Source organism: Streptomyces brasiliensis (assembly GCF_014647875.1).
In the GTDB taxonomy this organism is placed as follows: domain Bacteria; phylum Actinomycetota; class Actinomycetes; order Streptomycetales; family Streptomycetaceae; genus Streptomyces; species Streptomyces brasiliensis.
Map to the genome: position 1 here is coordinate 1 of NZ_BMQA01000026.1, position 55294 is coordinate 55294.

Sequence of the window (55294 nt, forward strand, 5' to 3'; positions counted from 1 at the left end):
ATACAAGATCACACACTACCCGTTAGACGGAAGTTGGGGTACCTAACGAAGCCCTACTAGGGGGCGGGCGGATTCAGAGCGGCTTCGGCCTCCTGCCGTGACCTCGGCACGTCATGACTCTCCACGTACATGTGGTACGCCGGGTCCGGCAGCCCCCTGACCATCGCCAGGTCGGGCTCGTCGCCCGGCCGTCGTAGGTGGTACGGCGGCGGGTAGTAGCAGTCGCCCAGGAAGACCACGCCTTCCGAGGGGACTTTGACGACGATCGAGTCCGGCGTGTGCCGACCGCCGACATGCTCGAGTTCCACTGCCACCCCGGCCAGTTCGACGACGTGACGGGTACGGAACGTCTGGTCGGGCGGCACGATCCGGGACGACTCCCAGCAGTCCTCCATGGCCCGGATCCGAGCCGAATAGCTGGGCCGCAGCAGCGGCTCGCGCGCCGTCTCCGACCGGAGATACGTCTCGGACCACGGCTTGGCCGCTTCGCTGAGCAGGGCCTCCCGGCACTCCTCGTGGGCGACGACCGGAACGCCCCACTCCTGCGCGCCCCAGACGTGGTCCCAGTGGTGGTGTGTGTAGACGAGCAGCCGCGGTGGCGGGAACCCCAGGTGTGCCAAGCCGTCGCGCACCCGGTGGGCGTGCGCCGGGCTCTGACCGGCGTCGACGACGAGACAGCCGTCGTCCCCGGCGATCATCCCCACACTCGCCTGGACCCGGTCGGGATCGGGATGGTGCGGCCACAGCCAGACACGCTCCGTGACGCGTACGAGCGTGCTCGGATCGGCATGCGTCATCGGTTCCCCCGGAGCCTGGTGTCGAAGTCGCCGTCAAGCTACCCCAACGGCCGAGGTGGGCCCCCCTGTTGACCGCCCGCACCGGCACCGGCTCCGGGAGCACCGGTGCGGCGAGCGGGTGCATCTCCCGGCGCAGGCGATTGGTCTTGATCGGAAACGGAAGTAATCGCAGTAAATAGTAGTAATCCTGACTGGCACTCGGCCGGGACAACGCGCGAGGAGCGCCATGACCCACAACCGATCCCGCCCTCCGTGTCGGCACCGCCGACTGGCCCGACGCACCTGGCTCGCCGTGCTCGCGCTTCTGGTCGGCAGCCTCGGCTGGTCGATCGGCGAGGCGCTGACGTACCCGGGCAAGGACAGTGACGCGGCCCGGCTGGCCGAATGGGGCCGGGACCACGAACTGGGCTTCGTCGTCGACCAGTTGGAGAACCTCAGGTACGACCTGAACCCACCGAGGGTCGGCGGCACCCTTTCCGCCGAGGCCCTGGCCCGGATGCGTGGACCGCACGAGGCCGACGGCGAGAACGGCGACCCGGCGGCACCCGGCCCGGAGGCCCACGGCCCGGCCGTCGGCTCCCGACGCGGCGCGCCCCCGGCACCACAGATCCCCCTGCACGCCCGCATGCGCACGTTCGTCACCCCTGCGCTGCCCGGCGAGGGAGTCTTCCGCACCCTGGCCACCGACCACGGTGAGCCGATCGTCCAGGGCACCTACCTGCGCCCGGACAGCGACCACACCTCGTACGAGGCCGCGGTCGCCTGGATCAGCCAGAAACACGCACGCTTCCGGCTCCACCCTGGATTCCGCGAGCCGGGCGGCAGTTTCGACGTGCCGCCGACCATCCCCGAAGGGCACCGCAAGGGACTGCTCGCCACCTGGAACGGCGGTTTCCGCGTCACCAACGGCGACTCCCGGGGCGGCTTCTATCTCGACGGCAAGCTGGTCGGCGAGCTGCGTGACGGCGTCGCATCGGAAGTCTTCCACCGCGACGGCTCCATCGGGATCGGCGAGTGGGGACGCGACGTGTCGATGACCTCGGACGTCGTCGGGGTCCGCCAGTGTCTGGGGCTGATGGTCGACCACGGCAAGGTGGTCGACGACGTCGACGACGAACACCAGTGGGGCGCCTCCGACCAGGGGCGCATGTTCGTGGAACGCTCCGGAGTCGGCGTCACCGCGCAGGGCGACATCGTCATGGTCGTCGGCCAGGCGCTGTCCGCTCGTACCCTCGCCGAACTGATGCAACGCGCTGGTGCGGTCCGCGCGATGTCCCTGGACATGAACCGGGCATGGCCGTCCTTCATGTACTACGACGCCGGACAGCATCCGTCCGACCCGGAGCCCACCAACATCCTCGACTTCGACAACCCGCCCGACCGCTACTACGACAAGGCCACCCGCGACTTCGTCGCCGTCTACGCCCGGTGAGAGGGACGGTGCCGGCGCGAGCGGACGCTCACCCGGTCGAGGATGGCGAGGCCATGGTCCGACAGGACGTCCTCCAGGGTGTCGAGGAAGGCGCGCAGCCGTTCCTCGCTCTCGACGACGACCACGGCGCACGGGCCCTGCGTCCGTATCCGTGACGGCCGGTCGCGGTGGATCTCCAGGTGCAGACCGTACCCCTCGATCGCGTGGAACACACTCGCCCCGGACAGCCCCTGGGCGTGGGCGCGGTGCACGATCTCGGCGTAGGCGGGCCTGTGGTGCCAACGGGCGCTCGCGGACAGGTGGATGGTGAGCCGGGCTGCCGCCTCCTCGAACGCCATCGCACGCCCCTCCCGCCGAGGTGACTGCCGTCACCGTACTGGTGGACGGGCGGTGCGGGGAGGGGGTGCGTGGGTCTCAGACCCAGATCGCCTGGGCGAGTGCGGCCCCCGTGAAGGCGGCGCCGAGTCCGGCGACGATGCTCGCGACCGCGTTGGCAGCGGCGAAGAAGCGGGCGCCCTCCTCGGCGAGCCGCAGCGTCTCGTACGACAGGGTTGAGTAAGTGGTCAGCGCTCCGCAGAGCCCGGTGCCGAGCAGGAGTTGGACGTTGGAGGAGATCCCGCCGGCGACGACCGCTCCGGTGATCAGGCCGAGGATGAACGAGCCGGACACGTTCACGGTGAAGGTGCCCCACGGGAAGACCGTGTCGTACCTCGACTGCACCGTACGGTCCGTCAGATAGCGCAGCGGCGCCCCGACGACCGCGCCGGCGATGACCAGCAGCCAGTTCACACACCCTCCTGCTGCTCGTCGCGGCCGATGTACCGGATGACCTCGCAGTCGTCGAGGATCACCAGGCCCTCGCCGACCAGTTCGTCCAGCTCGGGCAGGAAGGCGCGTACCCGGTCCTCCGTGTCGACGATGATGATCGCCACGGGCAGGTCCTCGCTCAGCGACAGCAGCCTGCTGGTGTGGATCAGCGAGGTCGCCCCGAAGCCCTCGATGCCCCGGAACACGCTGGCACCGGCGAGGCCCGCCCTGTGTGCCCGGTGCACGATCTCGGAGAAGAGGGGCTTGTGATGCCAGGTGTCGTTCTCGCCGATGAAGATCGTCACTCGCAGGGCTCGTCCGGTCAGCCTCGTCATGACTGCCTCCACTCGATGACGCGGCGGGTGAGGTTCGCCGTCGTCCACACCGTCGTGAGTGCCGCGACCATGGTGGCCGCCAGATAGAGCAGGCCGGTGGTGGCCCGGCCGCCGTCCATCAGACGCTGGATGTCCACGGCGTAGGTGGAGAACGTGGTGAAGCCGCCCAGGACCCCGGTCCCGAAGAAGGGCCGTACCAACCGGTGCGCCGCCCATACGTCGGTGATGATCACCATGAACACGCCGATGATGCCGCAGCCGATCACGTTCACCCAGAGTGTGGTCCACGGGAAGGCGCCCTGCGCGGTCGGCCACATCAGGGCCGCGCCGTAGCGGGCACAGGCACCGATGGCGCCGCCGACGGCCACGGCCGCGATGATCGGCCACTGTCTGCGCCGCAGCTCACGCCGCTGCGCGGGCATGCGCAGATCGACGTCGGGATCAGTGGGTTCGTTGAGCACTGGGGGTCGGACCTCTCCCACGCGGGTCTCCTACTCGCACTGCACCCCGGCAGGCCCAGGGCGCACTCCATCGCAAGCAGGGACCGTTGGCGGCCACAGTGCCGCGGTTGGGTACGGCGGGCCCCACCGCCGCGCGGCCGCACGAGCCGCCGCAGGACCCCTAGCCTAGCGCCAGGTGCGCGCGGCTTCCCTGCGGGGCCCCGCCTCGGCCCCGCAGAGGCTGTGGTTGAGGTGCTCGCGGGGGCGCGGGACACTGGAGGGGTACGGCGACGAGGCTCGCCGCAACCGCACCGCACAGGGCGCTGATGGCCTCTACGTGATGCAGGACGCTCGCAGCACGGAGGTGGGCACCGATGCACAAGATCGCCGTCGCAGTCGACGCGACCGTCGCCAGCACCATCGGGCGTGACGACGACGCGGCCCCGGTGGACGCGCCTCCGGCGCACGGGGAGAGCGGCTGGCCGGTGGGCCACGGCCGCGTCGTGGACACCCTCGGCGACGACGGCCGCCCGCTCGAGGCCCTGGTCCTGATGTGCGAGCCCGCCGTACCCCGTGACGGAGTCCCGGCCTGGCCCGTCGCCGTCCTGCACCTCGCCGCACAGGGCCGCGCGGTGGACGAACTGCTGTGCGTGGCCGAGGCCGCGCCCTTCACCGACCTGGTGGACATGGCGGACCTACCGCGCTGGCACGCCGAGCCCGAGGTGTGGGCGAAGGCCCTCACCCGGCTCACCCCCGGCAGCTCCTACGAGATCGCCGGGCTGGGACCGGCGGGGGAGGCGGACGCGCTGCTGGACACCGCCTGGCATGCCTATCTCCAGCTCACGGGCTGCCTGGAATGAACTCCGCGTCTGCGTCACGCCGCGCACGGATCACTTGCCGGCGAGGTGCGCGCGCATGAAGAACCCCGCGCTCTACTCGCTGATGTACAGCGAACCCACACGGGTCATGTCGGCCGCCTTCAGGGCCGGCATGGAGATCCTCATGGGCCGTATCCACCGCCTCGCCGCCGGCGGCCGGCTCCGTGTCGACGAGGACCTCGCGGCCGTGATCATCCACGCCACGGCACGCGGCGGCGGCGCGGTGCTCACCTGGCTGTCCCTCCCCGAGGACTGCCGCAACCCGGCCCTGTTGACCACGCTTCGAGAATCGATCGTCGCGAGCGTGACGAACCAGAGCCTGCGGTGCGGGAGGCCGGCCCGGCCGGCCCGGCCGGCGCCGCCCGCGCCCTGCGCGCCGCGCTGCCCGAGCAGGCGAGTCTCAGCGGCGCGGAACATCACCTGCTGCGCGATGGGCTGGACCGTCTGACCGACGAGGGCTGAGGCACGGTACCCGGAGCGAGCCGTGGACCGCTCGTCGAGACGCCGTGCCGGGACGTGTCAGCGGTCGGTGAGGCTGCGGAGGAGGTGCCGTCCCGTCGGCCAATCGCCCAGGCCGCTCTGGGAGTTGATGTGTCCGTGGTCGTGCAGGAGGTGCAATGGTGACTGCCATCCGGACGCGAACTCCGCGGATGCCTTCGGGTCGCAGTAGGGGTCGTTGTCGCCGGCGACGACCAGGCTGCGACACGGCAAGGGGCGGGCGGTCACGTTCAGGAACGTCGGCGCGGCTTCGCCCGGGAATGCGGGGCCCCGGGGGTCGGGTGGCGCGACCAGGAATGCCGTGACGTCGTCGGGCTGGGCCTGGGCCAGCCACTCGGCGGCCGCCCAGCAGCCGAGACTGTGGGCCACCAGCGCCACCCGCCCGGCGTTCCGGGAGGCGCGCTCGTGGGCGGCCTGGACCGCGCCGACCCAGTCCTGCAGGTCCGGCCTGGTCCATGAGGCCGGTGTGGTGCGGACCGCTGCGGCGCCCCACCGTTTCTCCCACAGGCTCTGCCAGTGGATCTCGTCCGACCCGTCGATCCCAGGGATGATGACGTACGCGACCATCGTCTGCCGTCCTTCCCGTTGTGGCCCCCGCGTTCCGTGGGCAGCTGCGCAGCCACCCGCCCAAGTCGCTTCCCACGACGCGGTCGGCCACGCCCTGACGGCCTCAGCGGCTGGTGAAGGTGAGGCTGGCCGCGTCGTAGCGGTTGCCCGCGATCCGCTCGGCCGGGGCGGCGGCCTCGATGGCGGCGAGGTCCTCGGGGGACAGTTCCACGGCCAGAGCGGCGAGGTTCTCTTCCAGGTACTGGCGCCGCCTGGTGCCGGGGATCGGCACCACGTCGTCGCCCCGGTGCTGCACCCAGGCCAGGGCCAGCTGGCCGGCGGTGACGCCCTTCGCCGATGCCAGCTCCGTCAGCTTCGCCACGATCGTCAGGTTGCGTTCGAGGTTGCCGTCGGCGAAGCGCGGCTGGCTGCGCCGTATGTCGTTCTCCGCCATCCCTTCGGTCGAGTTGTAGCGGCCGGTCAGGAAGCCACGTCCGAGCGGGGAGAACGGCACGATACCGATGCCGAGTTCGCGGCAGACCGGGGCGATCTCTGCCTCCAGGTCGCGGGTCCACAGTGACCACTCGCTCTGCAGCGCGGCGATCGGGTGCACGGCGTGCGCCCGCCGGACGGTCTGCGCGCCGGCCTCGGACAGCCCGAGGTGACGGACCTTGCCGGCCTGCACCAGCTCGGACATGGCGCCCACCGTCTCCTCGATGGGCACCCGCGGGTCGACCCGGTGCTGGTAGTACAGGTCGATGTGGTCGACCCCCAGCCGGCGCAGTGAGGCCTCGCAGGCCTGGCGGACGTAGGCGGCGTCGCCGCGGATCAGGGTGGGCTCACCCAGGCGGTTGGCGAAGCCGAACTTCGTGGCCAGCACCACCTCGTCGCGTCGCCCGGCGATGGCCCGTCCGATCAGCTCCTCGTTGTGTCCGGAGCCGTAGAAGTCGGAGGTGTCCAGGAGGGTCACCCCGAGATCGAGGGCGTGGTGCAGTGTCGCGATCGACTGCGTGTCGTCCGCCGCGCCGTAGCCGTGGCTCATGCCCATGCACCCCAAACCCTGTGCGGAGACCGCGAGTTCGCCGAGGTGTCGGGTGGGGACGGTGGTCATACTGCTGCCTCCTGGGCTCGGCGGATCCGTCTGTGTAAGACGGTAGGAATTGGAGCGCACTCCATGTCAAACGACAGCCCGGCAGGAGCTTCCCGGTCACGTCCGCAGGTCGAGGACGTCGATGGCCCACCCGCTTGCCTGGGGCATGAACCGGTGCATGGCCGTGTGTGCCGCCATCCGCGCGTCGCGTGCCTGGGCCGCGGGCCCGTCGGGCAGGTGGAAGTCCTCGCCCGCCCGGGCGGAGCTGGTCTGGGTGCTGGTGGCGGTCGCGAGCCGCCGGTGCACGTGAGCGTCGAGTGCGGCAGACACTTCGGCGGGCGTCGTATGTGTGAGGACGTCTCCGAGGACGGCCGCGTCCAGGATCGACTGGGCCGCGCCCGGGGCGAGGAACGGCACCATCGCGTGCGCGCTGTCCCCCAGCAGGGGCACGCGTCCGAGGTTCCACCGGGCGAGCGGGGCGCGTGGGTAGAGGCCGTAGCGGAACACGTGCCCGGCGCGCTCCAGGACTCGGACCAGCCGGGAATCCCACCCGTCGAACTCGCCCAGCTGCTCTCCCGGCCGCGCCCGGGCGGTCCATGACTCCTGGGCCGTCTCCGCGCCGAACACGGCCACGACGTTGAGGAGTTCGCCTCGCTTCACCGGGTGGTGGACGAGGTGCCGGCCAGGCCCGAGCCAGACGCCGAACTCCGGCAGGTCCAGATCGGCCACCTCGTCGGCCGGGAGCAGGACCCGGCAGGCGGCGGTGCGGGAGAAGAGCGCCTCGTCCGCGCCGAAGAGCCATTGGCGGGCGGTGGACCGTATGCCGTCCGCCGCCACCACGAGATCCGCCACCACGCGCTCGCCGTCGGCCGTGGTCACGTAGGCCGTCCTGTCGTCCTGGTCGATGCCCGTGACGAGGGTGTTCAGGCGCAGTGACCGGGACGGCAGCGCGGCGTCAGCGCGTGATGCAGGTCGGCCCGGTGGACTTGCAGATACGGCGCTCCGAAGGCGTCCTCGGCCTCCCGGCCCAGCATGTAGCGGCAGATCTCGGCCCCGTTCGACCCGGTGCGGAAGCTCACGTGTGAGGGGTGGACCGCCCGCTCGGTGACCGCGTCGAGCAGGTCCAGCCGGCGCAGCACGCGCGTGGCGTTCGGTGCGAGCTGGATCCCGGCACCCACCTCGGCGAACCGTGCCGTCCGCTCGACGAGCGCGACCTCATGGCCGGCACGGCGCAGACTCACTGTCGCGGCCAACCCCCCCGATAGCCGCCCCCACCACGATCGCTCGCATGCCGCCCCCAGGTCGGTCCACTCGCACGCCCTTGCCGAGCCCGGGCGATCCTGTCAACCGGAGCTTGCCAACCTGTCGGCCACCTCGTACAGGCCCTGTCAGCGGCAGTCGAGCAGACCCGCGGCCTGCTTGGCGGCGAGGATGCGGTGCACGCTGTCGTTGACCTTGGCGCGGAAGGAGGCGTCCTGCTGCACACGAGTCCGCAGCGCCTGCGCCATCGCCGGTACCGTGCTCGGCCGTACCGTGAGGATCATGTTCCCGCCCGCCGCGATGAAGTTCACGGCCCGTTGCCCTGCAGTGAAGGACCGTACCGCGACCGCGTTTCCGAGGTCGTCCGAGATGACGACGCCCTTGAAGCCGAATTGCTTGCGCAGCAGTTGATCGATGACCGTCGGCGAGAAGACCGCCAGGTGATTCGGGTCGATCTTGGTGTAGGTGGCCAGCGAGACCATCACGAACGGTGACCCGGCCCGGATCCCGGACCGGAAGGGCTCCAGGCTGCCGCTGCCGGCGGTCGTCACCGAATCCACGACGTGGGCTGTGGTGTCGGTGTTGCCGATCACCTGGCCCAGCCCCGGAAAGTGCTTGATCGTGGTCATCACGCCCGACTGCGCGAAGCCCGCGGCGAAGGCGTTGCTGTGGGAGGTCACGGTGGCGGGGGTGTTTCCGAACTCCCGGTAGAAGGAGCCGATGGGTATGTTGCGGGTGCCCAGGCTCGCGGGGACCACGTCGGCGACCGGTGCCAGATTGAGGTTGAGACCCGCGGCCTTCAGCTCATTGGCCCATACGGCGGCTCGGTCACGCAGCGTAGTGGTGGGCCAGCTGCCCTGGGTCACGCCGTTGGGGATGGCCGAGAAGCCGGGGCCGCTCAGCACCTGCACCTTGCCGCCCTCCTGATCGGTGGAGACCATCATCCCGACCGTTCGGCCGTTCACCTTGTCCGCCTGCCCCCGGAAGCCGTCCACCAGCTTTCTGGTCGCCGCCGCGCCCGCGGTGCTGCGCCCGGTCAGCATGACGGACCCCACGTGGTTGTCACGCAGAGTGCGTAGATCGGTGTTGGTGGGACCGGAGGCGGGGAGACCCCCCATGATGAGCTGCCCGACCCGCTGAGCCGTGGTCATGCCGGAGAAATAGCGATCGGTGCAGGTGGTGGCGGGTGTGGGCGAGGCGGCATCCGCGGCGGGCGAGGCGGGACTCGCGGCGGGTGAGCCAGTCACGTCGGTGGAGGTCGAGGCAGTTCCGGCCATGGTGCGGCTCGGCAGTGGACTGGCGGTGCCGGGGCTCTGCGCCGCGCGGCTGCCGGCGGGAGACCCGGAGGGTTCGGCCGCGCCGCCCTGCGTGGCCGAGGTGCCACAGGCGGTGGCCGCCAGCGCCAGGGTGACCAGCGGGGCCGCGGCACGCAGCATCGCGGAACGAGGGCTTCCGCGCCACCGGAGACGTATCGCCATGGTTCTCTCTCCCGGCCTCGACTACCCCTGAACGCGCGCCGTGGAGTCGCATCCGTCACTGCGGACTCGGCGCGCCGCATCTCTCACACCGTACGTTATCGGCCATTTGTCCGCTCCTTCGGGCGGGCAGCGCACCAGCGGACAGGCGGTGACCACCCGAGATGCACACCGCGTTCAACTAATCTGGCCGTATGATCACGCTCGCTCAGCTGGCCGAGGACCCTCATCCCCGACTGGCCCGGCTCAGGGCCACCGCCCCGGTGCTGTGGCTTCCGGCCCTGGGCGGATGGATGGTCACCACCCGCGCCCTGGCGCTCGCCGTGATGCGGGACGCCGAGACGTTCACGGTGGACGACCCCCGCTTCACCACCGGGCAGGTGACCGGCCCCAGCATGCTCTCCCTCGACGGGACCGAACACGCCCGCCACCGCGAGCCCTTCACCGACCCCTTCCGCCCCGGCGCCGTCCACGGCTCCTACGCGGACGCCGTCCAGCAAGAGGCGGACCGTCTCCTCGACAGTCTCGCTGGACGCGACGAGGCAGAGATACGGCGGGAGTTCGCAGGACCGCTCGCCGCTACCACGATGACGGACGCGCTGGGTCTGGACGGCGTCCCGGCCGCCCAGGTCCTGCGCTGGTACGACGCCATCGTCCACGCCGTGCACGAACTCACCGAGGGACGCCCGGCCGGTGCCGACGGCCACACCGCCTACGCGGCGCTGCGTGAAGCCGTCGCCGGCACGGTGGACGCCGCGGCCTCCCGCTCCCTGCTGGTCGACGCCGCCCGGGCTCTGGAGCTGCCGGACCTGACCGCCAACGCGGCCGTTCTCCTCTTCGGCGGGATCGAGACCACCGAGGCGATGATCACCAACCTCCTCTTCCATCTCCTGTCCTCACCGGAGCAGTCGAGGGAGCTTCAGGCGGAGCCGGACCTGCTCGACAACGCCATCGAGGAGTCGCTACGCCTCGAACCCGCCGCCGCGGTGGTCGACCGGTACGCCACCCGGGACGTGCGGCTGGCCGGAGCCGAGATCCGCAAGGGCGACCTGGTCACCGTCTCGCTCGCTGCCGCCAACCGCGATCCGTCCGTCTTCCCCGACCCCGACCGCTTCGATCTGCACCGCCCCAACTCCCGCCGACAACTCGCCTTCGCGCACGGCCCGCACTACTGCCTGGGCGCCCACCTGGCCCGGCTGGAGACCCGTATCGCGCTCCGCTCCTGCCTCGACCGCCTCGACGGCCTGCGCCTCGACCCCTCCCGACCGGCCGCCGTTCACGGCCTGGTGTTCCGCAAACCCGCCGCCCTGTGGGTCCAGTGGGACCGTTGACGGCCCCTCACAACTCGCACCGGACACCGCTGTGCCGGGCTGGAGGTGGGGACAACCCCCCGCTGAGGATGCCGGGCCGCCCCAGTGCACAGAGACCTGTGCACAGACGACCGTGTACGCATGCCCGAGGAACCCCATGACCATGAACCCGCACAACAAGCCGGGGTAACACCCGTCGAACTCACAGACCTGGCCACGCTCAAGGCGCTCGCCCAGCCGCGCCGTCAGCGCGTGCTGCAGTACCTGACCCTGTACGGCCCGGCCACCTCGGCGACGCTCGCCCGCGCCCTCGGCCTGAACACCGGGTCGACCAGCTACCACCTGCGCGAGCTCGCCCGGTACGGCTTCGTCGAAGAGACGGACGGGGCATCGGCCGGATACCGGGAGCGCTGGTGGCGGGCGGTCCCCGGCGACCGTCGCTTCCCGCCGCGCAGCCGTCAGAGCCCCGAGATGCGGCACGTCCTGGACGAGCTGAACCACCACGCGTACGCCGCCGACCTGAAGCTGTTCGAGCAGCTTCAGCAGGACGCGGACGACGACCCCTGGGCGGACGCCTTCCCCGACTCACGGGGCACCATCCGGCTCACGCTCCCCGAACTGCGCGTGCTCTTCGAGGAGTTCATCGCCCTCCTCAACCGCTACAAGCGCCCCGAGTCCGAGACCCCGCCGGATGCCCGCACGGTACTCACCCGGTTCCTCGCCTTCCCCGCCCCCGATCCCACGTCCGACTCCCGCCCGGGAGCCGGGCCAGAGCACGCTCCCGCACACAACACAGGAGAGGCCGATCCCTCGTGATGCTGCGCTACGCCCTGAAGACCGTCCGCGCACGCAAAGCGGGCTTCCTCGGTGCCTTTCTCGCCCTGATGTGCGCGGCCGCTCTCATCACCGCGTGCGGCACGCTCCTCGAAACAGGGCTGCACGGAACGATCCGTACCGAACGCTACGCCGCGGCCCCGGTCGTGGTCTCCGCCGACCAGAACGTCCACCGGACCATCGTCAAACACAAGAAGGGCAAGACCAAGCTCAAGCACAAGGCCAAACCCATCGCCGAGCGTGCCTGGCTCCCGGCCGGCCTCGCACAGACCCTCGCCGGCACTCCGGGTGTCGCCCGCGTCATCCCCGAACTCACCTTCCTGGCCGAACCGTTGACCGCCACGGGCACCGGCGGCAGGACCTCCTACGGGCACGCCTGGGAATCCGCCGCCCTGACGCCGTACCGGCTCACCACGGGCACCGCCCCCAAGACCCCCACCGACGTCGTCATCGACCGCGACCTCGCCGGCCGCGCCCACCTGGCACTCGGCGACCGCCTCACCATCCAGTCGACGCAGGCTCCGCGCACGTACCGCGTCTCCGGTATCGCCGTACCCGCCACGGCCGTTCGCCACCAGACGCCCCTGTTCTTCGCCACCGCGGAGGCCCGCCGTCTCGCCGCCCACCCCGGACAGGTCACCGCCTTCGGGCTGGTCCCGGAGCCGGGCACAGACCCGGGCCGACTGCGCGAGGCCGTGGCCGCCGCACTGCACGGCACCAGTGCCCAGGTCAGCACCGGAAACGACCGCGGCCCGGTGGAGTTCCTGGACGCAGCCGCAGCCCGTACCAAACTGGTCAGCATGGGCGGGGCGATGGGCGGTACCTCGCTGCTCGTGGCGGTGCTCGTGGTCGTCGGAACGTTTTCGCTTTCGGTGCAGCAACGCCTCCGCGAACTCGCCCTGCTGCGTGCGATCGCCGCCACCTCCGGGCAGATCCGCCGCCTGCTCGGCTGGGAGGCCCTGGTCGTCGGAGCAGCCGCGGGTACGGCCGGGGCGCTGGCAGGACTCCCGCTGGGCGGTTGGCTGTACGGCAGGTTCCTGGCCCTGGGTGCCGTGCCGGCCACGCTCCGGCACACGGCCGGTGTTCTCCCGCCGCTCGCCGCCGTCGCGGCGACCCTGTTCGGTGCCTGGGCCGCCGCACGTATCGCCTCCCGCCGGGTCGCCCGGATCCGTCCGACCCAGGCGCTCGCCGAGGCCCGGACCGAGGACGCGCCGCTCGCCTGGGGGCGCGTCCTCGCCGGCCTGCTCCTGCTCGCCGGTGGTGCTGCTCTGGTCGCCCTCCTCAGCGTGCTGCGCACCGAGCCCGCTTCGACACCGGTGACGTTCCTCGCCGTCGTCGTACTGTCCACGTCCGTCGCCCTGCTCGGGCCGCTCCTGGTCAGAACGGCCACCCGCCTCCTCGCCGGCCCGCTGCGCCTGACCGGCCCCGGCGGCAGACTCGCCACCGCCAACCTCCGCGGCAACGCGGTCCGTATGGCCTCCGTCGTCACGCCCCTGACCCTGCTCATCGGCATGACGTGCACGGTGCTCTTCGTGCAGCCCACCCTCGGCGACGCGGCGCGAGCCCAGGCGGGCGAGGGCGTCCGCGCCGACTGGGTCGTCGCCTCCCGCGGCCCCGGTGTCCCGGCCGAGGCGGCACGACGACTGCGTGCGCACCATGACGTCGTCACCGAAGTGGTCCGTACGACCGTCCGGGTCGGCCTCGACAAGTACGCGGCCCAGGGCGTCACGCCGGCCGGACTCACGCACACCTGGGACCCGGGCGTCACCGCCGGCTCGCTCGCAGGTCTCACCGAGCACACCGCTGCGGTCAGTGAACTGGCCGCGGATCAGCTTCACCTGAAGCCCGGAAGCACCCTGAAGATCACGCTCGGAGACGGCACACCGGCCACGCTCACTGTCGTCGCCGTGTACGCCAGGGGCCTCGGCTTCGGAGACCTCACCCTCGCTCACGACCTGATCGCACGCCACGTCGACAACCCTCTGGCCTCTGCCGTCCTCGTCGGCACGGAGCGCACACGGACCCGACTCGCGCATACGCTGAGCGAGTTCCCGGGGCTGACGGTTCTCTCCCCGGGCGCCGCCGATTCACTCCAGGCGCAGCGACAGCAGGCCAACGCGGAGGTTAACCTCCTCGCCATGGGACTCGTACTGGCTTTCACCGCCATCGCCGTCGTCAACACCCTCGCGATGTCGATCTCCGCACGCATCAGGGAATTCGCGCTGCTGCGCCTCGCGGGGGCGACCCGTCGGCAGGTGCTGCGCATGCTGCGCACCGAGGCCCTGTCGGTGCTCCTTCTCGCCGCCGTCCTCGGCAGCACCATGGCCCTGGCGGTCCTGACGTCGTTCAGCATCGGCATGACGGGCCGGGCGGCGCCCGCGGTCACGCCGCTCGTGTACACGACGGTGATCGCGGGCGCCGGACTCCTCGCACTCGTCGCGTCCGCTCTGCCGGGTCGCACGGCCCTGAGGGTTCGGCCGGTGACGGTGGCGACGGCCAAGGAGTGAGGCTGTGGAGTCGCGGTGCGGGTACTGCTTCGAGCCCCGCCTTACGGGGTGCTTCTCAAAGGGCGCACTACGGTGGCGCCGACACGCACGAGCGCGGAGACCGGCGGTCCCAGCCATCGGGTCACATCGCGGGGCAGGGCGGCGTCCAGCTCGATGGTCACGTGGAGGTAGCGGGTGTGCAGCTCGGTCACCCTGACGGGACGGGGGGCAGGGGTGTCGGGGTCGCGCCGCAAGGCGGCTCGGTAGGTGTCTTTGCGCTGGTTCACGACTGGTCCTGACGCTTGATGAGTTCTTCCGCGAGGTCCATGTAGGCCGAGCCCTTGACCCCGACCGGGCTGCCGAACGACTGGGCGTACAGGTCGAGTCGGGGAATGTGGGTGGACAGCACGTCGAAGCCCCGTTCGGTGAGAGCCTCGCGTGCGTCGGCGTCGGGACCGGTACGCGTGGCGTCGGGACGATTGGTGCGGTTCAGCAGGACGGCGGCGCGCGCGGGCTTGGCGCGCAGGGACTGCAGCTCACCCATCTCGCCGCCGATCGGTGCCATGCGGTCCAGCTCGATGGGGGCCGGTGTCACCGGCACCAGCCACTCGCTCGCGTACCGCATGACGCTCCGGGCGATGCGGGCGTGGTCCTCGAGCTGTGGGGCGTCGAAGACCACGGCCTGCCGGTTGCCGAGGAAGTCGTTCACGCGCCGGTGCACGTCGCCCACCGGTAGCGCGATCACGGGGAACGGGAAGCCACCTGCCAACTCGCTCCAACGCAGTGCGGAGGAGGCGGGGTCACTGTCCACCAGCAGCGGCGAGATGCCCGACTCGTGAAGTGCGTGAGCCAACCAGACCGCGCTGGTCGTCTTTCCCACTCCTGGTTTCAGGTTCACAAACGCATAGCTCAGGGGCACGTGCGGTGACGTTAGTGGCCGGGAGCGGCCAGCGGGGCACGCTCGTTCGTCGTTCACCCTGCAGGGCAGGGGAAGCGTTCATACGGGCTAATACACGTCAGCGCCGGCCGGGCGCCGCGGCGGCGGCCACGCGCTCCACGGCCGGTCGCCAGTGGACCAGTCCCTGTACACGCAGACCCACGACCTTGCCCGCGTCATCGGCGCGCCGTAGTGCCACCGCCGCCTCGAAGTCGGGGTCGGCCTCGAAGGCCGTGGCCTCCTCAGGCGTCATGGCCCCACCCTGGCAGGTGAGGGTGCGCGCGCTCTCGGGGGAGAGCGTGAGGCCCGGGTCCGTCGCGGCCAGATACCGTTTGGCAGGAATGTGGAGCGCGACGAGGCGTGCCGTCCGGGGTCCGAGCAGCGCGGCGACGGCCGCGGCACCGTGCTCGCCGTGTCCGGCCTCGTCGCCGGGTACCAGGTGGTGGCCGATGTCGTGGACGAGGCCGGCGACCTGGAGTTCCTCGTCGTCCGGGTGCCACTCGGCGAGGACGGCGGCCACCTGGAGACCGTGATCCAGGATGTCCACCGGATCGCCGGACTTGTCCGGGGTGTCCCAGCGGTCCTCGCAATCGGCCAGCAGGGCCATGAGCCCGTCCACGGAGTCCACGGGGCGCGGGGAGGCTGCCAGGTGTTCGCTCATGCCGTCAGACTGACGCGCCCGGTCGGACGGGAGGTGGACGTGAGGTGACGTGCCGGGGCGGCGGCCCTCACCTCGGGGCCCGACCGGCCGTCCTCGCGTCGACCGGTCCTCAGACCACGTCCCCGCGCAAGATGCTGTACCGCACGCCGTCCCGCCACTGCCCGTCGCGGAACGCGATGCTGCGCAGGATGCCTTCGCGGATGAACCCGGCCTTTTCCAGGGCGCGTTGCTCGGCGATGTTCTCCGCCTCGGTGTCCGCCTCGATCCGCATGACGGTCGTATGCGCGAAGAGGTAGCGAACCAACTGCCGCTGCGCCTCGGTTCCTATGCCCCGGCCGCGGGCCTCGGGCAGGAGGGCGATGCCCATGTTCCAGTAGAAGGTGGTGGGTGCGGGCTTCATCCTGCGGTACGCGACGAAGCCCAGGCGTTCCTCGCCGCTCACCACCATGAGATGCCCCGCGTCGTCACCGAGGAGTCCGTCCTGGGCCCATTGACGCCGCCAGCGCCCGGTGTCCCGCCAGCCGAACCACTGGAAGGGCGTGGCGGTCTCGGGTTCCGAGAGGAACCGTTCCATGACGGGCAGGTCGTCCTCCGTCACCGGGCGCAGCGCAACGTCGTCGATGCTCATGCGCGCACCTTACGCCGCTCAACACCCTTGACTCTGCTCGTAGTTGCGCCATCCACCTCATCGCGCCGGCCACCGTGGGCAGGCCCGGACCGGTTCCGTGCCGACCGCACAGCGGCCCGTTCCTCCGCGGCATTCCTGTCAGGTCCGCAGGTGTCGAGCGCGAACCGGACACCGTGGTCACGGCCCGTACCACGAGGCCCCCGAAGCTCACCTCACACACCCAGCTCGGCCCGGACGATCTCGCCCGCCGGGGTGTAGCGCGTTCCGATCGACGTGGTCAGTTCGGCCACGATGCGCAGGCCACGCCCGCCCTGATCGCTGATCGTCGGATGCCGCGGGTGCGGTGCGGCACTGCTGGTGTCGTACACCTCGCAGGTGAGCCGGCGGTCACGGACGAGTCGCAGTCGCATCGGACCGGTCGCGTAGCGGATGGCGTTTGTGACGAGTTCGCTGACGACCAGCGTGGTGTTGAAGTCGAGGTGGTCGAGCCGCCACCGCGTCAGCTGGTCCCGTGTCCAGGAGCGTGCCACTCCAACTGCCGCGTTCTCGTGGGGCAGTCGGAGCGTGGCCACGTTCTGCGGATCGAGCCTTCGGGTGCGGGCCCTGAGCAGGGACTGTCCGTCGTCCGGGGCTGTGGGGCCGGGAGGCCGTCGACGGGGGAGCGGTCGCGCCGGTTCCGCGCCGGGGACTGCTCGGGGGGAGGGGCCGGCGGGGCCATGGCTGCTCAGCAGCAGTTCGGTGCCCGAAGCGATCTCGAGCTCCCGCTCCTCGAACGGGTCGTCCCCGCTGCCGAGCGGAGTGCGCACAAGCAGGCCGGGGAACGTGGCCCCCTCGGGGTGACGACCGACAGGCCGGCGTCGCCCGCCCGGGAGGCCGTACAGCGCCCGGTTGCCGGGTCGTAGACCAGGTACAGACAGTGGTCGCCGGTGGTGCGCGCCTCGTCGGACGACATCGGGCAGTCGGCCGACGCGGCGTGCGACGGGCCCTCCGCACCCATGCCGTCGACCCGGGCCAGCAGTTCCGCCGGCCCCAGGTCCAGGGTGTAGAGAGCGCCGATAGCCGCCCGTAGCCGGGTCATCCGGATCACCGCACCCAGTCCCGACTCGAGACCCCCCTCTCGTTCGTCGGCTACCGGGAGGCGTGCGAGGCGCTGACGACGCGGAAGGTCGCCTCACCGCGCGTGAGCACCCCATCGGACAGGGGAGTGCACCGCACGCCCCCCTTGCCGCGCAGCGCACGCTGTGCGCCGGGACCGATGGTCGCGTCCATCCAGGCGCAGGGTCGGGCGGAGCGGTTCACCGCGAACGTCACCGGGCCGGTGCCGCTGTCGAGGGCGATCGTCGCGCCCACGTAGGCGTCGATGTCGACACCGCGCAGGAGGATGTTCCGGCGCGTGTGGCGGAGGTCGACGGAGGGGGCGATGTCCAGGGGGAGGTTCTCCACGGCCATGATGGTCACCGACGCGTCCCGGTGGGCCGGTCGGGCGAAGTAGCGGTCGCCCACCAGGCCCAGGTTCCGGCGCACCTCAACCTGCCGCACGGTCTCGTCGGCCGGTCCGGCGGCGGGGCCGTCCGCGGGGCGCCCCTCGAAACGGTGCGTGGGCGACACCAGCAGTTGCACCACCTCGACCTCCGTCATGGGCCCACCCTAACTGTGCCGTCCGTCAGCGCGTCCTGCCGTGACAACGATGTCTGTTCTGGGGCACCCTGCGCGCCGAGGTCGGCTGCACCCCGTAAGAGCCCGCCGCCACCAACCCTGCCGCCGTCAGCCACGACATCGGGGCGGTGACCACGCACCTCGCTACACCGAGCACAAGGGCTCAGGTCTGCTGCTGATCGGACCGCCCGCCTGCGGATCACGGCCTGGCACTGGGACACCGGCACCCGCTCCCTCCGAGTCACGCTGTCCTCGAGCGGCGTCCGCGGCCTGGTGACGGTCGGCTGTCGGTAGCCGTGCAGGTGCAGTCGAGGGGGCCCACGCATCCGCCGGACCCGCAGGCACGCGGCATGCTCGTGTGAGCCCTGCGCGCGCCCCCGGCCGTGCGACGAGAATGCGCATACCCATTGGCAGGACGGCCGAGGCATCGGCTGTCCGTCGCCCGCTTCCCAGGAAGGCAGGTCGGCTGAGGTGCTGTTGCGTCTGCCCACGTCCGTCCCGCAAGCGCAGGAATGCCTCACCGACGGGGCCGTCCCGGTGGGTGGGGCGACGCTGGTGTGGGCCGTGTGGCAGCGGGACGGGTTTCCCGAACAGGCCATGTCGCTGCGCGAGTTGCCGGAGGCCAATGTTCTCGGGCGTGAGCGGCTGGGGGCGGCCGTGGTGCTGAACCGGATCGACGACCGGGTTCCCGAGGTACTGCGCCGGGCCGCGGCATCCGTGGGCACAGGGGCAGTACGCCGGGCAGCGACCGTCGGCGGCAACCTCGTCGGCAGCGCGCTGCGGTGCCTGCTGCCGCCCGCTCTCGTACTGGACGCCCGGGCGACCGTGCTGGAACCCGACGGCGTCCGTGAGGCCGACCTGGCCGAGGTGACGGCCAAACGTCCGCTGCTGCTCGGCATCCACTGGCGTGAGCCGGTCGCCAGCGCGTACCGCAAGCTGCCGGGCGGAGCGGGTGGAGCGCCGCCGCCGGTGGTTGCAACCGCTGTGCACGTCGACGGCGACGGACAACACCGCCTCCGGGTCGCCGTACGCGACGGCTACGACGTGCTCAGCGGCAGCGTTCCGTGCGAAGCCGACGCCGAACACACCGTCCGCGCGCTGAGCGGGACGGCTGTGGGTGACCTGCCCGCTGCCGTGTGGGAGGCCCTCGGTCACCAGGTCACGGGCCTCCTGACCGGCCTTGCCGACGGCTGAGGACACCCTCTGGTCCGGTGAGGCGTGTGATGCGGAAGACCGGGAAACGCTCCGCGATCCGGGCGAACTCCCCGAGTGGGGCTCCCCGGTCCACCGGCATGTGCGGGGGGCCCCGGGCGCTCGCCGGAGACAGGCGCGCAGGACGGGCGCACGGTCGGCGGGGTCGACCTCGTCGAGACGCACCTCCTCACGGCGGCCGTGCCGCAGTACCGCCCGCCCGTCGGCGGAGCGTACGTTGCGCACCCAGTCGGCCCGCTCGCCGAGCATCGCCACCAGGTAGCGCTCGCCGCCGTGGTCCGCGATGACGACCGGGAACGAGATACGGCGCCCGGTGCGCCGCCCCCGTACGTCCAGCGTCGCCCAGTGCCTCGGCGCGAGCCCGGTGGCGTAGTGCCACGCCGACATCCGGTTCAGCGCGCGGGCCACTCGGCCGGGGCGGCCGCTTCGGTACATCCACCGCCCCAGCCTGTGCCGTCTGCTCGCCCTGGAAGCGGTCTGCTTGATCGTGAGCACACCGACCTCCTCCGTGCTGAGAGGAACCTTCACCCTCGAGCCAACAGGTCGCGTCGCTGGGCGGGCAGGGGCCGCACGACCCTTTCCTCGGGACGCCCGGCCCGGCCTTGGCGATATCAGTCGGGGCGCTGGGCGTCCTCCAGCGTCGTCCGCCGCGGGAGCCTCTCCTCCGGTGGCGCGACGGGCTGCTGCGGGACGGCCCGGGCTGTTTTCTCGAAGCGGCTGGGGTACGGGTACTTGCGTTCGAGGAAGGCGTGGATGGCGGCCTGGGCTCCCGCTCTGGCGGTCGGGGCGGTGTCGACGTCGTTGAGGCAGAAGAAGTCGATGTCCTCTCCCGCGGTGAGGCGGGCCAGGCGCCGCGCCATGTCGGGCGTCCCCAGTTGGATGTAGCGGAAGCGATAGTCGGCGGGGACGGCCCGGCCGGTCGCGATGGCCCAGTGGTGATGGAGCGTGGTCGCGGGAGCGACGTCGGTGGTGGAGCGGAAGCGGGAGTAGGAGGTGCGCTTGAGCTCTTCGATCGCGAGGGCCTCCATCTCCCGCATGACGGAGAGGAGTTGGGGATGGGGGGTGTGCAGTGACTTCTGGGTGATGTAGGTGCCGTGGACGCGCCTGATGACCTCGCGGGAGTTCTTGCCGGCGGAGTTGGGCGCGGGTTCCAGCGGATGCGGGGCGCCGACGCCGAGCTTCAGCGGGGACAGCGGGATCCGGGCGATGCCGTTGCCGTGGAAGAAGTGCTCCGGCTGTACGGGCCGGTTGATGAAGACGTCGTCGTTGAAGTAGAGGTAACGCTCGGACAGTCCCGGTATGTGGTGCAGTCGGCTCTCTATGGCGTGCGAGTTGAAGACGGGCAACGCGTCGGGCGGCAGGATGTCCCGGTGGTCGACCACGGTCAGGCCCTTCGCGCGGGGGTCGAGCCAGACGGGGAGCTGGGAGTCGGTCACGAGGTAGACGTGCCGGACGAAGGCGGCGTACATCTCCAGCGAGCGCAGCGCGTACCGCAGTTCGTCATGGCTGGTGTAGCGGGAGGCACCGGTCTCGCGCGGGGCGATGCCGTTGTCCGACACATCCTGGTGGGCCCGGCGTTTCACGGCCATCACCGGGTCGTCTCCGTCGACCCAGGTGTACACGACGTCGATGGGAAAACGTACTTCGTCGATGCGCGGTTCGGCGAACGGGGCGAACGTCGGCAGGCTGCGCCGGCGGCCCGCCACGGCGGCCGGCTGCTGGGCCGTCGCCGGGAGCACCTCCGAGACCGGGTTGCGGCGCGGGGCGACGAGGGCCGAGCCGAACACGTCCTCGAGCCGGCTGCCGGGCACGGTCAGCCAGGAGTCCGTGCCCGGGGCGGTGCCCAGGTCCCGGCCGTGACACCAGAACTCGATGTCGCACCCGGCCTCGAGACCGGTGAGCACCTGGCCCGCGGGGCCGAGGCGGATCACACCGGTACGCAGGACCGTGGCCTGCCGTACGGACCGCGGCAGCTTTCCGTCGGCCCACAGCACCGCCCTCGTCACAGTGCCGTCGGGACCGACCACGCCGACGTAACCGGCGGTGCGGGCGAAGTGCCGCACGGCCCGGGAGAGGACCGTGGCGCGGTGCGACTCCTCGACGCCGACCGTCTGGCGCGGTGCGCCGCGTCCGTGGTCGGCGGGGATGAGGAAGTACGGCACGCCGATCGACTCCAGCAGCGTGCACACCCGCTCGAGGTCGGCCTCGACGGCGTCAACGGCGGTGTATCCGGCGACCGTACGGCCGTACAGCCGCGTGGGTCCGAAGGTGATCCGGCGCAGACCGGGCAGGGCGGCCCGCAGGCGCCGTCGGGCCCGGGCCGCACGCAGCGTCCAGAGCCGGGCCGGCAGCCAGAGCCGCAGACGCAGCAGAACATCGCGGACGGCGCGGATGCCCGCGAGCGCCGCGAGACGGTGGCGGATGTCCATCGCGCGGCCCCGTCAGTACTGCTTCTCGAACGGGCTCGGGAACGGGAAGTAGTCCTCCAGGAACTCGCCCATCCGGACCCCGACCAGTTCGCGCTCCTCGGGTGATACATCGACGTCGTTGAGGCAGAAGAAGTCGAAGCGGCGGGTGCGGCGCAGATCGGCAAGGCGCTGTTCGGCGTCCGGGCGGCTGATGTTCACGTACCGGAAGCGGAAGCTGCCGGGTACGCCCTGGCCGGTCATCAGCGCGTACTGGTAGAGCAGCGGGGCCGTCATGGCGATGTCCTGCGGCGAGCGGAAGCGTGAGGCCGTCGTACGGCGGACGTCCTGCGCGAACAGCTCCTCGAGCGCCAGCAGCGTGCCGCGCTGCTGCGGCAGCGGGGTGTGCATGAAGTTTTGCGTCGTCATCCGGCCGAACTTCTCGAGCAGCAACCGCCGGACGTTCTTGCTCGCGGAGTTGGTGGCCGTCTCCTCGGCGTGCGGTTTGCCGACTCCGATCTTGAGCGGGGAGACCGGGACCTTCATGAGACCACTGCCGTGGAAGAAGTGCTCCGCCGTGACCCTGCGACCGACGAACACGTCGTCGTTGAAGTAGAGATAGTGCTCCGACAGGCCCGGGATGTGATGCAGCCTGGTCTCGATCGCGTGCGAGTTGAACACCGGCAGGACGTCCGGCGGGAAGATGTCGCGGTGGTCGACGACCGTGATCCCCGGCGCCCGGTCGTCGAGCCAGTGCGGCTTCTGGCCGTCGGTGACGAGGTAGATGTGCCGGACGAAGTCGGCGTACATCGCCAACGAGCGCAGCGAGTACTTCAGCTCATCATGGCTGGTGTAGCGGGAGGCGCTGGTCTCCTTGTCCAGGATCTCGGCGGTGCCGCGCTCGTGGTACCGGGCCCGCTTGGCCCGCATCTCCGGTTCCTCGCCGTCCACCCAGGTGTAGACGACGTCGACGGGGAAGGTCACGTCGTTCACGGTCGGCAGGGTGAAGGGCACGAAGGTCGGCAGCTCCCGCTCGCCCACCCGTATCGTGGCCGGCTTCTGCTCCGAGGCGGGCAGGACGTCCGTGACGCCGTTGTTCCGCGGCGCGACGAGGGACTCGGCGAAAATGTCCTCTGAGGCCTGCGGCTGCACCTTGGCCAGTCGCTGGGGGCCCTTCTCGGAGGCGAGGAGCTGGGCCCCGTCCTCCCAGAACTCGACGTCGCACGCGAGCTCCGGCCCGGCGAGCAACTGGCCCGAGGGGCCGAGATGGTTCTCCCCGATCCGCAGGGTGGGGGCCGTGCGCAGGGCGGCCGGAAGCACACCGTCAAGGAACAGCGCGGGGTTCTTGAGCGTGCCCCCGGGCAGCGGTCTGCCGATGAACACCGCCTTCCCCGAGTTCTGCGTCTCGAGGGCCGTGAGGAAACGTTCCCGGTCGACGGCGTTCACTCCGACCGTGTGACGCGTGCGCGAGGTCGGTACCAGGAAGTAGGCGATGCCTTCCTGCTCCAGCGCGGCGACGACCAGACCGAGATTGGCGGCGGCCGCCTCGGCCGCGCTGAACCGGGTGACGACCCGCCCGTAGAGATGCTGCCCGCGCACCGCCACCGGGCGCAGGACCGGATCCGTGACCGCTGCCCGCCGGCGCCGCCGCATGGTTCGCAGCTGCCATACCCTCTCGGCGGCCTTCCTCTCGACACGAGGTCGCATCCGCCGGGCGAAAGAACGAACGGTCACGCTCTGAGCTCCTCTTAGTCATCCCTTACACATACCTGCGTTAACCAGACAGACGTGTGTTGCGAAAGGTTGTACAGGATTTCTCCGAAAATTAACGGAGCGCACACTGGGTCATTGCTCGGCGTGGTGGCCTGTGAAGATCATGGTCAGCAATGACAGCAGGTCGACGACCACGGCGTCCGCGTCCCTCCACGTGCCGTCGAGGTCGATGAGCGCGAAACCGGGTACCGCACCGGATCGACCGCGAGCGGGCCTCGTCCTGCCGGGCGAAGTACGCGACCGGGTCGTCGAGCAGGAACGACGTGCCGAACTGCGCATCACCCGCGACAGCCCGCTGGGCGACGTCCTGCACCAGCGGCTGGGCCGGGTGCGGTGCTCCCTCGCTCGTGGGGTCCGTGGGGTCGGTAGGAACGGACCGCGTCGGAGCGCTGGGGCGGACGCCACCTCACGCCCACAGCCTGAGCACCCCGGCGCCCAGGTGGGTGCAGGACTAGAAATGCGCAAGGATCTGTCGCAGTGGATGTCCCAACGCGCCTGCGACGGAGGTCAGTTCCTCGTCGGTCAGCCAACCTCGGTTCGGGTACAGGACCTCGATCCTGAACCTCGCAAATCCCATCGGCCAGTCGTATACCAGCTCATTGAGGGACGTCTCGGCGCCACAGCAGGGGGTCGTGATCAGGAGCGTTGGAAAGCCGTCGCGGTGGCGTGCCGAGACGGTTTCCCCCCACCAGTCCGATGTGCCCAGATCCGCCGCACAGCCTGAGCAGGAGATCTTGTCCAGGTTGGTACCGCAATGCACGACTTCGACGTTTTCGCACCAGGTGGCTTCCATTCCGCGCCGGGCGTCATCGTCGGGGAGCATGCCGGACAACATGGCCGCAGCGTGATCTGCCTGAGCCTGACCGGGCTGCCAGTACGGATCCGCCGGAATCACCGTCAGGAAATTGTCGCTCATTCCCCACCCGCCCGGATCAGGGCTGCCGCCCGCTGACGGGGCCAACCTATCCGGCCACAGCACACGGCCAGTCGCTCAAGGGAGGATCGAGTCGACATACCCGCCGTCCACTCGCAGTGCGCCGCCCGTGGTGGCGGAGGCCTGGGGCGAGCTGAGGTAGACCACCATGTTCGCGATCTCCTCGGGCTGGATGAGCCGTTGGAGAAGCGACTGCGGCCGGTACTTGACCATGAACTCGTGCTGGGCCTCGTCCCACGGCAGATCCCGGGACACCAACTGATAGACGAAGTCCTCGACGCCTGCGGTGTGCGTCGGTCCGGCGATCACCGAGTTGACGGTGACACCGGTTCCGGCGGCGGCTTTGGCGAAACCGCGCGTGACGGCCAGGAGCGACGTCTTGGTCATCCCGTAGTGGATCATCTCGCTGGGAATCACCACCGCGGAGTCGCTCGCGATGGACTGCACCCGTCCCCAGCCGCGCTCGGTCATCCCAGGCAGATAGGCGCGGATGAGCCGGACGGCGGTGAGGACGTTCACCTCGAAGTAGCGTCGCCATTCGGCGTCGTCGATCTCCAGGGGCGGGATGGCGCCGAAGATGCCCAGGTTGTTGACGAGGATGTCCACGCTCGGCACGGCCTCCCGTACGGCCCGCTCGCCCTCGTCGCTCGCCAAGTCCCAGGGTGCTGCGAGGACTTGGTCGCTGCCGGTCTCCGAGCGCAGCTTCTCCACCGCATCCTCGGTGGATTCCCGGCGCCTGCCGTTCACGGCGACCCGGGCGCCGGAACGGGCCAGGCCGGCGGCGATGGCGTAACCGATGCCCTGGGTGGAGCCGGTGACGAGTGCGGTCCGGTTCGAGAGATCGATGTGCATGAGACGGCGTCCTCTTCGCATGCGTGGTGGCTGTTGCCGGGCCGGGCGCCCGTGGAGAACATCCTCGGCGACGGCAGCCGGGTGCCTGGCGAACGAGGCGCGCAGGGGCGTGTCGTACGACTGCGAAAAGGGCGTCCACCGCTGCGGGTACCGAAGCGACCTCCGGGTGGTCCTGTGCGGCACAGGCAGAAAAGGCGTCGGTGCGGGTAAGGAGCTGACAGCGCGGTCCGGTTCTCCGCCCGGCAGCTCGGCCGGCCGGTCACCTCACCGGCCTGACCCGGCGGGTATCCGCGCCCGGCCGCTCGATCCCTCGCTTGCGCCGAGTCCAGGGCAGGGGAACGACCCTTGCCGCGGGTCCGTTCGCTGACCCCGGAGCTGTCGAAGGGTCTCGAGTTCGACCTGGTCGTCCTCGTCGAGCCGAAGGCGTTCGGGGAGGGCATCGAGGGGGCGGTCGACCGCTATGTCGCGATGACCCGCGCGACCGGGGAACTCGTGGTCCTGACTGGTTCCTGACGCAGATTTCCTGACGCCGCTATCGAAATGAGATCCGATGCCGCGGCGGCGTCCAGCAGGGATCGTGTGGCCGCGGCCAGCGCCCGCTCGTCCACGACGGTGCCGACGCTCGCGGTGAGCAGCGTCGCCTCTGCCGCCGCTCGCTGGGGGCCCGGCAGGTCGGCCACCTGTTGGGCAAGTGGTCGCAGCAGGTCGGCCAGGGCCGCCAGCGCCAATGACGATTCCGACTCCGCCGGCGCGCACGTCAGGACCAGCCAGCCATCTTGTCGTGCTCTGTCCACCAGTTCGCGCCAGATGGCACTCTTGCCTATCCCGGCCGGCCCTGTGAGAAGCACTGGATCGCCTTGGACGAGCGACTCCCACGCCTGCTCCAGCAAGGCGTCCCGACCGAACACCGAAGCCACGAGCCCAGCATAGTGTTCGGCGCCCTCTCGGAGGCGCCGCCCCGGTACGCGGAGACGTGTCCGGCTCACCGTCCGCCACGGGGCGGCCGTGCGGGCCGCAGCCCTCGACGAGTCGGTGCGACCGGTCACATCAGGTCGGACGGCATAGCACCGGATCGCCACCGTCTGCCGCGGGCGCCGGTGTTGCTCGACCACGGCCGTCAACTCCCGACCCAGACACCCGTACAGGGCCACCGCGGTCCTGTCGAAGGCCACGCCGTCGATCAAGCCGCCGGCCCGGAGCGGGCCGCTTTGATCGCGGCGCCGCAGCGTGCGCACCGGGAAGGTGACACCCGAGCGCGTCTACGCGGTCACTGGCCTCAGCGCGCACCAGACCATGATCCCGGACACTCCGTGAACGCAACGGAGCCAGCCTGTCGACCAGCGCTGCCGACTGCCCCTTCCGCGTTCCAAGCCGGACGGCAGTCATCACACAGCTCATATTGTACAGGTAAAACTGGACAGCTAAAACTGTAGAAGATAGCCTGGCCGGCATGAGCGAGAACCCGAGCCTGTCGCCTTCGGCGGTTCAGGCGTCGCGCGAGGTCCGTGCGGTCATCAGCCGCCTGCGGCGCCGCATCCTGAACGCCTCCGAGGCCGAAGACATCACCTTGGGCCAGGCGTCCGTCCTGGCCCGCCTGTCCGGCAAGGGGGGCGTCACGGCCAGTGAGCTCGCCTCCGCCGAAGGGGTGCGGCACCAGTCGATGACGGCGACGGTCGCCTCTCTTGCCCAGATGGGCCTGGTGGAGCGGAGCCCCGACCCGGACGACGGGCGGCGCCTGCTCATCGCGCTGACCGCGGAGGGCCACCGCCGGGTGGAGGAGGGGCGGCAGGCCCGGACGGAATGGCTCGCCGCCCGCTTGCAGGACAAGTGCACGGAAGAAGAACGCCGGACTGTGCTCGCCGCCATGGCCGTACTGCAACGGCTGACCCATGACTGAGGCGAAGACGGACGCCCCGCGGGAGACGGACAAGCCGGGTTTCGACCGGCGGCTGCTGCCGCCGATGATGCTGGGCTCGGTCCTGAACCCGATCAACTCGACGATCATCTCCGTCGCGCTCGTACCCATCGGCGAAGCCCTGGGCGCGCCCGCCTCACAGACCGCGTGGCTGGTCTCCGCCCTCTACCTGGCCACCGCGCTCGGACAGCCGGTCGTGGGGCGGCTCATCGACATCTTCGGACCGCGCAGGCTCTTCCTCCTCAGCACGGGCCTCGTCGGCGTCGCCGGCGTCGTCGGCACCCTGGCACCGAACCTGGCGGTGCTGATCGTCGCGCGCGTCCTGCTCGGGTTCGGCACCTGCGCCGGTTATCCCGCCGCGATGGCACTGGTGCGCAGCGAGGCCAAGCGCACCGGACGGGACAGTCCCGGCGGGGTCCTGACCGCCCTGGCGGTCACCAACCAGACCATCGCCGTCATCGGCCCGCTGCTGGGCGGCCTGCTGATCGCGGCGGGCGGCTGGCGCGCCACCTTCGCGCTGAACGTGCCGCTGGCCGTGGCGTCCGTACTGCTGGGGCTGTGGCGGCTGCCCAAGTCGGCGGAGACGGGCGAGTCCACGCCGCGTGGGCGCCTGGCCCCTCTGATCGACCTGCCGGGCATGGGCCTGTTCGCGGCGATGCTCATCTCGCTGCTGCTGTTCCTGATGAACCTTCACCTGCGCAACTGGTATCTGCTGGTGATCGTCGCCGTCGCGGGAACCGCGTTCGCGACGCGGGAGTTGCGGGCCGCCACCCCCTTCATCGACCTGCGGGTACTCGGCGGCAACACACCACTTCTGATCACCTACGGTCGCACGCTCGTCGCCTATGTCGTCGCCTACTCCTTCCTCTACGGCTTCAGCCAGTGGACCGAAGAAGGCTACGGACTGACGCCGTTCCACGCCGGGCTGGTGCAGATACCCATGTTCCTCTTGGCGATCGGTGTCTCGATCGTCTTCGGGCGGCGCAAGAGCGTGCGTGGGAAGCTGCTGGCCGGCGCGGTAGGACAGATCATCGCCTGCCTGGTGATCCTGACGCTCACCGGGAACAGCCCCCTGTGGACGCTGATCCTCGTCGCTCTCATCTTCGGCGTCCCGCAGGGGCTGAACAACCTGGCCCTCCAGAACTCCGTCTACTTCCAGGCCGATCCCGAGCGCACCGCATCCTCGGCCGGGCTGCTGCGCACCTTCGCCTACATCGGCTCGATGATCGCCTCCTCCGCGACCGCCGCGTCCTTCGGGCAACGCGCCGACACCGGCGGTATGCACCAGCTCGCCTGGGTCATGCTCGGCGCCGGCCTGCTCTACCTCCTGGTGACCGTCTTCGACCGCACGCTCGGCCGTGCGGCGACACCAGACGCCCAGGCAGCGCAGCAGACCTCGGATTAGCCCCAGGTAACCGTCCTCGTACGGCGTGGCGAGGTCACCACCGTCGACGACTGGGCGCCCACCCTCGACGCCGCCGCCTGAACGCTCGCAAGCGGCGACGCCGTCAGGGGCCAGGACACGGTCGTAAGCGGCGTTGGGTTGAGCCGGGACGGGTGTCAGTCGACGGCCGGGGCGCCGGCGTACTCCTCCTCGGTGACGGGAGTCAGCCAGTGCACGACATCGTGATCGGCATCGCTCTCGTTGATGGCCAGGTGGACCATCAGCCGGTTCGGCGCGGCGCCGTGCCAGTGCTCCTCGTCGGCCTCGAACAGAACGCGGTCGCCGGGACGGATGACTTCGATCGGCCCGCCCCGGCGCCGGCACAGGCCGACCCCCTCGGTGACGAAGACGGTCTGGCTCAGCGGGTGGCGGTGCCAGTGGGTGCGCGCGCCCGGCATGAAGCGCACCAGGTTGGCGCTGACGCGGGACGGCGCGGGTGCGGCGGCGACGGCGTCGATGTAGACATCGCCGGTGAATTAGTCGGCGGGACCCTTGACGGTGTTGATCGAGCTTCGGGTGATGTGCAAGGTCGTAGTTTCTCTGTGAACGTCGCGGATCGGTGAGCACGGCCGAGTGCCGCTCTCCTGCAAGAACGCGAGGGCGACGGCACGTCCCGGACGATGCCGGGCATCGGCAGAGGCGCGGCATGGGGTCAGGGGTCAGGGCTTGAGGAGTGTTTTGATGGCGAGGCGCTCGTCCATGGCCTTGTAACCCTGTGCGACCTGCTCCAGGGGCAAGGTGAGGTCGAAGACCCTGCCCGGGTTGATCCGGCCCGACAGGACGCGGCCGACCAGGTCGGGCAGGTAGCGGCGCACGGGGGCGGGGCCGCCGCGCAGGCCGACGTGCGAGAGGAACAGCTCCCGGCCGTCGATCCGCACCTCGTGGGGGACGCCGACGAAGCCGACGTTGCCGCCCGGCCGCGCCGAGTGCAGGGCCTGCTGCATGGCCTGGGCGGTACCGACGCATTCCAGCACCGCATCGGCGCCGATCCCGTCGGTGAGGTCCTTGATCCGGGCGACGCCTTCCTCGCCACGCTCGGTGACGATGTCGGTGGCACCGAACTCCCGGGCGAGCTGCCGGCGGCTCTCATGGCGGCTCATCGCGATGATCCGCTCCGCTCCCATCTCCTTCGCGGCGATCACCGCGCACAGCCCGACCGCCCCGTCGCCGACCACCACGGCGGTGGAGCCGGGCCTGACCTCGGCGGCTTCGGCGGCGTACCATCCGGGCTCATGGCCGGGACGCCGGCGGCGTACGGCCTCGCGGGGACGCGCGGCTGCTCAGAACGTCCACCGTGTGTGGGTGTAGACGCCACCGTCTCGGCCGAAGCCGTACGCCGTGGCTGGTGCCAGGGCGAAGACGACCACGTCCCCTTTCCGGAACGCATCCCCGATCCCGTGGAAGGTGCCCCCGGGTGAGGTGATGTGCGCCCCGTACTTCGCCTCGTACGCCGCGATCACCTCCTCCAGTACCGCCGGATCGGCAACGGGCTCCGCCGTGCCCTCGACGACGAGATCGAGCCCTTCCGTGAGCGAGTTCCCTCCAGTGGTCAGCGCGCAGTGTGCGTCATGAGCGAGGTTCCGCGCCTTCTGCTCCGCCGGGCCGGTGGAGAAGTACAGCACCCCGTCGTGCCAGGCGGCGATGACGGGCGTGACGTGGAGCCGGCCGTCGGGCCGCACCGTGGACGCCCAGAAGATCTCGGCGGCCTCCAACTGCCGTTGGGCCTCGGCCCATTCGGTGGCGGTGACGTCCCTGGCACCCGGGCGGGGATTCAGCGCGGAACTGTAGCGGGTGTCGAGTTCGGCCGTGGGCTGCTTCACGGGACCCTGTGTCGGCATGGCGGATCTCCTTCCTCGTTTCCCGATAACGACCGGCAGCAGACGCAGAAGTCACCGCCGGGCCCGTTCGTGTTTGCCTGTACACGCTTTCAGTTCCCCCTGCCGAAGGCTCGCTCGAAGGCGAGGAAGGCTGTTTCCTGTCGCCACTCCGCCCGGGCCTTGGGGCTGTTGGCCAGCAGACGGCGGCACTCCGGGCGGGGCTCGGGGGATCCCGGCCGGGCTGTGCGGCAGGCGCTGACCGGGCGGTACCCGTCACGGGTCGGGTTGCCGCGCCACAGGCTCTGGCCGGGCAGGAAGGCGTACTCGAGAGAGGCTCGGGCGAGGTTCTTCAGGGTGGGGTAGGTCAGGCCGTAGGTCTCGGCGGCGTACGCGTACTGCCGGGTGATGTCGGTGCGGCTTACACCCGGGTCGTCGGTGGCCAGTACGACGGGTACGCCGAAGCGGCGGTACGTGTTGAAGGGGTGGTCGGCGCCCTTGACGCCGAGGATCTGGGCGTTGCTGGTGAACGGCACCTCGACGGCGATCTCGCGGGCGGCCATGGTGTGGGCGGTGTCCTGCCAGTTGTCCTCGTGGACGAGGTCGACGCCGTGGCCGATGCGTTCGGCGCCCGCGACGCTGACGGCCTGCCTGATGTGGAACTTGAGGTCTTCCGGTTTGACCAGGCCCGGCCACAACTCGCCCGCGTGCAGGGTGACGTGAGCGCGCGGATAGACGCCGTGCAGGTACTTCACCATGCGCATCTGCAGTTGGTAGTCGGCAAGGGCACGCTCACCGTCCTCCGGCTGGACCAGGTTCACGGCGACGAACCGGTCGTCGCGCTCGGCCAGCCGCATTCCCAGGGCGAGTTGGGTGAAGACCTGTTCGGGCACGCTGCCCCGTGAGCCCTGTGAGATCCACCGGACCTCCAGCGCGCAGCCCGGGTGGGCGCGGTCCGTACCGCAGCGTGCGGTGGCGCGGAATTCGGCTTCGGCCTTGTCGGCCTCCTGGCGGGCCTGGGTGACCAGGCGGTCCAGCTTGCCCCCGGCGACGAGTTCGCCGTGCAGGCGCGCGAGGTCGTCGTCCCAGCCGACTTCGGTGGCCAGCTTCTTGGCACCGTCGGAGGCCGGAGTGGTCATCGTCTCGAGGTAGAACTGGTTCTGCTCCGCCGCCGTGTCGGCGACCTCGGCGAGCAGCTTGCCCGGATGCCGCCAGGTCACCTCGCCGAACTTGCCGAAGGTGGCGAAGAAGTGGTCATGGCCGTTGCCGCCTGCGGGAAAGTCCTGCATGGACCATGCCCGTACGATCGCGTCGCGGAATGCGGGGTCGGTGCCGGCTTCGGCGGCGGGGCGGGTACCGGGGCCGCACGGTGGGGCGACGGCGGTCATCGTGCTGGTCTCGATGCACAGCCCGTCCTCGGCGGCGAGCTGGATCAGATACTCGGTCGTCACCGCCCCGGAGAGGTGGTTGTGCAGGTCGCCGCCCTTGGGCAGCCGCTCCATGAAACGGTGCAGCAGCTGCGGGTTGTGCCGGACGGCCTCCAGATATGCGGCCGTACCCGTCTCAGGTCCCGGCAGGGACGGCGGCGCGGCGCGGTGCGCGCGGGCCGCCGGGGGAGTGCTCGCTGCGGCGGCGGGCAGTGCGGACAGCGCGGGCAGTACGGCGAACAGGCCGAGGCCACAGGCGGTCAGGGCCCTTTGTCCCCGAGTGTGGGCGATGGCCGCCGTCCGTGATCCGGCGAGCGTGACCGATGACGGTCTCACTCCGCTGCGTCTGGACGTCACCAAGCCCGAGGAGGTCGCCGCGGCAGCCGCTGCCGCGGGTGACGTGACCATTGTGATCAACAACGCCGGTGTCGGAGGTTTCAGCACCAAGCTTCTGTCCGGTGCCTTCGACGGCGCGCGCGAGGCGATGGAGATCAACTACTTCGGTACCTGGGCCGTCGCCCGGGCCTTCGCCCCCATCCTGGCCCGTAACGGCGGCGGCGCACTGGTCAACATGCTGTCGGCGGCCTCCTGGGCCGCGCGGCCGGAGTACCCCGGATATGCGGCCTCCAAGGCGGCGCAGTGGTCGTTGACGGGCGCACTGCGGGAGGGCCTGCGCGAACAGGGGACGCTCGTGATCGGCGTCCACGCCGGTTTCGTGGAGACGGATCTCGCCTCGTTCGTGGCCGCACCGAAGACCGATGCGGCCGACGTCGCGGAACAGACCATGGAGGCACTGGCGAACGACCGGGTCGAAGTCCTCGCCGACGAGCGGACCCGGCAGATCAAGAACGCCTTGTCGCAGCCGCTCGAACAGTGAGGCGACACCGGCCTCGTCCGAGTGGGACGGGCCACCACCAGCGGACACCCCTGACGGTCAGTTGCCGAGACGCCGGGACGGGTCGAGGGCGACCGGCAGCTTCTCCAGGCCTCGGAAGGCGGGGAACGGAACCTTGAGCCATTCCGCTTCCTGTGCCGGAATCGCCAGGTCGATGGCGGGGAACCGCGTGAAGAGCGTGGTCAGGGCGAGCTGCATCTCCATCCTGGCCAGCGGCGCGCCCAGGCAGTAGTGCGGACCGCTGCCGAAGCCGAGATGAGCGCTCTGCACGCCCGGTCGCCGCACGTCGAAGTTGTCGGGGCACTCGAACTTCTCCGGATCCCGGTTGGCGGAGGCCACCGCGATCTGGACCAGTGCGCCCTTGGGAATGGTCGTGCCTCGGATGGTGATGTCCTCGAGCGCGTGCCGGAACGTCGCGTTCTCGACGGAGCCCTCGTAACGAATGATTTCTTCGATCGCGTTCGCGAGCAGGTCCGGGTCGGTCAGGACCTGCCGCAACTGGTCCCGGTGGGTCAGCAGGTTGAGGACGGCGTTGCCGATGAGGTACGCCGTCGTCTTGTGGCCGGCGAAGCTCAGCACCCAGAGGGTCGACAGGAGTTCGCCGTCGTTCATCGCTCCTTGCTCGTCCTGGGTGCGGATCAGGGCACCGACCAGATCGTCCGACGGTGTCTTGCGCTTGCGCGCGATGAGTTCGGCGAAGTAGTCGCGCAATGCTCCCTCGGCCACGGCAAGGCGTTCCTTGTCCTGCTTGCTGAACCCGGTACGCGCCACGACGGCGCACCACTTCTGCACGTCGCTCCGTTCGTCCTCGGGAATGCCGAGGAGTTCACAGATGACAATGAGCGGCAGCGGAAAGGCGAACTTTTCCAGCAGATCGACGGGTTCGCGTGTGGAACAGCCGTCCAGCAGTTCGTCGCTGATCTTCTGAATACGCGGACGCAAGGACTCGATACGGCGTGGTGTGAACGCACTGTTGATGATGCGTCGCAGTCGCGTGTGCTTCGGCGGGTCCGAGAAGAGCATGTTGTCGTCGAGCGCGATGGACGAGTCACCGAAAATGGTGTGGTACTGATCGATTGCCTCGTACATGTCCTTGCTGATGCGCGGATCCGTCAAAGCCGCCTTCGCGTCGTCGTACCTCGTGATCAGGTACGTCTCCACTCCGTGCGGGGGCGACAGACGGCATACGGGGGCCGATTCACGCAGGCAGGCATACACGGGATAGGGGTTGGCACGGTAGGGAGCGGCACCGCGCGAGGCCGCCGCGACCGCCTGTTCCGTTGATTCCAGACCGTCCCGCTCGTCGAGCTGTGTCATGTTCTGCCGATCCTTTCCTTGGCCGGAAGGCGCCCGCCGCGGCCATGGGACAGCGCACCACCCATGAGATTCGCATCGCTATTCCCCTGCCGGCTCCCGGAGATAAACCCGGTTCGCCCGGGTGGGGGGCCGGCATGGGCCACATGCGGGGTTGCGGCGGGGCCGTTCGGGTCAGTGCTGCATATGGTCCGCCGACGCGTGGAACAGCACTCGGGAGTCATGAGCGGCCCTCGGCCGCCGCGTTGATCGATCTGCTGAACCGTTATTGGTGTGCTGACCGCAGAGGGAGAACAGGGCATGAACGAGCGCGGCGACGACTGCGTACCCGTCTTGGTGGTGGGGGGCTCACTCGTGGGCCTGTCCGCGTCCGTCTTCCTCGGGCGTCTCGGCGTCCGACATCGTGTCGTCGAGCGCCATGCGGCCACATCGGCACACCCGCGCGGTCGCGGCAACAACATGCGCACCATGGAGATCTTCCGTACCGCGGGTCTTGAGCCCGGCATCCGGAAAGCCGCTGCCACGCTGTCGAAGAACCATGGAATTCTGCAGGTCGACAACCTGCGGGGGGAAAGCCGGCGTTGGCTTTCGGCGCGGATGACGGGCAGGCCGCCGGAGGCCGACGTGTGCTCGACCGTCCGGTGCGCCTGCAGCCAGAACGACCTGGAACCCGTACTGCTGGAGGGCGCGCGCGATCTGGGTGGGGAGGTGCGTTTCAGCACGGAACTGCTGTCCTTCACCCAGGACGAGCACTCTGTGCGGGCGGTCCTGCAGGACCGTAAGTCGGGCGAGGTCTCCACCGTGACGGCGGACTACCTCTTCGCCGCCGACGGCCCCCGCAGCCCCGTACGCCAGCGACTGGGCATCGAACACTCGGGATCGGGCGACCTGTTCCACAACATCAGCGTCACCTTCCGCAGCAAGAGACTGCGCGATATCGCCGGGGAGGACCTCTTCGTCGTCTGTTACGTCACCGACTCCTCGGGCGAGGGAGTGCTCCTGCCCGTCGACAACGAGGAGCAGTGGGTCTTCCATCTGCCATGGTTCCCCGAACGCGGACAGACCTTGGAGTACTTCACCGACGACCGCTGCATCGAGCACATCCGGGCAGCGGCCGGCGTGCGGGACCTGGACGTCGAGATCACCGGACGGGCGCCGTGGCACGCGGCGGACCGGGTGGCGAACTCCTACCGTGCCGGGCGCGTCTTCCTCATGGGCGACTCCGCACACGAGATGCCGCCGACCGGCGCTTTCGGCTCCAACACCGGGATCCAGGACGCGCACAACCTGGCCTGGAAGGTCGCCGCCGTGCTGCGCGGCTGGGCCGGCCCCGCCCTGCTCGACAGCTACGAGACCGAACGCCGCCCGGTGGCGCGGTCGACCAGCGCACGCGCGACGGAGCAGGCGGCCAGGGAACAACACCCCGGCTACTCCGCCAGGTCGGCAACGAACAACTCCACCGACCTGATGACCACGGCGCTCGGATACCGATACGTCTCGAGTGTGGTGATCGGTGCGCCTGCCGGGGAGCCCGTCATCCCGGACAGCCTGGACCTGCAGGCCGACCCCGGTACCCGCGCACCGCACATGTGGGTCGCCCGCGAGGGAGAAAAGCTCTCCACCATCGACCTGTACGAACGGTCCTTCGTCCTGCTCTGCGGGCGTCAGGACTGGTGCGGCGCCGCCCGGACGGTGGCGGCGAAGCTGGATGTACCGCTCGACGCCTACACCGTCGGCGAAGGTGCGGGATTCGACCTGGACACCGCTGACGGCGCGGACTGGGCGTCGGTGCACGGCACGACACCGGACGGTGCGGTCCTCGTACGGCCGGACGGCTACGTGGCCTGGCGGGACCGCGAAGCGCCGTCCGATCCGGAGAAGTCCCTGACCGACGCGCTTCTCGGAGTTCTCGGGCGCTGACCGCACAGAGCCCCGGAAGCATCAAAACCCCCTCACACGACCAACGATCACAGGACGGAATCACCCCATGGCGGGACTGCAGATAGCCGAAGGCGTAGCCACAGCGGCCGACACGGAGAACAGCGAAGGCATGACTCCGGCGGTGGCCGACACCGAGAACACCGGCTCGGCGGACGGTGACGCGCGCCGGGCACGCGTGGACGTGCACCACCACTACACGGCGCCGGAATGGATCGACTGGGCCGAGGACAAAGACATAGCGAATCGCCGCGCCCTGCCGCCCTGGACACGGTGGGACGTCGACACCGCTCTGGCGGTCATGGATCAGGCGGGCATCCGCACCAGCGTGCTCACCGTCGCCATGCTGGGCCGTCTGCAGGACCCGAAGTTGCGCAAGGAGAGCGCCCGCGTAGCGCTGAGCGCCGCCGCCGATCTGGTCAAGAGCCACCCCGACCGCTTCGCGTTCTACGTCCCTGTCTTCCTGGACGACCCGGGGCTGGCGAGCTGGTCGCTCACCTACGGCATGGACGAGCTGGGTGCGATCGGAGCCAGCGTACGCACCAGCGTGAACGGCACCTATCTGGGGGACCCGTCGCAGGACAGGGTTCTGGCGGAACTCAACGCACGCTCGGCCGTGGTCAGCACGCACCCGATGGAGGTGCCCCAGAAAGGCCCGGGGCTGGAGGGTGTCCCGCCGTTCCTGTGCGACTTCCTGATGGACACCACGTGCGCGGCCATCAATCTCATCCTCAACGGGACCCTGGACCGCTACCCGGACCTCTCCTTCATCCTGCCGCACGGCGGCGGCTTCCTGCCCTACATCGCAAGCCGCGTCGAGCTGTTCGGCGGTCATCTGACCCCGAAGGTGGACCCCGCTCGGGTCCGCGACTACCTGCACCGCTTCTACTACGACACGGCCGGCCCCATGTCCTCCGCCGCCACGCCGACCCTGCTGTCCGTTGTGGACTCGTCCCGGATCCTGTACGGCAGCGACTGGCCCCCCACACCGTCGCATCTGGTCACGGGGGTCACCGCACCCGCACTGGACAACGACCCCGCCCTCGACGAGGAGCAGCGTCGCCGCATCAACTGCGACAACGCCCACCGCCTGCTGCCGGCCCTGACGGCGGCTGCGCCCGGCGGCCGGAACCGTGCGGGGGCGCACTCGGCCGCCGGCTGACGTACGCCGTCCGTCAGCGGCCGGGACTGTGGTGGTCGATCGAGACCGCGACGACCGTCGGGTACGGCGACTTCAGTCCCGTGACCCTCAGCGGCCGTATCGTCGGCGCGCAGGGTGTGGCCGTTGAGTGCGGTGCGAGGAGATCAACGGCACATCAACTCCCCGGGCTGCTGGGAGCTGCACGACGTGATGGTCCGCAGCGCGTGCGCTCGCCGCCGTGGACCTGCGACGGTCCCGCAGGCATTGGCCGGTGGGACCGTCGTTGCGATGACGGCTGGCTGCTTGCCGGGGGCCCGGCCGTGCGGTCAGGCGGTGGCCACCGCGCACTTGCCACGCTCGGCCTTCACCGGTCCGGCTGCGGTGGGCCGGACGTCGAAGTCGAACATGGCGGTGGGCACGTAGAGCGAGCAGCAGGCGTTGGGGATGTCCACGATGCCGCTGATGCGCCCCTCGATGGGGGCGGAGCCGAGCAGCAGGTAAGCCTGTTCACCGCTGTAACCGAACTTCTTGAAGTACTCGATGGCGTTGAGGCAGGCCCGGCGGTAGGCCAGCGTCGCGTCCATGTAGAAGTTGGTGTCCGTGTCGTGGTCGACGGAGACTCCGATGAAACTCATGTACTCCGTGTAGCGCGGCTCGACGTTGCCGGGCATGAACACCGGGTTGGTGGAGATGCCGTACGTCTCCATGCCGCCCTTGATGAGGTCGACATGGAAGTCGATGAAGCCGCCCATCTCGATGGCCCCGCAGAAGCTGATCTCTCCGTCGCCCTGGCTGAAGTGCAGGTCGCCCGCGGAGAGCTTGGCATCCTCGACGTACACGGGGAAGAAGGCCCGCGAGCCACGGGTCATGTTCTTGATGTCCTGGTTGCCTCCGTTCTCACGGGCCGGGACCGTGCGTGCGCCCTCCGCGCCGATGCGCGTGGCGAGGTCTCCGGTGGCCGTGCCGGCGAGTGCGTGGTTGGTGTCCGGGGTGAGCGCGAGGGGCGGGACCCGGTTCGGGTCGGTGTCGATCAGCGCCTTCTCACGGGCGTTCCAGCGAGTGAGCATCTCGGCGGAGGGGGCCGTCCCGAACAGTCCGGGGTGGGTGATGCCGGTGTAGCGGATCCCGGGCAGGTGCCGGGACATGGCCTGCTGTCCGTGAAGGTCCCAGATCGCCTTGTATGCGTCGGGGAAGTAGTCGGTCAGGAAGCCGCCGCCGTTGGCCTTGGCGAAGATGCCGGTGTAGCCCCAGCCCTGGCCGGCTGCGTCGCCGGTCTGCTGGGGGACGGGGCCGAGGTCGAGTATGTCGACGACGAGCAGGTCGCCTGGTTCGGCGCCCTCCACGCCTATCGGGCCGCTGAGCATATGAGGGATGGTCAGGTCGATGTCGCGTACGTCGTTGGCGGTGTCGTTGTTGCCGACCTGGCAGTCGGTCCAGTCACGGGTTTCCAAGCGGAACTCGGTTCCGGGCCGCACCATCGTGACGGCGGGGATGTCCGGGTGCCACCTGTTGTGTCCGGGGACATCCTGGTCGCGCATCGACTTGCTCTGGTCCACATGGAAGATGACTTCGGGCATGGCAATTCCTTGCGTCTGATCCGGTTAGGTGGGGGCGCTCACGCTTCCGGCGGCCGGGCCCGCACGGGTCGGTTGCCGAGACCTGGTGAGCGGCCACAGCGCCGCGAACACCACGACGCCGAAGGCGCCCAGGGCGATGGCGATCTCTGTGGTGTGCTTCCAGTAGCCGGACAGCAGCAGCGCCGCGGGGATCACACCGGTGACCCAGCCCTCGATCGCTGTCACCCAGCCGACATAGGTGTTGAGCTCCGTCCTCTTGAGACCGAGCACCACGAAGAACAAGGCCCACAGGAAAGCCCAGTAGAGCCAGATCACCCCGAACGGGTAGTCCTTGAAGAGGTGGAAATTGACGAACGAATAGCCCAGGGCCGCGATCGCCACGAACAGGGAGTAGTAGCCGGCGCCGTTATTGTCGATGTTGGCGAGCAGGACGATTCCCACGTACAGGTAGGTGAATCCGAACAGGTAGATCCCGGATGCGGCCAGAATCTTGCCCTGGTCACCGTTTGCCGTGAAGATGAGGTAGGTCGGCGTCAGCACTTGGAGCGCGCCTACGAAGAGGTTGAACACGGCTGCGGACTTGGCGTCGACTTTCCCCAGCAGCAACAGCCCGTTCATGAACAGCACGGCACCGACGAAGAGGAGTCCCACGTTCGCCACGGGGACGCACCTCCTAAGTCCACGCGGGGGACGGAGTTGTCGAAATCCGCCTGAGACCTTCTGCCTCGTCGACCACCGTCCTCAGGGTCGCGGCAACCGCGAAAGAGCGGGGTGCGGGCGCGGTGGCACCCTTCTGCCCGGCGGCACCTCGGAAACGAGTGCCGGGGCCTCACGCGACTGCTCCTCGCGTTCACGGAGGGCGGAGACCGTGGGCGAACTCAGCGTCAGGCCGGGCGAGGAGTACACGCGTCTGGCAGGGGCTGCGCAAACGGGGCAGCCGTGGACGGTGGGCGCAGTCCCGATCGCCAACTTCACGTCGAAAGACCCACAACGGCTGCACAGATATTCATAGGTTGCCATCAGCAGCCTCCGGGCGCCGGTGGACGCACGCTGGTCAACCTTGAAATATGACGCGGCGCACATACACATCCGCGGCGCAAATATTTCCTCCCTTTCAAGGAGACGACTCGTCCATGCGCGTGTCAAGTCGCGCAATCCAGCCCCCGGAGACCCCTGGTACCCGCGGTCACCCGGAGCACCTGGGCGTCGACGACGGTGCGCGCGTCGGGACGGAAGCGCGCTCCGGACCGTCGCCGTCACGGGTTATCGGCCGCGGACAAAAAGCGGCGGCAGAATCCGCGGAAGATCCGTCCTCGCCCGACTGTGAGCCTGCCGTACCTGGTGTGAGCCGATTCACGCCGTATTCGCTGGACGGCGCAATCGGCGGGCTTTAGCGTTCTTGAATAGTTTGATTTTTAATTACGCGACGGAAGTAGTGCCGCGTATACTGCTTCGCGGGTAAAACAAGGTGAACGGGAAGGTGGATCAGTGAGCAGCATGGACGCCGTGTGGGTACGGGGCGTGAACGGCATTCAGATGCATCACGTGACCGATCTTCAGGACGCCGGCAGATTTCTCGGCAACGCAGCGATGGCACTCCGGGCCGCGCACGTCAGGACCGGCGCCGACCGGTACGACGGACTCGCCACCGAACTCGCCGCCCTGCTCCGGCGGGTGCGGGAGTTGGAGGACGAGGCGCGGTCAAGCATGCACGAACTGCACTCCACCGACCCCGAGCGGTTCGCCCGCTGCCGGGACGGTCACGAGCCGTGGCCCGGTGAGATCCCGGCGGGGTTCATTCCCCGCCACACCTGCAAGGACGAGTGCCTGTACCACGACCGCAACGTCCTCGAAGCGATCATGCAGTGCACCTGCGGTCGGCCACCGTGCCGGGCGTGTGAGATCGGCGGACAACTCTGACGCGCTGAGGGCTCGTACGGGTCGAACAGGCGCCCTCCGGCAGGCGTTACCGGCTCTTCGCGGCTCAGCCTTCCCCGTCGGCAGCGCCCGTGCAGTCGGTCTCGACCTGCCGGCCACCGTGAGGCGACCTCTCTGGCCCATGAGGCCGCGCCGAGTGCTGCGGGAAGATCCGGGTGTGAGCCGTCACTGACGCCGGCGGGCGTTGAGGCGGGCGGCCTGGCGTGTCAGGTGGTCGCGTTCGGCCAGGTTGGTTGCCTTCTGGGCCGCATCGGCGTACAGCCGTGCGGCTGTCGCCAGGTCGCCGTCGCGCTCGTGGAGGTATGCCGTCACCGCGGCGTGGCGGGGCAGTGAGTCGTCCAGCGCCGCGAGCGCCGCCAGCCCGGCGCGCGGTCCGTCGGCCTCGCCGACGGCCACCGCCCGGTTGAGCCGGACGACCGGACTGTCGGTCAGGCGCGCGAGCTCGTCGTACCACTCGACGATCTGCACCCAGTCGGTCTCCTCGGCGGTGGGTGCGTCGGCGTGGAGTGCGGCGATGGCGGCCTGGGCCTGGAACTCGCCCAGCCGGTCGCGGGTGAGAGCGGCCTGCAAGATCTCGACGCCCTCGGCGATCGAATCGGTGTCCCACCGGGCACGGTCCTGCTCGGCGAGCGGAACCAGGCTGCCGTCGGGCGCGGTACGGCTGGCGCGCCGGGCGTGGTGGAGCAGCATGAGGGCGAGCAGCCCCGCCACCTCGGGGTGGTCGATCGCCGCCGCGAGCTGCCGGGTGAGCCGGATGGCCTCGGCGGCGAGGTCGATGTCGCCGGAGTAGCCCTCGTTGAAGACCAGGTAGAGGACGCGCAGTACGGTGGCGACGTCGCCGGGCTGGTCGAACCGTACGCCGGAGACGATGCGCTTGGCCCGGCTGATGCGCTGCGCCATCGTCGCCTCGGGCACCAGGTAGGCCTGGGCGATCTGGCGGGTGGTCAGCCCGCCGACGGCGCGCAGCGTGAGCGCGACCGCGGATGACGGCGTCAGCGACGGGTGGGCGCACAGGAAGTAGAGCTGAAGCGTGTCGTCCACCCCGCGGGCGGGCCCGGGCGCCGGCTCCTCGTCGACGAGGTCCTCACGTCGGCGGCGTGCGGCGTCCGCCCGGATCGCGTCGAGGAACCGGCGCCAGGCCACGGCGACGAGCCAGCCCTTCGGGTCCCGCGGGGGGTCGGCCGGCCAGACGCGGATCGCCTCGACCAGTGCGTCCTGCACGGCGTCCTCGGCCGCCGCGAAGTCGGCTCCGCGGCGGACGAGGATGGCGAGAACGCCCGGCGTGAGGCTCCGGAGCAGGGCCTCGTTCATCGATGACGTCACTCCGTGATGGTGGGCGGCGCGGCCAGGAACGGGCGCAGCTCGAGCCACTCGTGGATCGGCTTGCCGCCCGCACCGGGGGCGGCCGACAGTTCCCCTGCCAGTTCGACGGCGCGCTCGTAGCTGTCGACGTCGATCACCATCCAGCCGGCGATAAGGTCCTTGGTCTCGGCGAACGGGCCGTCGGTGACCGGCGGGCGCCCCTCACCGTCGTACCGGACCCACATCCCCTCGGGGGCGAGCGCCTGACCGTCGACGAACTCGCCGGTCTTCTCGAGCCGGGCCGCGAAGTCGTTCATGTACTGGACGTGCGCCGAGATCTCCTCCGGCGTCCACTGGTCCATGGGCACGTCGTTGACCGCGGCCGGGGCGCCGCGGTAGTGCTTCAGCAGCAGGTACTTGGCCATCGTGCTTCTCCTCGGTGCTGGTGCGACCATTGTGGTCGCGTTCACCTCGGGGACGGAGCCGGTCACGGGTTCTCGACATCGCCGTCGGACCTTTTTTGGGCTCTTGTGGATGAGCCCGGGCGAGTCGTCTCGTGGTGTCCGGGTCCACGGTGTGCGTCGCCGCGCGCGTGGCGTGGCGCGGCCGGCTCGCCAAGAACGCACGCCGCGCCCCGCCCACGGGCCGGTCAGGTCTGCCGGGCGTGCATCGGGCTGTGGGCGATCTCGTCCGGGCACTCCCGGCGCGGTCGGCGCATACGCCGGTCGCGTTGCCAGTCGAACGCTGCGAGGGCCAGGGAGGCCACCATGCCCACGAGGGCGGCGCTCAGCGCGGTGACGAGAGCGGTTCGGTAGTCGTCGTTCCTGCCGAGCACGAGGTAGAAGAGGCCGGGCAGGGCGGCGGTGCCCACCGCGGCGCCGAGCCGCTGCCCGGTCTGGAGGGCGCCGCCCGCCGCGCCCGCCATCCGTACGGGCACGTCCCGCAGGGTCATGGTGATGTTGGGGGAGACCACGAAACCCCCGCCGATGCCGCCCAGGAACAGGACCGGCGCGGCTGCCCAGGGAGCGATGTCGAGAGGCGCGAGGCCGATCAGCAGCGCGGTGCCGCCCATGCCTACGATCACGCCCACGAGGCCGCACACCGTGAGCAGCCGGCCGAGCCGGTCCACCAGCCGGCCGGCAACCGCGGCCGCGCCTGCCGAGCCGACGGCGAACGGCGTCACGGCGAGGCCGGATTCGAGCGGGGAGAAGCCGAGGCCGTGCTGGTAGAAGAGGGCGAAGACGAGCCAGACGCCGCTGAAGCCGATGAAGTAGAGCGTGCCGACGCCGGCGCCGATGGCGTAGCCGCGCACGGTGGTGAACAGGCGGGGGTCGAGCAGCGGCTGGGCGCCCCGGCCGACGAGACGCAGCTGCCACCGGGCGAAGCCGACGAGGATCAGGACGCCGACGACGAACAGCCACCACATGCGGCCGATTCCGCCGGAGTCGGCCTGGACCAGCGGATACATGACCGCGAACACGCCGATGCCGAGGAGCAGGACGCCCGGCAGGTCCACGTGTCCCCGGCCGGACCGCCCGACGCGGGGCAGCAGGTGGCGGCCGAGCAGGATGGCGAGGATGCCGATGGGGACGTTGACGTAGAAGATCCATCGCCAGCCCTCGGCACCGGAGGCCAGGGCGAGGATGGCTCCGCCGGTGATGGGCCCGGCGGCGGAGGAGATACCGACGGTCGCGCCGAAGAACCCGAAGGCACGACCGCGTTCGGCACCGCGGAACATCTGCTGGATGAACGCGGAGTTCTGGGGGGCCATGAAGCCGGCCGCCAGGCCCTGGGCGAGGCGGGCCACCACCAGCAGCATGATGTCGGGGGCCGCTCCGCAGGCCGCGCTGCAGATCACGAAGCCGCTGAGGGCCAGCAGGAAAATGCGGCGCCGGTCCAGGGCGTCGCCGAGGTGCCCGGCGGTGACGAGGGCCAGGGCGAAGGTCAGGGCGTATCCGGACACCACCCACTGCACCTGAGCGGGGGAGGCGTTCAGGTCGCGCTGGATCGTGGGCAGGGCGACAGCGACGATCGTCACGTCGAGCAGGCTCATGAACCCGGCCACCAGGGTGACCCACAGGGCCCTCCACCGGTGCGGATCCGGCTCGTATCCGGCTTCCTGAGGACCCGCACCCCGACCGCCTGCCGCCGACGTCGACGCTGTCACATGGGCTCCTCTCACCACCGCCGCACCCGAACGAACCAAGTTCCCCACCGGGACTCGGGCACACACCGCGGCCGGTAACCGGAACATTTCCACGCAAGACCCGCGTGGACCCGATCACTGAGGGGGAGTCCTTCCTGGTGACCTGGGAGGTCCGGGGACATCGGCGCTCCGGACGGCGGCGAGGACGCCGTTGCCGCTGCCTGGTGGAAGTGTTCTGCGAGGAGGAATCCTCTGGTCAGCGCCTACCCGCAGCTGGGCGCAGATCGTTTCCCGGGAGGAAGTCGATCGTTGCCCGCCGACCAGCTGGGCCGACGCGGTCTGATCACCATCGGCGGTACATGCGTCGCTGACCCCGAGGGGAACCATCGCTGGGCCTCTGCGGGACGGCCGTGGCCGAGCCGGACGTCCCAGCAGCCGTCTCGCAAAGTGAGGGAGACCGCGGACAGGGGCGGGACGGCGATATGCCAGAAGGCTCGTGCCGGTACGGCCAGAGCATGAACGAGCGCCGCCCGGACAACTGCCGCTTCGGTGATGGCCACTGCTTGGCCCCTGTCGGGCGGAACGCTGCGCAACCAGTCCGCGGTCCGGCGGCAGAGCCGGCGTACGGACTCACCCTCGTGTGGTGCGGCATCCGGGTCGGTGAGCCAGGCGGTGAACCCGTCGGGGTCGGTTGCGGCGACCTCGTCGACGGTACGACCGCACCATTGGCCGAGGTCGAGATCGCGCAGCGCAGGCTCGGACGCTGCCACCAGCCCGAGGGCGTCGGCGGTCTGCGAGCAACGTATCGAGGGCGCTCGGACGGCCAGGTCGTAGGGAGGGAGTGCTGTTCCCGCGGCGCCTGCCACATGCACGCTGCGCTCGCTCAGGGGGGCGTCACCGAGGACTGGATCCTGGGTGGCGTCACCCCCGGGAGCACACAGAAACGTCAGGCGGATGGTCATGACACCGACCTCCTTCTTGGCCCGGCACGACTCCGAATGGTGTGAGGCCGGCGACGATCACACGGTCAGTGGGGCCGTGCGGTGGCGGCGGACGGCGGACGGGATGCACTCCAGTGGGCCGTGCCGGTAGATCCGGGTCCAGGGCCGTGACCATGGCCAGGATCGCAAGGGCGGACCGCCGCCAGTAGTGGCTCATGCTTCAGGGTCGGTGAAGGCCTCCGGCCGAAACATCCGTCAGGTGTCCGGAACCACCCCGCCGACCGGCTGATGCAGACCTGCCACCCGTCGGAGCCCTCGAGGCCGGGACGCGGCCCGCCCGCGGAACTCCGTACGACGTGCCGGCCTGAGCAGGGCTGGACCATCGGAGAGGATCGTGCAAGAGAGGGCGACGATGGTTCTGTCATTCCCACTGGTCAGAGCGATTGAATGGTCTCGCCGATTCTTCAGCCGAGCAGGAAAGTGCCTGTCCGACCGCGCTCCCACCACATCGCGAAGGGGCACAGCATGAAGACGGTTCCGATCACTGGTACCTCATCCGGATACGGGCGGGAGACCGCCCGCCATTTCCACTCGCAGGGGTGGAACGTCATCGCCACGATGCGGGCCCCGCGTGCGGGCGTCCTGCCCGAGGGATGGCCACGACGCAGGCGGTGCTGCCCCAGTTCCGCGAGCGCGGCTCCGGCGTGGTGGTCGACGTGACCTCCAGCGTGGTGCTGGGGCACATGCCGCTCTCGGCCGTCTACAAGGCGAGCAAGACGGCCATCGAGGGGTTCACCGCCTCCCTCGCGCTCGAGCTCGAGCCGATTGCCTGCCTGTCGACGAACTTCGCGGCCAGGGCGACGGACGCCGGGCCGCTGGAGGACGGAGGTTCCACCGGAGCCCCGGGCCTGGAGAGGGCACAGCGTGCGTGTCGGCAGAGGCAGGACCGCCGACACGCACGTCTGTGACCACGAGACCCGTGGGGGATGCCCGGCATGAGACCTGTGCGCCTACCAGGTCACGGGCAGCTCGAGCGGGAAGCGCCGGATGGTTTCCGTGTCCCAGCGCACGTCCTCCGGCGGTACCGTCAGCCGCAACTCCGGGAACCGCTCCACGAGTCGCCCGATGGCCACTTCCAGCTCCGCCATGGCCAGCGGCACGGCGATGCACAGGTGTCCGCCCCAGCCGAAGGTCATGTGCGGCGCGGGGGGCCGGTCCGGGTCGATGACATCCGGGTCCAGGTAGCGCTCCGGGTCGCGGTTCGCCGTCAGGTACGACACATGGACGAAGTCACCCGCCCTGATCCGTACACCGTCCATCTCCACGTCCTCCAGTGCCACCCGCGGAATGCCGACCCCCTTGCGGAAGGGGATGAAGCGGAGCAGCTCGTTCAGGACGGCCGTGAGTGTTTCCGGCCGGGTTCTGAGGTGCTTCACCAGCTCGGGCCGGGTCAGGAGGAGGTACGAGATGTCGCTGATCTGGCAGGTGGCGGTGTCGATTCCGCTGAGCATCAGGGTCAGCGCCAGGACCGCCAGCTCCTGGTCGTCGAATGCGTCCTCGCCGTCCTTGGCGGCGGCCAAGGCGCTGATCAGATCGTTTCCCGGGGAACTTCGCCGATTTTCGATCAGTTCGCCGAAGTACGTCCGCAGCTCGGACTTCGCGGCCGCGGCGGTCCGACGGCTGTCCGCACCGGTGGAGAGCAGTTGATGCACGTACTGCTCCATCCGGGGCCATTCGTCCGGGACGATCCCGAGCACGTCGAAGATGGTGTGCTGCGGAAGCCGGTTCGACAGATGGCGAACCAGATCCGCCGGCGGCCCCTGCTCGGCCATCTCGTCGAGCAGGGTGTCCGCGAGCCGGGCGATCCTCCGCCGCATCCGCTCCACGTGCCCCTTGGTGAAAGCCTGCGACGCCAGGCGTCGTAGTCGAGTGCTGTGCGGTGGATCCATGACGTTGATCGACTCCGGGGAGACGATCGGCTCCGGCGTCAGCCGCGGATAGTCGGTACCGATGATCCCCGCACGGCTGAATCGCTGGTCGGTGGTCACCTGCCGTACCGCGTCGAACCCGGTGACCAGCCAGGCGTCGGCATCGCCGTACGGCAGCCGGATCCGGGTGATGGAATCGCGGGCCATGAGTGCCGCGAGCGAGGGATCGAACTCCAGGCCCTTGCTGAAGTCGAACGGGCACATGATTGCTTTGCTGCTTGGGGGCATCGCGCAGTTCTCCAGTTCAACGCGCAGTTCTCCGGTTCAAGCCGCCTTCACTGGTTCATGCATATGTCACTTCCGGGGTCCGCAGCCGCCGGGATGCCTCCACATGCACTATTCGGCCCCCGCCGCAGAGGCCCCCGGAGGGCGAACGGGCGGGGCTCGGGAGGCCTCTCCGTTCCTGGGCGGCCCCTTGGCGGGATTCACTCTCGGCCCGCGCTTCCATGCCTCCTCCAGCGGGATGCTGAGCACGCACAGGATCCGAGTGGACCGCGCCTGAATCGTTTCGAGTCGAATTGACCCCTGGCGTCGCGCGTCGGATCGCCAAGGGGTCACGGCATGTCCGCCAGTGGGACGACACAGCGAGCAAGGGGAGCGACCATGCCTGGAGACCGGGACCGCAGAACATTTCTGCGCACCACGGCAGGGACGGCGAGGACCGGCAGGTCCGCCCTCGCTGCCCCGACTCCCGCCCGGGGGCGACCGCAAGCCCGCGGAACAGCGGGGGCCTGTGCATCGCTCATCTACCCGAGTCCGGGCACTGGTACGACAACGGCGCGGACACCATATGGGAGATGTGGCCACTCGACTCGCGCTCCCGCGGCCACTGCTTCCAGGGCGCCGTCGCCCAGTGGCTCTACGAGAACGTGGCCGGACTGCGGCCAGGGGAGGCCGGCTACGCCACGTTCGCCGTCCGGCCCGATGCCCGGACCGGTGTGGACTGGGCACGGGCAAACACCTGTGCGCGGAAACCGACCTCGTGGTCCACCGGGTGCCACAGGAACCCGCCGCTTCACCGGCCGGGCCTGAGCTCCTGCGGCCCCACAGCTCTCGGCCCCTCGACGGACAGCCGGAATCCGCCGAAGGCGACGACCGGCCGCACCCGCCCCGGTCATCCGGAACGTGCGGTCCGGTGTGGGGCTTTCCCGGTGTTCATGGCTTCACGAAGGCGTGTGGCCAGATCGGCTGCCTCCTGCGGTGACACGGACAGTACGCCGTGTTCGGTCATCAGGGCGTGCAACTGCTGTTGCGCGTAGGGGACTCCGGGCGGCAGTCCGGCGATGTGCCAGTGCAGGTGTGCGTTGCCTTGCAGACTTCCGAGGGAGTACAGGTACGTCCGCTCGACGTCGAGTACCGCCTCGACGGCCAGTGCGACCTGCCGCACGACCAGCATGAGTCCGGCATAGGCCGCTTCGTCCAGGTCACGGACGACGTGCTCGACATGCGCCTTCGGCGCGACGAGGACCTTCCCCGGCACGGTGGGCCATTTGTCGAGGAACGCCACGTGGTCGTCGTCCTCGAAGACCGTCTCGTGCCGGTAGTCCGGGTGCCCGGCCAGGAAAGCGCAGACGAAACATGGGCCGCACCGAGCCCGGGCCGCGTAAGCCTCATGATCCATGTCCCGCCGATCCACCGACATCCGCTCTCCTCGCTCCGGATGGACGGTTCACCGGTGGCCCGGACGGCACGCGCCGGGCCACATCCGTCCTCGAAAGTGGCACAGGATGTCACCCTCTCGGGTGCGGACCGTTGTTCCACGCGTGGAAGGGAAGCGCACTCTTTGCGTATGAACAGCAAAGACACCATGGCTTTCGGGGGCCGTCTCCTCATCGGTGCCACCGGTTCGGCCGCCGTGGCCACGCTTCCGGCGTACATCAACGCACTGCGGACCACGTTCACCGGGACCGTCACGGTGATGATGACCCACACAGCTGCCGCGTTTCTGCCGCCCAGCACTGTCGGGCTCTTCGCGGACCGAGTGGTGACCAGCGACGCGCCGTCCACCTGGGCGCGGCAGAACCATTCCACGCTCGCCGAGGAGCACGACATGATGGCCGTCCTGCCGGCCACCGCGCACATCCTCTCTGCCGTGGCGACGGGCGCCGCGCCGAACATGCTCGCCGCCACGGTGCTGACGGCGACCTTCCCTGTGGTCTTCTTCCCCGTGATGAGTGGCGAAATGTGGGCGAAACCTGCCGTCAGCCGCAATGTCCAGCAGCTGACGAGCGACGGGTACCGGGTTGTCGATCCGCCTTGGGGCCAGCGGTACGACGTCGCGTTCGGCGACTTCGTGAAGGCGCCGATGCCGCCTGCTCCGCCACAGTTCGTCGACGTGGTGAGAGAACTCATGCCGATTCGGTGAGACGGCGCCCGTCGTCCAGGGGACCAGGGCGGCCCGCGAGGGCCACCGGCGTGACCGACCGGTAGGCACCCGGCGTCATCCCCGTCACCCTGCGAAAGGCGCGGTGGAACTGAGCCTCGCCGCCGAATCCGCAGGCGCGGGCCACCACCCCGAGCGGCCGCTCCGGCGCCGCGCGCGGCAGCTGCCGGGCCCGCGCCACGCGTGCCTCGCGGATGAGGCCGGTGAGCGTCTCTCCGTGCGCGGCCAGGGTGCGGAAGAGCGTTCTGCGTGAAAACCCGCAGCCGGCCGCCACGGCATCGGCGTCCAGGTGCGGCTCATGGGCATGCCGCGTGATGAAGCGGTGGACGCGCTCGCGCTGGAGCGCGGGACGCGGCCCAGCTCAGTGCCGTGTCCAGCAGGCCGATCGCGTGCGGCACCATGCTCGCGGCCGTGCCCGGGGCGAAGTCCCGCTGCCGGTGCAGGCCCACGAGGAAGTCGCTGACCAGGCGGCCGGGTCCCGAGGCCGCCAAGGCCACCGCTGCCGCCTCGGCGGGAGAGCAGTGTGGCAGCACGGCTCTGGGCACCTTCACCACCTGTTGGGAGAGGGCGCCGGTGAAAGGGCGCCCTGCTGGCCAAGGCCGAGGTCGAGACCGGGGTAGGCCAACTCCTCCACGCCATGCCCGGCATTCGGCTGGCGGACGGCTACGACCCGGTGGAACAAGGCGTGTTCACCCGCGGCCCGGAGTCCCTGCCGGTCGTCTTCACACCGGTCGCGGACTGAATCCCCGACCTGGCGCCCGAGGCGCAGCCGGCCGCACGACGCCCTCACCGCACCTCGGGTTCCAGGCTCCCTTCCGGGACGTGTCGCTCACTGCACCACCGGCGTGAACTCGACCGGCAGCGCGGTCGGTCCACGCATCCAGATCACGGGCGTCAGGTCGGCTCCGGAACCCGAGATGCGCGGCGTTGTCGGCGCAGACGTGCGACTCGGGCCGGATCTGCGGATCGGTGTCGACCACGTCGGCCCCGGTCGTCGCGGGATGATCAGGACGACTCCCCGCTGAGTGTCCGGGGACCGGAGTGGCCGACCGCCCCGTACTTCCTGAGCCCCGGGGACGGGAGCCCGCTCCGGCACCGACCTCGACCGCCCATGCCCCCGGTTCTCGCCCGCATCGTCGTGCGGACTCGACAGCCCTCGTATGAACGATAAAATCGTGGCTCCCAGCGTGGGCGAGGGAGAGAACGTGACAGCCGGTTTCCGCGACGCACATCCGTCGCCTGCGCAGTCGGTGACCATTTCGGACGTTGCCGAGGCGGCGGGCGTGTCCCGGCAGACGGTCTCCAACGTGCTCAATGCACCGGACCGTGTGCGCGCCGAGACGCGGGAGCGGGTCACGCGGGCCATCGCCGACCTCGGCTACCACCCCAACCACATGGCGCGCTCGCTGCGGGCGAGTTCGCCTCGCATGATCGGCTGCCGCATCCTGCCGGTGCACGCGGAGACGGTTGCGGCCATCCAGGACCGGTTCCTGCACGCGCTGGCCGAAGCGGGCCAGGAGTGCGGCCACCACGTGTTGCTGTTCACGGCCGCGGATGCCGCCGCGGAGAGCGAGTGGTGCACGGTCCTGTGGCGTACGGGGGCCGTGAGCGGTGTGGTGCTCTACGACATCACCCCTGACGATCCTCGGCCGGAGCGGCTCACTGCGGCCGGGGTGCCGTTCACGGCCTTCGGACGTACGGCGGCGGACACGGAACGCTACAGCTGGGCCGACGTCGACAACGCGGCGGGAACCGCCTCGGCCGTCGACCACCTGGTCGCCGCCGGTCACCGGCGCATCGGCTTCCTGGGCTGGCCCGAGGGGTCCAGCGTCGGCGATGCGCGGGCGCACGGCTGGCTGATGGCCATGGACCGGCACGGCCTGCTCGCCGGCAGTCACCGACTGGACATACGGGGCGACGACACGACGACGAGCGGTACCCGGCTGATGAAGGAGCTTCTGGACAGGCCGGGCCCGCCGACCGCCGTCGTCGCGGCGACCGACACGCTCGCGGTGGGAGCGCTCCACACCGTGCGCGACCGAGGGCTGGAGCCCGGACGGGACGTCGCTGTGGTGGGCTTCGACGACTCCCCGGCGGCTGCGGCGCTGGGTCTGTCGAGCGTCCGTCAGCCGATCGAGGAGGTGGGTCGGCTCGTGATGGCGGAGGTGCTGCGGCTGACCGACCGGACCCTCGGTCCGAACGGCGAACCGCCTGCGGAGCCTCTGCACCGGCTCCTGGCGCCCGAGTTGGTCGTACGTGCGAGTTCCGCGCCGCCGCAGGGCCTGATTCCGGCCGGTGTGGAGGCCCGCTCTCTCAGCCGCTAGTGCTGTGGCCGGGAAGGTTTGCCGGGAAGCTCGCGGCGTCCGGTGCGGTGCATCGCAAGGCGGAGCGTCACCCGCGTACTGGATGTACTCGGGTGAGGCGACAACGCCGCGAGGTGCCGTGCCGGGCGTCGCGAGCCGGTGAACCTTTCCGGTCACAGCAGTAGCGGTCCGGCGCGCCCGGCGGCGCGGTCACCTATGCGGAGTGGGCGTCCGCGTGGCAACCGTGACCTGTCCTCCGGTCGGCACGTGCCGCAGTGTGCCCGCCGTCTCCACCGGGAGCGGTTCACCCGCGTGCAGCCGCACCGTCGTGCCGTCGTGCCGGATGTCCACGTCGAAGACACGGTCCCGCCAGCGGAGCCGCCGCAGCGTGATTCCGTCCAGCGGGCCGGGCAGGATCGGCGCGAGGACCACTCGGTCGGCGCGCCAGCGAAGTCCCGAGTAGCCGTGGAGGAACTCCTGCAGCAGGCCGCCGTGGCCGGTCAGGAAGGTGAAGGCACCCCCGGTCCGGGCCTCGGCGAACTGCTCGAAGGGCGGTCTGACGAACGGGTCCACGCTGCGCCGGGTGTACTCGAAGGCTGCCTCGGCGTGGCCGAGTTCGGCAAGGACGATGGAGTGGACCGAGTCCGTCATCGACGGCCCGTCCTCGTGCGTACGGGGCGCGTAGTACTCCAGGTCGGCTCGAGTGACCTCGGGGGACTGAGGGTTCTCCCACGGATGGACGAGCATCACCACGTCGGCCTGTTTGATCATTCGGCCCTCGTACCCGGCGAACTCCGGGTGGATGCCCTGCACTTCGTCGAACGGGACGACGATGCGGTCCGCGGTCTCGGCCCACCGCGGGTCGGCACTCTCGCCGAGGGCCTCGGCCGCCCGGGCGGCGAAGCGCAGGGTTTCTCGCGCGGCGACGTTCGTGTAGACGGAGTCGTCGTGCGGTCCGACCGCGTACTCGTCCGGGGGGATCACGCCGTTGATGTGGCAGCGGCCCTCAGGGTCCGTGGTGACGCGGCTCGCCCAGAAGTCCGCGATCGCGCTCAGCACGGGGAGTCCCGTCATGCGTAGCCATCCCCGGTCGCCGGTGGCGAGCCAGTACTGCCAGAAGGCCAGGGCCACATCGGCACTGACGTGCTGTTCCAGGCGCCCGAACGGCGCCCATTCGGGGGTGTCCTCGGCCCCCGTGAGTCCGCTCTCCCAGGGGAAACGCGCACCCCGGTGGCCCGCGGCGGCAGCGGCGGCGCGGGCCGCGTCGAGCCGGGCGGCCCGGTAGTCGAGGACGCTGCGCGCGATGTGCGGGTGCTGGGCGAGCAGACCGGGCCAGATCCAGGTCTCGGTGTCCCAGAAGACGTGGCCGTTGTAGCCGTCGCTGGACAGCCCGCAGGGCGAGGGCGACCAGGGCGAGTCCTCGCGCACGCTGGTGAGGAGGTAGAACTTCGAGGCCCGCACGCGACGCTGCAGCTGGGGGTTGCCGCTGACGACGATGTCGCCCTCCCATTCGCGCCGCCAGGAACGGCGGTTGTCTTCGGCCAGCCGCACGTGTCCGTCGCGGGCCGCCTCGTCCGCGTGGGCCCGGGCGGTGCTCAGGGGCCGGTCCGCCGTGTGGGACGTGACCACTGACACGTACTTGGTGAAGGTCAGAGGACGTCCCGGGAACGTGCGGACGGAGATCGTCTGCGTCGCGGTGCCGTCCCGTGCCGGGACGGGCTCGTCGTGCCCGGGCCCGTGCAGGACGCAGACGAGCGCGGCCTGGACGCCGCTGCCCTCGGCTTCCACGACCGTCCAGTTCCGCCCGTGCCCCGCGCCCCGTTCCACGGTCCGGGTGCGCAATGCGCCACGCTCGTCCAGCGCGTCGGTGACGACGAGCTCACCCGCCCAGTGCGGCGTGACCGTCACGCTCACGACGCCCACGGAGGGTCTGGACCGGTCGGTGAACACCTCGTAGCGCACGTCGGTGACCCGGCCCGCCGGCGAGGTCCAGCGCGCCTCGGTGACGATCGCTCCGGTGCGCAGGTCCAGGCACTGCCGGTACCGCTCGATGCCTCGGGCCGCTCCGACGCCCGGACTGGTCACGGGGGCCCAGTCGCCGCCGACGAGCCGTTCGGCCTCGTCCGTCGCGGCCTCGTGCGCGCCGGGCGGGCGGGTGAACGCGGCGTTGAAGGAACCGCTGCCGTCGCTCACGTCGAGCGTGGACCACGCAGGCAGCGACGCCTTGCGGGACCAGGTGCCTTCCCGGCCGGTGTAGAAGCCGGCCACGTGGAACTGGGTGCGTACGGGAGTCTCGGCGAAGCCGTTGCCGGCCGCCGGAACGCGTACGGCGAAAAGGCCGTTGCCGGTGAAGGCGGGGTGGTAGCCGACGAGGGCCGTGAGGTGGGGGTCCCGGTGGCCGAAGGGCCGGAGAAGGTCGTCCGTGGACAGTACCCAAGGGTCGACGGCCGGGGCGGGCCCGCCCCTGGTCGGGTCGTTCAATTACTTCAGCCCTCCTGCCGTGAGGCCGTCCACGATCCGCCGTTGGAAGAACAGCACGGCCACGACGAGCGGCAGGGTCACCACGACCCCGGCGGCCATCTGTGTGCCGAACGGCTGGTCGTACTTGTACTGGCCGGTGAAGAGGGACACGATCACGTTGGCCGTCATCATGTGACGGTCGTTCACCACACTGACGGCGATGAGGAATTCGTTCCAGGCGCTGATGAAGACGAGGATGGCCGTGGTGAAGACGCCCGGCGCGGCGAGCGGAAGCACGACCTTGCGAAACGCCTGCGCCGGTGTGCAGCCGTCGACCTGAGCTGCCTTCTCCAGCTCGGCGGGCATCTGGCGGAAGAACGCGGTGAGGTTCCACACGGCCAGCGGCAGGGCGAAGCTCATGCTCGGGACGATCATCGCCTGGTAGGTGTTGATCCAGCCGGCGTCCGTGAAGAGCCGCAACAGGGGGACCACCAGGATGATCGGCGGGAACATCGACGCCGCGATGATCAGCGTCAGGATCAGTGTCTTGCCGCGGAAGTGCAGCCGTGCCAGGGCGTATCCGGCGAAGATCCCGACGATCAGCGTGGCCGCGGTGGTCACCCCGGCGACGACGAGGCTGTTGACCAGGGCCCGGCCGAATCCGTTGTGCGGGTCGAAGGCCGCCGTGTAGTTGTCGACCGAGGCCGGCGCGGGCAGCGGCGCGTTCGAGAACTGGTCGGCCGGCCTGCGCAGGCTGGAGACCACCATCCAGTAGAACGGCGCGACGCAGTATGCGACGACCGCGGCGATGCCGAACCGCCGGGCCCAGGCTCCGCCCCCGCCGCCCCCGCTCACCCGGCGCTTCGAGAGTCGTGTGAGAGACAGCGTGCTCATGGCTCACTCCTGGTGCCCCGGCCGAGCAGGTCGGCGCCGAACAGCTTCACGAACGCGAGGGCGACGACGGCGATGTAGACGAACAGGACGGCCGCGTACGCCGCGGCCGAGCCGAAGCGCAGATTGGTCATTTCGTTGAAAGCGATCATCGACAGCGTCTCGACCGAGTGCTTGCGCGGCCCCACCAGGACGTACGGCAGGTCGAACATGCGCAGGACATCCAGGAGG

54 protein-coding genes, 8 pseudogenes and 1 riboswitch (1 of these 63 cut by a window edge) are annotated in these 55294 nt (G+C 70.1%); of the genes and pseudogenes, 20 read left to right on the forward strand and 42 right to left on the reverse strand.

Annotated elements, in window-relative coordinates; translation table 11 throughout:
• Nucleotides 1-56: 56 nt before the first annotated feature.
• Nucleotides 57-797, reverse strand: coding sequence for an MBL fold metallo-hydrolase (locus IEZ19_RS30035; protein WP_189314469.1), 741 nt, complete (start codon nt 795-797; stop codon nt 57-59).
• A gap of 226 nt (nt 798-1023) precedes the next feature.
• On the opposite strand from IEZ19_RS30035, the gene IEZ19_RS30040 reads away from it, so the two are divergent.
• Nucleotides 1024-2229 (forward strand): phosphodiester glycosidase family protein, encoded by a 1206-nt coding sequence (locus IEZ19_RS30040; protein ID WP_189314470.1) that lies wholly within the window; start codon nt 1024-1026, stop codon nt 2227-2229.
• Here the strand turns inward: IEZ19_RS30040 and IEZ19_RS30045 are convergent.
• The 4 genes from IEZ19_RS30045 to crcB (IEZ19_RS30060) all read right to left on the reverse strand — a co-directional run bounded on the left by IEZ19_RS30045 (nt 2217) and on the right by crcB (IEZ19_RS30060) (nt 3793).
• Entirely contained in the window at nt 2217-2567 is a 351-nt protein-coding gene (locus IEZ19_RS30045) for a DUF190 domain-containing protein (RefSeq protein WP_189314471.1), read from the reverse strand. The genes IEZ19_RS30040 and IEZ19_RS30045 overlap by 13 nt on opposite strands.
• A gap of 76 nt (nt 2568-2643) precedes the next feature.
• Nucleotides 2644-3018, reverse strand: coding sequence for a fluoride efflux transporter CrcB (gene crcB, locus IEZ19_RS30050; protein ID WP_189314472.1), 375 nt, complete (start codon nt 3016-3018; stop codon nt 2644-2646).
• The gene (locus IEZ19_RS30055; RefSeq protein ID WP_189314473.1) at nt 3015-3371 is read right to left on the reverse strand and encodes a DUF190 domain-containing protein; all 357 of its coding nucleotides are present in this window, start codon (nt 3369-3371) and stop codon (nt 3015-3017) included. Before IEZ19_RS30055 ends, crcB (IEZ19_RS30050) begins: the two co-directional genes overlap by 4 nt.
• Nucleotides 3368-3793, reverse strand: a complete 426-nt coding sequence (gene crcB / locus IEZ19_RS30060; RefSeq protein WP_189314555.1) for a fluoride efflux transporter CrcB — start codon at nt 3791-3793, stop codon at nt 3368-3370. Before crcB (IEZ19_RS30060) ends, IEZ19_RS30055 begins: the two co-directional genes overlap by 4 nt.
• Nucleotides 3794-4088: 295 nt before the next feature.
• Nucleotides 4089-4154: riboswitch (Fluoride riboswitch) on the forward strand.
• A gap of 31 nt (nt 4155-4185) precedes the next feature.
• Here crcB (IEZ19_RS30060) and IEZ19_RS30065 point away from each other — a divergent pair.
• Both IEZ19_RS30065 and IEZ19_RS30070 read left to right on the forward strand, forming a co-directional pair.
• Entirely contained in the window at nt 4186-4671 is a 486-nt protein-coding gene (locus tag IEZ19_RS30065; RefSeq protein WP_189314474.1) for an inorganic diphosphatase, read from the forward strand.
• A gap of 55 nt (nt 4672-4726) precedes the next feature.
• Nucleotides 4727-5137 carry a hypothetical protein gene (locus IEZ19_RS30070; protein WP_189314475.1) on the forward strand — a complete coding sequence of 137 codons (411 nt, stop codon included), beginning with the start codon at nt 4727-4729 and terminating at the stop codon, nt 5135-5137.
• A 71-nt stretch (nt 5138-5208) separates the two neighbouring features.
• Here IEZ19_RS30070 and IEZ19_RS30075 read toward each other — a convergent pair whose 3' ends face one another.
• The 5 genes from IEZ19_RS30075 to IEZ19_RS30090 form a co-directional block, all read right to left on the reverse strand.
• Nucleotides 5209-5754, reverse strand: coding sequence for an RBBP9/YdeN family alpha/beta hydrolase (locus IEZ19_RS30075; protein ID WP_189314476.1), 546 nt, complete (start codon nt 5752-5754; stop codon nt 5209-5211).
• 103 nt (nt 5755-5857) lie between these two features.
• A complete protein-coding gene (locus IEZ19_RS30080) occupies nt 5858-6844 on the reverse strand; it encodes an aldo/keto reductase (protein ID WP_189314477.1) in 987 nt (328 codons plus the stop codon).
• A gap of 96 nt (nt 6845-6940) precedes the next feature.
• Nucleotides 6941-7702 (reverse strand): FAD-dependent monooxygenase, encoded by a 762-nt coding sequence (locus IEZ19_RS30085; RefSeq protein ID WP_373297071.1) that lies wholly within the window; start codon nt 7700-7702, stop codon nt 6941-6943.
• 44 nt (nt 7703-7746) lie between these two features.
• On the reverse strand, nt 7747-8064 hold the full coding sequence (locus IEZ19_RS53135; protein ID WP_308429023.1) for an FAD-dependent monooxygenase: 318 nt from the start codon (nt 8062-8064) through the stop codon (nt 7747-7749).
• Nucleotides 8065-8211: 147 nt separating this feature from the next.
• Nucleotides 8212-9561: a glycoside hydrolase family 3 N-terminal domain-containing protein gene (locus IEZ19_RS30090; protein ID WP_229841020.1), complete on the reverse strand. Its 1350-nt coding sequence runs from the start codon at nt 9559-9561 to the stop codon at nt 8212-8214.
• A 191-nt stretch (nt 9562-9752) separates the two neighbouring features.
• Between IEZ19_RS30090 and IEZ19_RS30095 the strand changes: the two genes are divergently transcribed.
• The 3 genes from IEZ19_RS30095 (at nt 9753) to IEZ19_RS30105 (ending at nt 14209) form a co-directional block, all read left to right on the forward strand.
• Nucleotides 9753-10889 carry a cytochrome P450 gene (locus tag IEZ19_RS30095; RefSeq protein WP_189314478.1) on the forward strand — a complete coding sequence of 379 codons (1137 nt, stop codon included), beginning with the start codon at nt 9753-9755 and terminating at the stop codon, nt 10887-10889.
• A 120-nt stretch (nt 10890-11009) separates the two neighbouring features.
• Entirely contained in the window at nt 11010-11684 is a 675-nt protein-coding gene (locus IEZ19_RS30100; protein ID WP_189314479.1) for an ArsR/SmtB family transcription factor, read from the forward strand.
• Nucleotides 11681-14209, forward strand: coding sequence for an ABC transporter permease (locus IEZ19_RS30105; protein WP_189314480.1), 2529 nt, complete (start codon nt 11681-11683; stop codon nt 14207-14209). The genes IEZ19_RS30100 and IEZ19_RS30105 overlap by 4 nt, the downstream gene beginning before the upstream one ends.
• A gap of 41 nt (nt 14210-14250) precedes the next feature.
• Here the strand turns inward: IEZ19_RS30105 and IEZ19_RS30110 are convergent, their stop codons facing one another.
• The 7 genes from IEZ19_RS30110 to IEZ19_RS30140 all read right to left on the reverse strand — a co-directional run bounded on the left by IEZ19_RS30110 (nt 14251) and on the right by IEZ19_RS30140 (nt 18052).
• Complete coding sequence (locus IEZ19_RS30110) at nt 14251-14475, reverse strand: hypothetical protein (protein WP_189314481.1); 225 nt, start codon at nt 14473-14475, stop codon at nt 14251-14253.
• Complete coding sequence (locus IEZ19_RS30115; protein WP_308429024.1) at nt 14472-15164, reverse strand: nucleotide-binding protein; 693 nt, start codon at nt 15162-15164, stop codon at nt 14472-14474. Before IEZ19_RS30115 ends, IEZ19_RS30110 begins: the two co-directional genes overlap by 4 nt.
• 40 nt (nt 15165-15204) lie before the next feature.
• Entirely contained in the window at nt 15205-15786 is a 582-nt protein-coding gene (locus IEZ19_RS30120) for an HD domain-containing protein (protein ID WP_189314482.1), read from the reverse strand.
• Nucleotides 15787-15895: 109 nt separating this feature from the next.
• On the reverse strand, nt 15896-16414 hold the full coding sequence (locus IEZ19_RS30125) for a GNAT family N-acetyltransferase (protein WP_189314483.1): 519 nt from the start codon (nt 16412-16414) through the stop codon (nt 15896-15898).
• A 212-nt stretch (nt 16415-16626) separates the two neighbouring features.
• Nucleotides 16627-17220, reverse strand: a complete 594-nt coding sequence (locus IEZ19_RS51160; protein ID WP_229841025.1) for an ATP-binding protein — start codon at nt 17218-17220, stop codon at nt 16627-16629.
• Complete coding sequence (locus IEZ19_RS53665) at nt 17139-17501, reverse strand: hypothetical protein (protein WP_373297072.1); 363 nt, start codon at nt 17499-17501, stop codon at nt 17139-17141. The genes IEZ19_RS51160 and IEZ19_RS53665 overlap by 82 nt, the downstream gene beginning before the upstream one ends.
• Before the next feature lie 41 nt (nt 17502-17542).
• Complete coding sequence (locus IEZ19_RS30140; protein ID WP_189314486.1) at nt 17543-18052, reverse strand: molybdenum cofactor biosysynthesis protein; 510 nt, start codon at nt 18050-18052, stop codon at nt 17543-17545.
• 489 nt (nt 18053-18541) lie between these two features.
• Here IEZ19_RS30140 and IEZ19_RS30145 point away from each other — a divergent pair, with 489 nt between their 5' ends.
• The gene (locus IEZ19_RS30145) at nt 18542-19264 is read left to right on the forward strand and encodes an FAD binding domain-containing protein (RefSeq protein ID WP_189314487.1); all 723 of its coding nucleotides are present in this window, start codon (nt 18542-18544) and stop codon (nt 19262-19264) included.
• Nucleotides 19265-19438: 174 nt separating this feature from the next.
• Here IEZ19_RS30145 and IEZ19_RS53670 read toward each other — a convergent pair.
• The 5 genes and pseudogenes from IEZ19_RS53670 to IEZ19_RS30170 form a co-directional block, all read right to left on the reverse strand.
• Nucleotides 19439-19717: pseudogene (locus IEZ19_RS53670) on the reverse strand (nitroreductase/quinone reductase family protein); the annotation flags it as partial.
• A gap of 176 nt (nt 19718-19893) precedes the next feature.
• Nucleotides 19894-21711 carry a stealth family protein gene (locus IEZ19_RS52675; RefSeq protein WP_189314488.1) on the reverse strand — a complete coding sequence of 606 codons (1818 nt, stop codon included), beginning with the start codon at nt 21709-21711 and terminating at the stop codon, nt 19894-19896.
• A 12-nt stretch (nt 21712-21723) separates the two neighbouring features.
• A complete protein-coding gene (locus IEZ19_RS30160) occupies nt 21724-23421 on the reverse strand; it encodes a stealth family protein (protein WP_189314489.1) in 1698 nt (565 codons plus the stop codon).
• Nucleotides 23422-23911: 490 nt separating this feature from the next.
• Nucleotides 23912-24376 carry a hypothetical protein gene (locus IEZ19_RS30165; protein ID WP_189314490.1) on the reverse strand — a complete coding sequence of 155 codons (465 nt, stop codon included), beginning with the start codon at nt 24374-24376 and terminating at the stop codon, nt 23912-23914.
• Between the two features lie 75 nt (nt 24377-24451).
• On the reverse strand, nt 24452-25246 hold the full coding sequence (locus IEZ19_RS30170) for an SDR family NAD(P)-dependent oxidoreductase (protein WP_189314491.1): 795 nt from the start codon (nt 25244-25246) through the stop codon (nt 24452-24454).
• A 339-nt stretch (nt 25247-25585) separates the two neighbouring features.
• Here IEZ19_RS30170 and IEZ19_RS30175 point away from each other — a divergent pair.
• Nucleotides 25586-25759, forward strand: a pseudogene (locus IEZ19_RS30175) (ATP-binding domain-containing protein); the annotation flags it as partial.
• Here IEZ19_RS30175 and IEZ19_RS30180 read toward each other — a convergent pair.
• A complete protein-coding gene (locus IEZ19_RS30180; RefSeq protein WP_189314492.1) occupies nt 25705-26163 on the reverse strand; it encodes an ATP-binding protein in 459 nt (152 codons plus the stop codon). The pseudogene IEZ19_RS30175 and the gene IEZ19_RS30180 overlap by 55 nt on opposite strands.
• Before the next feature lie 533 nt (nt 26164-26696).
• Here IEZ19_RS30180 and IEZ19_RS30185 point away from each other — a divergent pair.
• Together IEZ19_RS30185 and IEZ19_RS30190 are read left to right on the forward strand one after the other, a co-directional pair.
• Complete coding sequence (locus tag IEZ19_RS30185) at nt 26697-27143, forward strand: MarR family winged helix-turn-helix transcriptional regulator (RefSeq protein ID WP_189314493.1); 447 nt, start codon at nt 26697-26699, stop codon at nt 27141-27143.
• Nucleotides 27136-28566: an MFS transporter gene (locus tag IEZ19_RS30190; protein WP_189314494.1), complete on the forward strand. Its 1431-nt coding sequence runs from the start codon at nt 27136-27138 to the stop codon at nt 28564-28566. The genes IEZ19_RS30185 and IEZ19_RS30190 overlap by 8 nt, the downstream gene beginning before the upstream one ends.
• Nucleotides 28567-28721: 155 nt before the next feature.
• Here the strand turns inward: IEZ19_RS30190 and IEZ19_RS30195 are convergent.
• The 4 genes and pseudogenes from IEZ19_RS30195 to IEZ19_RS30210 form a co-directional block, all read right to left on the reverse strand.
• Nucleotides 28722-29132 (reverse strand): annotated as a pseudogene (locus tag IEZ19_RS30195) ((R)-mandelonitrile lyase).
• A gap of 132 nt (nt 29133-29264) precedes the next feature.
• Nucleotides 29265-29831 (reverse strand): annotated as a pseudogene (locus IEZ19_RS30200) (zinc-binding dehydrogenase); the annotation flags it as partial.
• A gap of 54 nt (nt 29832-29885) precedes the next feature.
• Nucleotides 29886-30443 (reverse strand): pyridoxamine 5'-phosphate oxidase family protein, encoded by a 558-nt coding sequence (locus IEZ19_RS30205; protein ID WP_189314495.1) that lies wholly within the window; start codon nt 30441-30443, stop codon nt 29886-29888.
• An 89-nt stretch (nt 30444-30532) separates the two neighbouring features.
• Nucleotides 30533-32254, reverse strand: a complete 1722-nt coding sequence (locus tag IEZ19_RS30210; protein WP_189314496.1) for an adenosine deaminase family protein — start codon at nt 32252-32254, stop codon at nt 30533-30535.
• Here IEZ19_RS30210 and IEZ19_RS30215 point away from each other — a divergent pair.
• Nucleotides 32163-32723 carry an SDR family NAD(P)-dependent oxidoreductase gene (locus IEZ19_RS30215; RefSeq protein ID WP_229841027.1) on the forward strand — a complete coding sequence of 187 codons (561 nt, stop codon included), beginning with the start codon at nt 32163-32165 and terminating at the stop codon, nt 32721-32723. The genes IEZ19_RS30210 and IEZ19_RS30215 overlap by 92 nt on opposite strands.
• 57 nt (nt 32724-32780) lie before the next feature.
• On the opposite strand, the gene IEZ19_RS30220 is transcribed toward IEZ19_RS30215, so the two are convergent.
• Complete coding sequence (locus IEZ19_RS30220) at nt 32781-34058, reverse strand: cytochrome P450 family protein (RefSeq protein WP_189314498.1); 1278 nt, start codon at nt 34056-34058, stop codon at nt 32781-32783.
• Between the two features lie 297 nt (nt 34059-34355).
• Here IEZ19_RS30220 and IEZ19_RS30225 point away from each other — a divergent pair, with 297 nt between their 5' ends.
• The 3 genes and pseudogenes from IEZ19_RS30225 to IEZ19_RS30235 all read left to right on the forward strand — a co-directional run.
• Nucleotides 34356-35975, forward strand: a complete 1620-nt coding sequence (locus tag IEZ19_RS30225) for an FAD-dependent monooxygenase (RefSeq protein WP_189314499.1) — start codon at nt 34356-34358, stop codon at nt 35973-35975.
• 67 nt (nt 35976-36042) lie between these two features.
• Nucleotides 36043-37155: an amidohydrolase family protein gene (locus tag IEZ19_RS30230; protein WP_229841028.1), complete on the forward strand. Its 1113-nt coding sequence runs from the start codon at nt 36043-36045 to the stop codon at nt 37153-37155.
• A 26-nt stretch (nt 37156-37181) separates the two neighbouring features.
• Nucleotides 37182-37265, forward strand: a pseudogene (locus IEZ19_RS30235) (ion channel); the annotation flags it as partial.
• 195 nt (nt 37266-37460) lie between these two features.
• On the opposite strand, the gene fmdA reads toward IEZ19_RS30235, so the two are convergent.
• The 3 genes from fmdA to IEZ19_RS53675 all read right to left on the reverse strand — a co-directional run bounded on the left by fmdA (nt 37461) and on the right by IEZ19_RS53675 (nt 39800).
• Complete coding sequence (gene fmdA, locus IEZ19_RS30240; RefSeq protein ID WP_189314500.1) at nt 37461-38711, reverse strand: formamidase; 1251 nt, start codon at nt 38709-38711, stop codon at nt 37461-37463.
• A gap of 24 nt (nt 38712-38735) precedes the next feature.
• Nucleotides 38736-39371 carry an AmiS/UreI family transporter gene (locus tag IEZ19_RS30245; protein WP_189314501.1) on the reverse strand — a complete coding sequence of 212 codons (636 nt, stop codon included), beginning with the start codon at nt 39369-39371 and terminating at the stop codon, nt 38736-38738.
• 81 nt (nt 39372-39452) lie between these two features.
• Complete coding sequence (locus IEZ19_RS53675; RefSeq protein WP_373297077.1) at nt 39453-39800, reverse strand: FmdB family zinc ribbon protein; 348 nt, start codon at nt 39798-39800, stop codon at nt 39453-39455.
• A 408-nt stretch (nt 39801-40208) separates the two neighbouring features.
• Here IEZ19_RS53675 and IEZ19_RS30255 point away from each other — a divergent pair, with 408 nt between their 5' ends.
• Nucleotides 40209-40631, forward strand: coding sequence for a hypothetical protein (locus IEZ19_RS30255; protein WP_189314559.1), 423 nt, complete (start codon nt 40209-40211; stop codon nt 40629-40631).
• A 183-nt stretch (nt 40632-40814) separates the two neighbouring features.
• On the opposite strand, the gene IEZ19_RS30260 is transcribed toward IEZ19_RS30255, so the two are convergent.
• The 4 genes from IEZ19_RS30260 to IEZ19_RS30275 all read right to left on the reverse strand — a co-directional run bounded on the left by IEZ19_RS30260 (nt 40815) and on the right by IEZ19_RS30275 (nt 45059).
• Nucleotides 40815-41960, reverse strand: coding sequence for an RNA polymerase sigma factor (locus IEZ19_RS30260; protein ID WP_189314560.1), 1146 nt, complete (start codon nt 41958-41960; stop codon nt 40815-40817).
• An 8-nt stretch (nt 41961-41968) separates the two neighbouring features.
• On the reverse strand, nt 41969-42376 hold the full coding sequence (locus IEZ19_RS30265; protein WP_189314503.1) for a YciI family protein: 408 nt from the start codon (nt 42374-42376) through the stop codon (nt 41969-41971).
• A gap of 224 nt (nt 42377-42600) precedes the next feature.
• A complete protein-coding gene (locus IEZ19_RS30270; protein ID WP_229841029.1) occupies nt 42601-44118 on the reverse strand; it encodes an MFS transporter in 1518 nt (505 codons plus the stop codon).
• A gap of 242 nt (nt 44119-44360) precedes the next feature.
• Nucleotides 44361-45059 carry a histidine phosphatase family protein gene (locus IEZ19_RS30275; protein ID WP_189314505.1) on the reverse strand — a complete coding sequence of 233 codons (699 nt, stop codon included), beginning with the start codon at nt 45057-45059 and terminating at the stop codon, nt 44361-44363.
• A gap of 504 nt (nt 45060-45563) precedes the next feature.
• Here IEZ19_RS30275 and IEZ19_RS53140 point away from each other — a divergent pair.
• Nucleotides 45564-45910 (forward strand): annotated as a pseudogene (locus IEZ19_RS53140) (SDR family NAD(P)-dependent oxidoreductase); the annotation flags it as partial.
• Nucleotides 45911-46048: 138 nt separating this feature from the next.
• On the opposite strand, the gene IEZ19_RS30285 reads toward IEZ19_RS53140, so the two are convergent.
• Nucleotides 46049-47230: a cytochrome P450 gene (locus IEZ19_RS30285; RefSeq protein WP_229841035.1), complete on the reverse strand. Its 1182-nt coding sequence runs from the start codon at nt 47228-47230 to the stop codon at nt 46049-46051.
• Nucleotides 47231-47544: 314 nt separating this feature from the next.
• On the opposite strand from IEZ19_RS30285, the pseudogene IEZ19_RS53680 reads away from it, so the two are divergent.
• Nucleotides 47545-47886 (forward strand): annotated as a pseudogene (locus IEZ19_RS53680) (alpha-L-rhamnosidase-related protein); the annotation flags it as partial.
• A 254-nt stretch (nt 47887-48140) separates the two neighbouring features.
• Here IEZ19_RS53680 and IEZ19_RS30295 read toward each other — a convergent pair.
• Nucleotides 48141-48647 carry an HIT family protein gene (locus tag IEZ19_RS30295; protein ID WP_189314507.1) on the reverse strand — a complete coding sequence of 169 codons (507 nt, stop codon included), beginning with the start codon at nt 48645-48647 and terminating at the stop codon, nt 48141-48143.
• Between the two features lie 168 nt (nt 48648-48815).
• Here IEZ19_RS30295 and IEZ19_RS30300 point away from each other — a divergent pair, with 168 nt between their 5' ends.
• Entirely contained in the window at nt 48816-49391 is a 576-nt protein-coding gene (locus IEZ19_RS30300; RefSeq protein ID WP_189314508.1) for a flavoprotein, read from the forward strand.
• Here the strand turns inward: IEZ19_RS30300 and IEZ19_RS51180 are convergent.
• Nucleotides 49375-49683: a helix-turn-helix transcriptional regulator gene (locus IEZ19_RS51180; protein ID WP_229841036.1), complete on the reverse strand. Its 309-nt coding sequence runs from the start codon at nt 49681-49683 to the stop codon at nt 49375-49377. The genes IEZ19_RS30300 and IEZ19_RS51180 overlap by 17 nt on opposite strands.
• A 22-nt stretch (nt 49684-49705) precedes the next feature.
• Complete coding sequence (locus IEZ19_RS51185; protein WP_229841040.1) at nt 49706-49942, reverse strand: hypothetical protein; 237 nt, start codon at nt 49940-49942, stop codon at nt 49706-49708.
• Nucleotides 49943-49989: 47 nt separating this feature from the next.
• Here IEZ19_RS51185 and IEZ19_RS30310 point away from each other — a divergent pair.
• Nucleotides 49990-50151 (forward strand): annotated as a pseudogene (locus IEZ19_RS30310) (cytochrome P450); the annotation flags it as partial.
• Nucleotides 50152-50584: 433 nt separating this feature from the next.
• Nucleotides 50585-51733: a LacI family DNA-binding transcriptional regulator gene (locus IEZ19_RS30315; protein WP_229841041.1), complete on the forward strand. Its 1149-nt coding sequence runs from the start codon at nt 50585-50587 to the stop codon at nt 51731-51733.
• A 189-nt stretch (nt 51734-51922) separates the two neighbouring features.
• Here IEZ19_RS30315 and IEZ19_RS30320 read toward each other — a convergent pair whose 3' ends face one another.
• The 3 genes in view from IEZ19_RS30320 to IEZ19_RS30330 are tightly spaced (each overlapping or abutting the next) and all read right to left on the reverse strand, a layout consistent with a single transcriptional unit that may run on beyond the window.
• Nucleotides 51923-54193: a glycosyl hydrolase family 65 domain-containing protein gene (locus IEZ19_RS30320; RefSeq protein ID WP_189314510.1), complete on the reverse strand. Its 2271-nt coding sequence runs from the start codon at nt 54191-54193 to the stop codon at nt 51923-51925.
• Nucleotides 54194-55066, reverse strand: coding sequence for a carbohydrate ABC transporter permease (locus tag IEZ19_RS30325; RefSeq protein ID WP_189314511.1), 873 nt, complete (start codon nt 55064-55066; stop codon nt 54194-54196).
• Nucleotides 55063-55294, reverse strand: the 3' portion of a protein-coding gene (locus IEZ19_RS30330) for a carbohydrate ABC transporter permease (protein ID WP_189314512.1). The gene runs 722 nt beyond the window's last position; only the last 232 of its 954 coding nucleotides appear in the window; its start codon lies beyond the right edge, outside the window; the stop codon is at nt 55063-55065. Before IEZ19_RS30330 ends, IEZ19_RS30325 begins: the two co-directional genes overlap by 4 nt.

Excerpts from the sequence above, each read along its gene's own strand:
- IEZ19_RS30035 (WP_189314469.1), bottom strand. The coding sequence starts at position 797 with ATGACGCATGCCGATCCGAGCACGCTCGTACGCGTCACGGAGCGTGTC.
- IEZ19_RS30040 (WP_189314470.1), top strand. The coding sequence starts at position 1,024 with ATGACCCACAACCGATCCCGCCCTCCGTGTCGGCACCGCCGACTGGCC.
- IEZ19_RS30045 (WP_189314471.1), bottom strand. The coding sequence starts at position 2,567 with ATGGCGTTCGAGGAGGCGGCAGCCCGGCTCACCATCCACCTGTCCGCG.
- IEZ19_RS30055 (WP_189314473.1), bottom strand. The coding sequence starts at position 3,371 with ATGACGAGGCTGACCGGACGAGCCCTGCGAGTGACGATCTTCATCGGC.
- crcB (WP_189314555.1), bottom strand. The coding sequence starts at position 3,793 with ATGCCCGCGCAGCGGCGTGAGCTGCGGCGCAGACAGTGGCCGATCATC.
- IEZ19_RS30065 (WP_189314474.1), top strand. The coding sequence starts at position 4,186 with ATGCACAAGATCGCCGTCGCAGTCGACGCGACCGTCGCCAGCACCATC.
- IEZ19_RS30070 (WP_189314475.1), top strand. The coding sequence starts at position 4,727 with ATGAAGAACCCCGCGCTCTACTCGCTGATGTACAGCGAACCCACACGG.
- IEZ19_RS30075 (WP_189314476.1), bottom strand. The coding sequence starts at position 5,754 with ATGGTCGCGTACGTCATCATCCCTGGGATCGACGGGTCGGACGAGATC.
- IEZ19_RS30080 (WP_189314477.1), bottom strand. The coding sequence starts at position 6,844 with ATGACCACCGTCCCCACCCGACACCTCGGCGAACTCGCGGTCTCCGCA.
- IEZ19_RS30090 (WP_229841020.1), bottom strand. The coding sequence starts at position 9,561 with ATGGCGATACGTCTCCGGTGGCGCGGAAGCCCTCGTTCCGCGATGCTG.
- IEZ19_RS30095 (WP_189314478.1), top strand. The coding sequence starts at position 9,753 with ATGATCACGCTCGCTCAGCTGGCCGAGGACCCTCATCCCCGACTGGCC.
- IEZ19_RS30100 (WP_189314479.1), top strand. The coding sequence starts at position 11,010 with ATGCCCGAGGAACCCCATGACCATGAACCCGCACAACAAGCCGGGGTA.
- IEZ19_RS30120 (WP_189314482.1), bottom strand. The coding sequence starts at position 15,786 with ATGAGCGAACACCTGGCAGCCTCCCCGCGCCCCGTGGACTCCGTGGAC.
- IEZ19_RS30125 (WP_189314483.1), bottom strand. The coding sequence starts at position 16,414 with ATGAGCATCGACGACGTTGCGCTGCGCCCGGTGACGGAGGACGACCTG.
- IEZ19_RS30140 (WP_189314486.1), bottom strand. The coding sequence starts at position 18,052 with ATGACGGAGGTCGAGGTGGTGCAACTGCTGGTGTCGCCCACGCACCGT.
- IEZ19_RS52675 (WP_189314488.1), bottom strand. The coding sequence starts at position 21,711 with ATGGACATCCGCCACCGTCTCGCGGCGCTCGCGGGCATCCGCGCCGTC.
- IEZ19_RS30165 (WP_189314490.1), bottom strand. The coding sequence starts at position 24,376 with ATGAGCGACAATTTCCTGACGGTGATTCCGGCGGATCCGTACTGGCAG.
- IEZ19_RS30170 (WP_189314491.1), bottom strand. The coding sequence starts at position 25,246 with ATGCACATCGATCTCTCGAACCGGACCGCACTCGTCACCGGCTCCACC.
- IEZ19_RS30185 (WP_189314493.1), top strand. The coding sequence starts at position 26,697 with ATGAGCGAGAACCCGAGCCTGTCGCCTTCGGCGGTTCAGGCGTCGCGC.
- IEZ19_RS30190 (WP_189314494.1), top strand. The coding sequence starts at position 27,136 with ATGACTGAGGCGAAGACGGACGCCCCGCGGGAGACGGACAAGCCGGGT.
- IEZ19_RS30205 (WP_189314495.1), bottom strand. The coding sequence starts at position 30,443 with ATGCCGACACAGGGTCCCGTGAAGCAGCCCACGGCCGAACTCGACACC.
- IEZ19_RS30210 (WP_189314496.1), bottom strand. The coding sequence starts at position 32,254 with ATGGTCACGTCACCCGCGGCAGCGGCTGCCGCGGCGACCTCCTCGGGC.
- IEZ19_RS30220 (WP_189314498.1), bottom strand. The coding sequence starts at position 34,058 with ATGACACAGCTCGACGAGCGGGACGGTCTGGAATCAACGGAACAGGCG.
- IEZ19_RS30225 (WP_189314499.1), top strand. The coding sequence starts at position 34,356 with ATGAACGAGCGCGGCGACGACTGCGTACCCGTCTTGGTGGTGGGGGGC.
- IEZ19_RS30230 (WP_229841028.1), top strand. The coding sequence starts at position 36,043 with ATGGCGGGACTGCAGATAGCCGAAGGCGTAGCCACAGCGGCCGACACG.
- fmdA (WP_189314500.1), bottom strand. The coding sequence starts at position 38,711 with ATGCCCGAAGTCATCTTCCATGTGGACCAGAGCAAGTCGATGCGCGAC.
- IEZ19_RS53675 (WP_373297077.1), bottom strand. The coding sequence starts at position 39,800 with ATGTGTATGTGCGCCGCGTCATATTTCAAGGTTGACCAGCGTGCGTCC.
- IEZ19_RS30255 (WP_189314559.1), top strand. The coding sequence starts at position 40,209 with ATGGACGCCGTGTGGGTACGGGGCGTGAACGGCATTCAGATGCATCAC.
- IEZ19_RS30260 (WP_189314560.1), bottom strand. The coding sequence starts at position 41,960 with ATGAACGAGGCCCTGCTCCGGAGCCTCACGCCGGGCGTTCTCGCCATC.
- IEZ19_RS30265 (WP_189314503.1), bottom strand. The coding sequence starts at position 42,376 with ATGGCCAAGTACCTGCTGCTGAAGCACTACCGCGGCGCCCCGGCCGCG.
- IEZ19_RS30275 (WP_189314505.1), bottom strand. The coding sequence starts at position 45,059 with ATGACCATCCGCCTGACGTTTCTGTGTGCTCCCGGGGGTGACGCCACC.
- IEZ19_RS30285 (WP_229841035.1), bottom strand. The coding sequence starts at position 47,230 with ATGTGCCCGTTCGACTTCAGCAAGGGCCTGGAGTTCGATCCCTCGCTC.
- IEZ19_RS30295 (WP_189314507.1), bottom strand. The coding sequence starts at position 48,647 with ATGGATCATGAGGCTTACGCGGCCCGGGCTCGGTGCGGCCCATGTTTC.
- IEZ19_RS30300 (WP_189314508.1), top strand. The coding sequence starts at position 48,816 with ATGAACAGCAAAGACACCATGGCTTTCGGGGGCCGTCTCCTCATCGGT.
- IEZ19_RS30325 (WP_189314511.1), bottom strand. The coding sequence starts at position 55,066 with ATGAGCACGCTGTCTCTCACACGACTCTCGAAGCGCCGGGTGAGCGGG.